Origin of the sequence: Phyllobacterium zundukense, from assembly GCF_002764115.1 — a bacterium.
Classification (GTDB): Bacteria; Pseudomonadota; Alphaproteobacteria; order Rhizobiales; family Rhizobiaceae; genus Phyllobacterium; species Phyllobacterium zundukense.
Genome location: NZ_CP017942.1, coordinates 57672 through 114851, shown reverse-complemented (window position 1 = coordinate 114851; position 57180 = coordinate 57672). Strand labels below are relative to the sequence as shown.

Annotated in this window: 53 protein-coding genes and 1 pseudogene (2 of these 54 running past the window's edge); 44 read left to right on the top strand and 10 right to left on the bottom strand. The window is 58.2% G+C overall.

All coding sequences use genetic code 11. The features are described from left to right. The 19 genes from BLM14_RS23615 to repC form a co-directional block, all read left to right on the top strand. A protein-coding gene (locus BLM14_RS23615) for a 3-carboxy-cis,cis-muconate cycloisomerase (protein WP_100002314.1) crosses the window boundary here: on the top strand, positions 1-33 show its 3' end. 1038 nt of this gene lie to the left of the window's left edge; 33 of the gene's 1071 nt are visible here — the last part of the coding sequence; the start codon falls outside the window, past its left edge; it ends in the stop codon at positions 31-33. A gap of 131 nt (positions 34-164) precedes the next feature. Further along, complete coding sequence (locus BLM14_RS23610; protein ID WP_100002313.1) at positions 165-1337, top strand: ABC transporter substrate-binding protein; 1173 nt, start codon at positions 165-167, stop codon at positions 1335-1337. A gap of 69 nt (positions 1338-1406) precedes the next feature. Further along, on the top strand, positions 1407-2270 hold the full coding sequence (locus BLM14_RS23605) for a branched-chain amino acid ABC transporter permease (protein ID WP_100002312.1): 864 nt from the start codon (positions 1407-1409) through the stop codon (positions 2268-2270). 1 nt (position 2271) lies between these two features. Beyond that, entirely contained in the window at positions 2272-3279 is a 1008-nt protein-coding gene (locus tag BLM14_RS23600) for a branched-chain amino acid ABC transporter permease (RefSeq protein WP_100002311.1), read from the top strand. Next, positions 3276-4040, top strand: coding sequence for an ABC transporter ATP-binding protein (locus BLM14_RS23595; RefSeq protein ID WP_100002310.1), 765 nt, complete (start codon positions 3276-3278; stop codon positions 4038-4040). Before BLM14_RS23600 ends, BLM14_RS23595 begins: the two co-directional genes overlap by 4 nt. Next, a complete protein-coding gene (locus BLM14_RS23590) occupies positions 4021-4740 on the top strand; it encodes an ABC transporter ATP-binding protein (RefSeq protein ID WP_100002309.1) in 720 nt (239 codons plus the stop codon). The genes BLM14_RS23595 and BLM14_RS23590 overlap by 20 nt, the downstream gene beginning before the upstream one ends. Before the next feature lie 282 nt (positions 4741-5022). Then, positions 5023-5865, top strand: coding sequence for an iron uptake transporter permease EfeU (efeU, locus tag BLM14_RS23585; RefSeq protein ID WP_100002308.1), 843 nt, complete (start codon positions 5023-5025; stop codon positions 5863-5865). A 15-nt stretch (positions 5866-5880) separates the two neighbouring features. Then, positions 5881-7071, top strand: coding sequence for an iron uptake system protein EfeO (gene efeO, locus BLM14_RS23580; protein ID WP_100002307.1), 1191 nt, complete (start codon positions 5881-5883; stop codon positions 7069-7071). 6 nt (positions 7072-7077) lie between these two features. Continuing rightward, on the top strand, positions 7078-8385 hold the full coding sequence (efeB, locus tag BLM14_RS23575) for an iron uptake transporter deferrochelatase/peroxidase subunit (protein ID WP_100002306.1): 1308 nt from the start codon (positions 7078-7080) through the stop codon (positions 8383-8385). A 12-nt stretch (positions 8386-8397) separates the two neighbouring features. Further along, the gene (efeO, locus tag BLM14_RS23570) at positions 8398-9225 is read left to right on the top strand and encodes an iron uptake system protein EfeO (protein ID WP_100002305.1); all 828 of its coding nucleotides are present in this window, start codon (positions 8398-8400) and stop codon (positions 9223-9225) included. Between the two features lie 174 nt (positions 9226-9399). Next, positions 9400-9972, top strand: a complete 573-nt coding sequence (locus BLM14_RS23565; protein ID WP_100002304.1) for a GbsR/MarR family transcriptional regulator — start codon at positions 9400-9402, stop codon at positions 9970-9972. A gap of 4 nt (positions 9973-9976) precedes the next feature. After that, the gene (cydD, locus tag BLM14_RS23560) at positions 9977-11767 is read left to right on the top strand and encodes a thiol reductant ABC exporter subunit CydD (protein ID WP_100002303.1); all 1791 of its coding nucleotides are present in this window, start codon (positions 9977-9979) and stop codon (positions 11765-11767) included. Continuing rightward, positions 11767-13455, top strand: a complete 1689-nt coding sequence (locus tag BLM14_RS23555; protein WP_100002302.1) for an amino acid ABC transporter ATP-binding/permease protein — start codon at positions 11767-11769, stop codon at positions 13453-13455. The genes cydD and BLM14_RS23555 overlap by 1 nt, the downstream gene beginning before the upstream one ends. Positions 13456-13530: 75 nt before the next feature. Further along, positions 13531-15108, top strand: a complete 1578-nt coding sequence (locus BLM14_RS23550) for a cytochrome ubiquinol oxidase subunit I (protein ID WP_100002301.1) — start codon at positions 13531-13533, stop codon at positions 15106-15108. Positions 15109-15114: 6 nt separating this feature from the next. Continuing rightward, the gene (gene cydB, locus BLM14_RS23545) at positions 15115-16269 is read left to right on the top strand and encodes a cytochrome d ubiquinol oxidase subunit II (protein WP_100002300.1); all 1155 of its coding nucleotides are present in this window, start codon (positions 15115-15117) and stop codon (positions 16267-16269) included. Positions 16270-16284: 15 nt separating this feature from the next. Beyond that, complete coding sequence (cydX, locus tag BLM14_RS23540) at positions 16285-16404, top strand: cytochrome bd-I oxidase subunit CydX (RefSeq protein ID WP_100002299.1); 120 nt, start codon at positions 16285-16287, stop codon at positions 16402-16404. A gap of 286 nt (positions 16405-16690) precedes the next feature. After that, on the top strand, positions 16691-17890 hold the full coding sequence (repA, locus tag BLM14_RS23535; protein WP_100002298.1) for a plasmid partitioning protein RepA: 1200 nt from the start codon (positions 16691-16693) through the stop codon (positions 17888-17890). Between the two features lie 82 nt (positions 17891-17972). Then, positions 17973-18938 (top strand): plasmid partitioning protein RepB, encoded by a 966-nt coding sequence (gene repB, locus BLM14_RS23530; RefSeq protein ID WP_100002297.1) that lies wholly within the window; start codon positions 17973-17975, stop codon positions 18936-18938. Between the two features lie 160 nt (positions 18939-19098). Beyond that, complete coding sequence (gene repC, locus BLM14_RS23525) at positions 19099-20394, top strand: plasmid replication protein RepC (protein WP_100002296.1); 1296 nt, start codon at positions 19099-19101, stop codon at positions 20392-20394. 819 nt (positions 20395-21213) lie between these two features. Here the strand turns inward: repC and BLM14_RS31290 are convergent. Then, on the bottom strand, positions 21214-21390 hold the full coding sequence (locus BLM14_RS31290; RefSeq protein ID WP_157929592.1) for a hypothetical protein: 177 nt from the start codon (positions 21388-21390) through the stop codon (positions 21214-21216). Positions 21391-21668: 278 nt separating this feature from the next. Between BLM14_RS31290 and BLM14_RS23520 the strand changes: the two genes are divergently transcribed. From BLM14_RS23520 to BLM14_RS23505, 4 genes are all read left to right on the top strand, one after another. Then, entirely contained in the window at positions 21669-23147 is a 1479-nt protein-coding gene (locus BLM14_RS23520) for an FAD-binding oxidoreductase (protein ID WP_100002295.1), read from the top strand. A gap of 1 nt (position 23148) precedes the next feature. Continuing rightward, entirely contained in the window at positions 23149-26481 is a 3333-nt protein-coding gene (locus tag BLM14_RS23515) for an AAA family ATPase (RefSeq protein ID WP_100002294.1), read from the top strand. Positions 26482-26785: 304 nt separating this feature from the next. Further along, on the top strand, positions 26786-28447 hold the full coding sequence (locus BLM14_RS23510; RefSeq protein ID WP_100002893.1) for an ABC transporter substrate-binding protein: 1662 nt from the start codon (positions 26786-26788) through the stop codon (positions 28445-28447). A 306-nt stretch (positions 28448-28753) separates the two neighbouring features. Continuing rightward, positions 28754-30472 (top strand): adenylate/guanylate cyclase domain-containing protein, encoded by a 1719-nt coding sequence (locus BLM14_RS23505; RefSeq protein WP_100002293.1) that lies wholly within the window; start codon positions 28754-28756, stop codon positions 30470-30472. Between the two features lie 116 nt (positions 30473-30588). On the opposite strand, the gene BLM14_RS23500 is transcribed toward BLM14_RS23505, so the two are convergent. The 4 genes from BLM14_RS23500 to BLM14_RS23485 all read right to left on the bottom strand — a co-directional run bounded on the left by BLM14_RS23500 (position 30589) and on the right by BLM14_RS23485 (position 33636). After that, the gene (locus BLM14_RS23500) at positions 30589-30825 is read right to left on the bottom strand and encodes an adenylate/guanylate cyclase domain-containing protein (protein WP_100002292.1); all 237 of its coding nucleotides are present in this window, start codon (positions 30823-30825) and stop codon (positions 30589-30591) included. A gap of 412 nt (positions 30826-31237) precedes the next feature. Continuing rightward, a complete protein-coding gene (locus BLM14_RS23495; protein WP_100002291.1) occupies positions 31238-32215 on the bottom strand; it encodes a L,D-transpeptidase family protein in 978 nt (325 codons plus the stop codon). A gap of 601 nt (positions 32216-32816) precedes the next feature. Continuing rightward, positions 32817-33296, bottom strand: a complete 480-nt coding sequence (locus BLM14_RS23490) for an SRPBCC family protein (protein ID WP_100002290.1) — start codon at positions 33294-33296, stop codon at positions 32817-32819. After that, positions 33280-33636 (bottom strand): ArsR/SmtB family transcription factor, encoded by a 357-nt coding sequence (locus BLM14_RS23485; RefSeq protein WP_100002289.1) that lies wholly within the window; start codon positions 33634-33636, stop codon positions 33280-33282. The genes BLM14_RS23490 and BLM14_RS23485 overlap by 17 nt, the downstream gene beginning before the upstream one ends. A 464-nt stretch (positions 33637-34100) precedes the next feature. Here BLM14_RS23485 and BLM14_RS23480 point away from each other — a divergent pair, with 464 nt between their 5' ends. Continuing rightward, positions 34101-36323 carry an adenylate/guanylate cyclase domain-containing protein gene (locus BLM14_RS23480; RefSeq protein WP_100002288.1) on the top strand — a complete coding sequence of 741 codons (2223 nt, stop codon included), beginning with the start codon at positions 34101-34103 and terminating at the stop codon, positions 36321-36323. Positions 36324-36806: 483 nt separating this feature from the next. Further along, positions 36807-36953: pseudogene (locus tag BLM14_RS32070) on the top strand (HpcH/HpaI aldolase family protein); the annotation flags it as partial. A 144-nt stretch (positions 36954-37097) separates the two neighbouring features. Here BLM14_RS32070 and BLM14_RS23470 read toward each other — a convergent pair. From BLM14_RS23470 to BLM14_RS23460, 3 genes are all read right to left on the bottom strand, one after another. Further along, complete coding sequence (locus tag BLM14_RS23470; RefSeq protein ID WP_100002287.1) at positions 37098-38111, bottom strand: LacI family DNA-binding transcriptional regulator; 1014 nt, start codon at positions 38109-38111, stop codon at positions 37098-37100. A 123-nt stretch (positions 38112-38234) separates the two neighbouring features. Then, a complete protein-coding gene (locus BLM14_RS23465; RefSeq protein WP_162293243.1) occupies positions 38235-38720 on the bottom strand; it encodes a gluconokinase in 486 nt (161 codons plus the stop codon). 28 nt (positions 38721-38748) lie between these two features. After that, complete coding sequence (locus BLM14_RS23460; protein ID WP_100002285.1) at positions 38749-39507, bottom strand: SDR family oxidoreductase; 759 nt, start codon at positions 39505-39507, stop codon at positions 38749-38751. A gap of 99 nt (positions 39508-39606) precedes the next feature. On the opposite strand from BLM14_RS23460, the gene BLM14_RS23455 reads away from it, so the two are divergent. After that, on the top strand, positions 39607-40554 hold the full coding sequence (locus BLM14_RS23455; protein ID WP_100002284.1) for a 2-hydroxyacid dehydrogenase: 948 nt from the start codon (positions 39607-39609) through the stop codon (positions 40552-40554). A gap of 11 nt (positions 40555-40565) precedes the next feature. Beyond that, positions 40566-41597, top strand: coding sequence for an L-idonate 5-dehydrogenase (locus BLM14_RS23450; RefSeq protein ID WP_100002283.1), 1032 nt, complete (start codon positions 40566-40568; stop codon positions 41595-41597). A gap of 45 nt (positions 41598-41642) precedes the next feature. On the opposite strand, the gene BLM14_RS23445 is transcribed toward BLM14_RS23450, so the two are convergent. Next, complete coding sequence (locus tag BLM14_RS23445) at positions 41643-42581, bottom strand: LysR family transcriptional regulator (protein WP_100002282.1); 939 nt, start codon at positions 42579-42581, stop codon at positions 41643-41645. Positions 42582-42703: 122 nt separating this feature from the next. Between BLM14_RS23445 and BLM14_RS23440 the strand changes: the two genes are divergently transcribed. The 12 genes from BLM14_RS23440 (at position 42704) to BLM14_RS23385 (ending at position 52967) form a co-directional block, all read left to right on the top strand. Continuing rightward, positions 42704-43543, top strand: a complete 840-nt coding sequence (locus BLM14_RS23440; protein ID WP_100002281.1) for a transporter substrate-binding domain-containing protein — start codon at positions 42704-42706, stop codon at positions 43541-43543. Between the two features lie 30 nt (positions 43544-43573). Further along, on the top strand, positions 43574-44272 hold the full coding sequence (locus tag BLM14_RS23435; RefSeq protein ID WP_100002280.1) for an amino acid ABC transporter permease: 699 nt from the start codon (positions 43574-43576) through the stop codon (positions 44270-44272). After that, complete coding sequence (locus BLM14_RS23430; RefSeq protein WP_100002892.1) at positions 44272-44982, top strand: amino acid ABC transporter permease; 711 nt, start codon at positions 44272-44274, stop codon at positions 44980-44982. The genes BLM14_RS23435 and BLM14_RS23430 overlap by 1 nt, the downstream gene beginning before the upstream one ends. Further along, positions 44979-45710 carry an amino acid ABC transporter ATP-binding protein gene (locus BLM14_RS23425; RefSeq protein ID WP_100002279.1) on the top strand — a complete coding sequence of 244 codons (732 nt, stop codon included), beginning with the start codon at positions 44979-44981 and terminating at the stop codon, positions 45708-45710. Before BLM14_RS23430 ends, BLM14_RS23425 begins: the two co-directional genes overlap by 4 nt. Positions 45711-45736: 26 nt before the next feature. Then, on the top strand, positions 45737-46411 hold the full coding sequence (locus BLM14_RS23420; RefSeq protein WP_100002278.1) for a 4-carboxy-4-hydroxy-2-oxoadipate aldolase/oxaloacetate decarboxylase: 675 nt from the start codon (positions 45737-45739) through the stop codon (positions 46409-46411). Positions 46412-46952: 541 nt separating this feature from the next. Next, positions 46953-47390, top strand: a complete 438-nt coding sequence (locus tag BLM14_RS23415; RefSeq protein ID WP_100002277.1) for an acetyl-CoA carboxylase biotin carboxyl carrier protein — start codon at positions 46953-46955, stop codon at positions 47388-47390. Continuing rightward, positions 47390-48781: an acetyl-CoA carboxylase biotin carboxylase subunit gene (locus tag BLM14_RS23410; RefSeq protein ID WP_100002276.1), complete on the top strand. Its 1392-nt coding sequence runs from the start codon at positions 47390-47392 to the stop codon at positions 48779-48781. Before BLM14_RS23415 ends, BLM14_RS23410 begins: the two co-directional genes overlap by 1 nt. Next, positions 48778-49206: a biotin/lipoyl attachment domain-containing protein gene (locus BLM14_RS23405; protein ID WP_100002275.1), complete on the top strand. Its 429-nt coding sequence runs from the start codon at positions 48778-48780 to the stop codon at positions 49204-49206. Before BLM14_RS23410 ends, BLM14_RS23405 begins: the two co-directional genes overlap by 4 nt. A 59-nt stretch (positions 49207-49265) precedes the next feature. Further along, complete coding sequence (gene pxpB, locus BLM14_RS23400; protein ID WP_165788416.1) at positions 49266-49928, top strand: 5-oxoprolinase subunit PxpB; 663 nt, start codon at positions 49266-49268, stop codon at positions 49926-49928. Continuing rightward, positions 49925-50950: a 5-oxoprolinase subunit C family protein gene (locus tag BLM14_RS23395; protein ID WP_100002273.1), complete on the top strand. Its 1026-nt coding sequence runs from the start codon at positions 49925-49927 to the stop codon at positions 50948-50950. Before pxpB ends, BLM14_RS23395 begins: the two co-directional genes overlap by 4 nt. Beyond that, the gene (locus BLM14_RS23390) at positions 50947-51714 is read left to right on the top strand and encodes a 5-oxoprolinase subunit PxpA (protein WP_100002272.1); all 768 of its coding nucleotides are present in this window, start codon (positions 50947-50949) and stop codon (positions 51712-51714) included. Before BLM14_RS23395 ends, BLM14_RS23390 begins: the two co-directional genes overlap by 4 nt. A gap of 50 nt (positions 51715-51764) precedes the next feature. After that, positions 51765-52967, top strand: coding sequence for a pyridoxal phosphate-dependent aminotransferase (locus tag BLM14_RS23385; RefSeq protein WP_100002271.1), 1203 nt, complete (start codon positions 51765-51767; stop codon positions 52965-52967). A 10-nt stretch (positions 52968-52977) separates the two neighbouring features. Here BLM14_RS23385 and nac read toward each other — a convergent pair whose 3' ends face one another. Beyond that, entirely contained in the window at positions 52978-53892 is a 915-nt protein-coding gene (gene nac, locus BLM14_RS23380; RefSeq protein ID WP_100002891.1) for a nitrogen assimilation transcriptional regulator NAC, read from the bottom strand. Between the two features lie 257 nt (positions 53893-54149). Here nac and BLM14_RS23375 point away from each other — a divergent pair, with 257 nt between their 5' ends. The 5 genes in view from BLM14_RS23375 to BLM14_RS23355 are tightly spaced (at most 30 nt apart) and all read left to right on the top strand, a layout consistent with a single transcriptional unit that may run on beyond the window. After that, positions 54150-54929 (top strand): SDR family oxidoreductase, encoded by a 780-nt coding sequence (locus tag BLM14_RS23375; protein WP_100002270.1) that lies wholly within the window; start codon positions 54150-54152, stop codon positions 54927-54929. Beyond that, positions 54926-55633: an amino acid ABC transporter permease gene (locus BLM14_RS23370; protein ID WP_100002269.1), complete on the top strand. Its 708-nt coding sequence runs from the start codon at positions 54926-54928 to the stop codon at positions 55631-55633. Before BLM14_RS23375 ends, BLM14_RS23370 begins: the two co-directional genes overlap by 4 nt. Beyond that, positions 55630-56388, top strand: coding sequence for an amino acid ABC transporter permease (locus tag BLM14_RS23365; protein ID WP_100002268.1), 759 nt, complete (start codon positions 55630-55632; stop codon positions 56386-56388). The genes BLM14_RS23370 and BLM14_RS23365 overlap by 4 nt, the downstream gene beginning before the upstream one ends. Next, positions 56385-57149 carry an amino acid ABC transporter ATP-binding protein gene (locus BLM14_RS23360; protein ID WP_100002267.1) on the top strand — a complete coding sequence of 255 codons (765 nt, stop codon included), beginning with the start codon at positions 56385-56387 and terminating at the stop codon, positions 57147-57149. The genes BLM14_RS23365 and BLM14_RS23360 overlap by 4 nt, the downstream gene beginning before the upstream one ends. A gap of 30 nt (positions 57150-57179) precedes the next feature. After that, a protein-coding gene (locus BLM14_RS23355; protein ID WP_100002266.1) for an ABC transporter substrate-binding protein crosses the window boundary here: on the top strand, position 57180 shows a 1-nt sliver of it. The gene runs 836 nt beyond the window's last position; just 1 of its 837 coding nucleotides falls inside the window; the start codon is cut by the window's right edge — 1 of its three bases falls inside, at position 57180; its stop codon lies off the right edge, out of view.

Sequence of the window (57180 nt, the reverse complement as noted above, 5' to 3'; positions counted from 1 at the left end):
GAATTTGGTCTTGGTGTCACGACGAAAACATAACTTGTGGATTATGCAATGACGCATGATTTTCATTTTACATTACCAACCGGTATGAGAAACTAAGCATAATACCCATTCTGGTCCGATGAGGAGACGATCTGGCCAAGCCTGAAGGGATCAAGGGAGGAACGATGAAAAAGCTTATTCTGGCTGCAGCCGCAGCCGTTCTGATGAGCGGTGCCGCTTATGCGGAAGTGATCAAGATTGGTGTGGTAGGTCCCTTTTCTGGCCCGTTTGCGATTCAAGGCAAGAACTTCAAAGCTGGGATTGACGCCTATATTGCCACCCATGGAGACAAGATCGGCGAAGACACGATCGAAATACTCTACCGTGACGTACCACAGGCGGATCCGGCCCAGTCAAAAGCGTTGGCGCAGGAGTTGGTGGTCAAGGAAGGCGTGCAATATCTGGCAGGCTTCTATTTCACGCCCGATGCCATGGCAGTCACACCATTGCTGCAGCAGGCCAATGTGCCGCTGGTCGTGATGAATGCCGCAACCTCGGCGATCGTCACCAAGAGCCCTTACGTCGCGCGCACGTCCTTCACCACCTGGCAGACTTCGGCGCCCATGGCGAAAATCGCCCGTGAACGCGGTGTCGAGAAGGCGATTACCGTTGTCAGCGACTATGGTCCGGGCGTCGATGCGGAAAACGCTTTCAAATCCACTTTCGAGAAAGAGGGCGGTGCGGTCGTCGAATCCATCCGCATGCCACTTTCAACCAATGATTTCAGCCCGGTCATGCAGCGCGTGCGCAACTCTGGCGCGCAGGCGGTGTTTGCCTTCCTGCCATCGGGTCCGACGACCCTGGGATTCGTCAAGGCCTACAACGAGAATGGCCTGAAGGATGCGGGGATACAGTTTCTGGCACCCGGCGATCTGACGCAGGAATCCGACCTGCCGGCGATAGGCGATTCGGCGATCGGAATTCTGACCACGTTCCATTATTCCATCGCGCACGACTCGCCCGAGAACAAAGCCTTCGTCGCTGCCGCCGAAAAGGCAATAGGTAACCCTGCCGAACTCTCCTTTCCGTCGGTTGGCGCCTATGATGGCATGCATGTCATCTACAAGATGATTGAGGCGACTGGCGGTAAACAAGACGCGCAGAAGGCCGTCGACGCCGTGAAGGGGCTTTCCTGGGAAAGCCCGCGCGGCCCCGTGTCGATCGACCCTGAAACACGCCATATCACGCAGAATATCTATCTGCGCGAGGTCGCCAAGCGTGACGACGGCACTTACTACAACAAGGAAATCAAGACCTTCGAAAAGCAGCCGGATCCGGGTCTGGCCGCGGCGAAATAAGCCAAGGTCTGCTGCGAAAAGTTGCTCTGGAGCGCATTGTCGTTCCGGAGCACCAACCGGGATGATTTGATGCAGGTTTTCTTCAGCATAGCGGTCGACGCGCTCGCCTATGGGATGGTCTTGTTTGTTATTTCCATTGGCCTTTCCGTCACCATGGGCCTGATGCGGGTCGTCAATCTTGCCCACGGCGCCTTTGCCATGATCGGTGGTTATATAGCCTCTTACGCAGCGCGCGATCTCGGTCTTGCCTATGGTTTCGCGGTGATCCTCGCCATCGTCGGAACGATTATCATCGCCATTCCGCTGGAACGGTTTCTCTACCGGCGCATTTATGGCGCACCCGAACTCACACAAGTGCTCATGACGATCGGCATCACCTTCTGTGTCATCGGAATTGCCAATTATGTCTTTGGGCCGACTCTCAAGACGATCCCCCTCCCCGCTGAACTGCAAGGTCCCGTCAATCTCGGGTTCCGGTCCATCGCCGCGCACAAGATCTTTGCCGTCGGTTGCGGTATCGCCGTGGCACTTGGTCTCTGGTACTTGATCGAGCGCACCTCCTTCGGCGTCAAACTGCGTGCTTCCGTTGATAATACCGCCATGGCGGCGGCGCTGGGTGTGAGAACCAAGATCGTATATGCCGCAAGCTTCGCGCTGGCTGTTGGCCTTGCGGCTTTTGGCGGGGTGATCGGTGCTGAGCTGCTACCAGTCGAGCCTTACTATGCCCTTCGCTATATGGTGACGTTTCTGGTCGTTGTTTCCGTTGGTGGTGCTGGCTCCATTCCCGGTGCCCTGATTGCCTGTCTGCTGCTGGGTGCAATCGACACGACTGGCCGCTATCTCGTGCCTGAGTACGGTGAGTTCTTTTTCTATCTTGCGGTAATTGCCATTGTCTGGGTCTTCCCGCGCGGACTGCTCGGAAGGGCGAAATGATATGAGCGCCACCGAAGTCTCACCTCGCATCGCAAAAACATCGCCGGTTCGCCCGCTATGGCAACGCGATTTGATAGGAGTTGCGATTATCATCGCCGCTGCCATTTTGGGATATCTTCTTTTTCCCAACAATCTGGCGCTGTTGACGCGGATCATCGCGATCCTGTTTCTCGTTTTGTCGCTTGATCTGGTTACAGGCTATTGCGGGGTCGCGACGCTCGGTCATGCCGCCCTCTTCGGTACGGGCGCTTACGCTGCCGGGATTGCCGCAGTGACCTTCGGTATCACCGAACCGCTCACTATGGTTGCCATTGGCGCGTTCGCCGGAGCCACCGCCGGTCTTGTCTCGGGCGTCGTCATCCTGCGTGGCCATGGCCTTGCCCAACTCGTGCTGTCGATCGCGGTCATCCATCTTTTCCATGAAGCCGCCAACAAGGCCTCAGCTTATACGGGGGGCAGCGATGGCCTTTCCGGCATTGCTCCAGACCCGATCCTCGGGCTCTTTGCCTTCGATCTCTGGGGGCGAACGGCTTATGTATTTGGCATCCTCCTGCTGGTGATCATCTTTATTTTGTTGCGTATCCTTGTACGCTCGCCCTTTGGCATGCTCTGTCGGGGCATACGGCAAGACCCTATCCGTGTCAGCGCCATGGGTGCATCCGTCAAGGCGAGCCTGATCAAGATGTATGTGATTTCCGGTGTTGTGGCCGGAGTCGGCGGAGCATTCAATGCTGTCTCGACGCAGGTCGTCGGTCTCGACAGTTTGAGCTTCACCAATTCTGCCGAAGCGCTGGTCATGCTGGTGCTTGGCGGCACGGGTTCGCTTTATGGAGCATTTGTGGGCACGATCGTTTTCGTGTGGTTCGAAGATGTTGTGTCTGCTGCAAATCCCTTCCACTGGCTGACTATTGTCGGCTCATTGCTGATTGCTGTGGTGCTGTTTGCCCCTAAAGGTCTCTACGGCACCGCCGTTACACTCGTTGAACGCTATGGGAGGAGCAGCAAATGAGCGCGATCTTCCAAGTCGAGCGGCTGAAGAAGTCCTTCGGCGGGCTCGACGTCACACGCGATGTATCGCTCTCTATGGCGAAGGGCGACCGGATTGCGCTGATCGGTCCAAATGGCGCTGGCAAGACAACGTTCGTCAATCTGGTGACCGGGCATCTGCACCCGAATTCTGGCCGGGTACTGATGGGGGACGAGGACATTTCCAAATTCAATCCGATGAAACGAGTGCGGGCCGGGCTTGTGCGCTCGTTCCAGGTGACGCGTCTCTTTGCGGAGATGACTCCGGAGGAACATGTGGCTCTCGCCATTCTGCAACGCGACGGAAAATCCGGCAGGATGGTTGGCTCCTATCGAACCATGCCGGAGGTAATGCGCGAGACACAGGCGATCCTTGAGACGCTCAATCTTAGCGCCTTGGCAAGAATGCCAGTCAGTGAGATTGCCTATGGCCAGCAGCGGCTGCTTGAAATCGCCCTGGCCATGGCCCTGCGACCCAAGGTGCTTCTCCTTGATGAGCCGGCTGCCGGCGTGCCGCACAGCGACACCTTCCTTATTGAGAACGCCCTGGCGCAGCTGCCTGATGATCTGGCCGTTTTGATGATCGAGCACGACATGGATCTTGTCTTCCGCTTTGCCAAGCGGGTGATTGTGCTGGCTGCGGGGGAGATCATATTTGACGGGTTGCCCCGCGACGTGACGGAAGATGCGCGCGTGCGCGAAGCCTATCTAGGGAGCTATGCACATGCCAGCAGCGCGGCTTGAGATCAAAGGCTTGAGCGCTGGTTACGGACCGACGCGCGTTCTCGAAAATGTCTCCTTTACCGCTGAGGCAGGTTCGCGCATTGCCGTTCTTGGCCGCAATGGCGTCGGCAAGACAACGCTTTTTGCAACCCTCGCAGGTCAGACGCGGCGCTATGAAGGCACGATCAGGCTCGATGATGCTGATTTGACCGGCATGGAGAGTGCCCAACGCGCGTGGAATGGCCTTGGCTTCGTGCCGCAATCCCGCAGCATCTTCCCTTCGCTCACCGTTGAGGAAAATCTTTTCGTCGGGCTCAAGGGTAGGCCGCACAGCGCGCTCGCGGAAGCCTATGAGATGTTCCCTCGACTTTATGAGCGACGAGCGAATTCCGGAGCCAAACTCTCGGGCGGCGAGCAGCAGATGCTGTCCACGGCCCGCACCATTCTTGGCAAGCCAAGGGTGTTATTATTGGACGAACCGCTGGAGGGGCTGGCGCCGGTTATTTGCGAGGAACTGATGGCGGCGTTCACCCGCCTTGCATCCAGCGGCGAGATGACCATCCTTCTCGTTGAGCAGCGCATCCAGAGCGCACTCGACTTTGCTGAACGGGTGATCATTCTTGAACGGGGGCGTGTCGTGTGGGACGGCTCATCGGAGCAATTGGCGGCGGACCGGGATACGGTTGATCAGCTCCTTGGCGTTTCCAGCCTGGCGCACTAGGAACACTGTTCTTCGGGCATTCTTGTGGAGCGAGTCAACTATTCTTTGCGAAGGGCTAGTCGAAATAAGGCTACAATGTGGCGAAATGCATCGTCGCGCTCGTGTGGATTAGTGGATGAAAACACTCAACATCTGGAAATAATTGACTAATTTTCTCCTCTTATATCTTAGAATTCTTCTAATATATTGTTATTGCTTCGTTTTTCGCGACGGTTTATGAGTCGCGCGGCGTTGTACACCGTCCCATCGGAGTGGCAGCAACCGCGTTGGGGAATTGATTAGATGCTGGTTCCATTCCTGATAATGCTGCGAGAGGGCATCGAGGCGGCTCTGATCGTTGGCATTATCGCGAGTTATCTCAAGCAAACCGGAAGGGATGCATGGATGCCGGCGGTCTGGGTCGGAATCCTACTGGCTGTTGCGCTCTCGCTTTTCGTAGGAGCCGCTCTGCAACTGGCCAGTGCACAATTCCCGCAAAAGGCACAGGAGTTTTTCGAAGCGATTGTCGGCTTGATCGCAGTTGTTGTGCTGTCCTCCATGGTGTTCTGGATGCGCAAAGCCGCACGGTCAATCAAATCCGAACTGCATACGTCGATTGACTCGGCTCTTGCGCATTCGACCGGCCAAGCCCCGGCCCTGATTGGCATGGTGTTCTTTGCCGTTGCTCGCGAAGGTCTGGAATCAGTGTTCTTTCTTCTGGCGATTTTTCAGCAGAGTACCAACAGCGACGCTCCGATCGGCGCGGTGCTCGGAATTCTGGTTTCGATCGTGCTTGGCTACGGCATATATGCCGGCGGCGTGCGCATGAACCTTCGCCGGTTCTTTTTCTGGACGGGCCTTTTCATTCTGGTCGTCGCGGCGGGCATATTGGCGAGCACGCTGCGTCATTTCCATGAGGCGGGTGTCTGGAACAGCCTTCAAACCGTTGTGTTCGACCTGAGCAATGTGCTCCCCGTTGGCAGCCCGTTAGGTACACTGTTGTCCGGCATGTTCGGCTATCAGGATATGCCGACGCTTGGCGAAGTGATCGCTTATGTCGCCTTCCTCGCCATCAGCATATTCATGTTCCTGCGCCCGGCTGCCCCGCGGGCGGCTACTGCGCAAGCGCCGCGACCCTCCAATTGATCGGAAAAGACCTTCATGTCGCAATCTGCCGGCTCCACTTCGCCCCGCCCTTCATCGCAAAGACTGATGAAGTTCGCCGTCGTCGGGGCCGCCCTTCTGGTGGTTGCTGGTGGAGCGGCCTTCTACTATGCGTCGAAGGGCATGAAGCAGGGCAGCGCCGGCGGTGCCATCGTCGTTACTATCAAGGATGGCACCTGCGATCCGAACACAATTACCGTTCCCGCTGGGCGCTCGACGTTCACGATCGTCAACAATTCGGACCGGGCGCTTGAATGGGAAATTCTCGACGGTGTCATGGTGCTAGAAGAACGGGAGAACATCATTCCGGGATTCAGCCAGACGCTCCAGGCAAAACTCAAAGCAGGCGATTACGAGATCACGTGTGGTCTTCTGAATAGTCCACGCGGGACATTGCATGTCACTCCATCAGCCGAGTCCGATGCGGAGGCAGCGCGGCCAGCGCTCGTTTCCTACCTCGGTCCCCTGGCTGAGTTTCAGGTGTTTCTGGTGACGCAGACTAACGCGTTGGTGAAGGCCACGCAGGCGCTGGACGATGCCATCAAGGCGGGCGATCTGGAGAAGGCAGGCGAGTCCTACCAGAAGGCGCGCGCTCCCTATAAGCAGATCGAGCCGATGGCCGATCGCTTCGCTGATCTCCACAACGCCATCGATCCCATAGCAGATTATCTTGAGAAACGTGAGGAGGACCCGGGTTTCACAGGCTTCCACCGTATCGAATACGGGCTCTACGCCAAGAAGAGCACGGATGGACTGGCCCCGGTCTCGGCGAAACTGCTTGCAGATGTGACTGCGCTGAAAGACCGGGTTAGAGGCTTGCGCATTTCTCCCGAACAGATCGCAAAGGGTGCGGGGCGGCTTGTGGGGCAGATTGCCGAGACGAAGATTGCGTCGGGGGAAGATCACTACGCACAGACCGATCTTGCAGATTTCGAAGCCAATATCGCCGGCATCTCGCGCATGATGGCGCTGCTGAAGCCGGTCGCCGTGCAAGCCGCTCCAGCGGTCGTTGCCGATATCGACGGCGGGATTGCAGATGCGGATGGCGCATTGAAGGCGCTGCGCGGGCCGGATGGCTATCCACCCTATGACAGGGTGAATGCAGACGACCGCAAGGTTCTTTCGCAGAAAATGCAGGCATTGGCCGAGGCGATATACAAACTCAATGCGGCTGTGGGATTGGAGTAGCAGGCGATGGCAACAAACGACAAGGGATTGATCACAAATCGCCGCAACGTCCTCCTTGGTGTGGGCGCGGCGGGTAGCGCATTCGCTGCAGGACTTGGCACCGCATTGGCAGCGGAGAAGCAGGGCGAGCAAGTAACCGATGCACCTGTGAGCGACAAGACGCAGGAACGCCAGTCATTTTACGGCCCACATCAGGCAGGTATCGTCACACCGCGTCCGGCGGCCGGCATGATCGCTTCGTTTCATGTTCTGGCAAAGTCGCCGGACGAAGTGGAGCGGCTGTTCAGGACATTGTCGGCTCGTATCGCGTTTCTTATGGCAGGTGGAACGCCGCCAGCACTTGATGACAAGCTGCCGCCTTCGGATTCTGGTCTCCTCGGGCCGGTGGTCCCGCCGGACAACCTGACGATGACTGTGTCACTCGGGGCTTCCTTCTTCGACCAGCGCGACTGGCTGCTGCCACATAAGCCGGCAAGGCTTTCGCGCATGAAAGCCTTTCGCAATGACGCGCTTGACGCGGATTTATGCCATGGCGACCTGGCGTTGCAAATCTCTTCAAATACGCCGGACACCAATATACACGCGCTGCGCGATATTCTGAAAAACCTGCCGGATTTGGTGGTTCTGCGCTGGAAGCAGGAAGGATCGGTTCCGGTCCTGCCGCCGAAACCTGACGGCAGTCATGAAAGCGCGCGCAATTTCCTCGGCTTCCGCGATGGTTCGGCAAATCCCGATGCCAACAATATTGCGCTGATGGACAAGATCGTCTGGGTTCGGGAAGGCGGCGACGAGCCGGCCTGGACACATGGAGGAACTTACCAAGCAGTGCGCATCATCCGCAATTTCGTCGAACGCTGGGATCGTACGCCGCTTGGCGAGCAGGAACGCATTATCGGACGGAAAAAGGCGACCGGTGCGCCGTTCGGGGGAAATACTGAACATGATGTGCCGGACTACGCCAAGGATCCCGAAGGCACTATGACCCCGCTCGATGCTCACATCCGTATGGCCAACACGCGTACATCGGTCTCTGACGCCAACCTGATCCTGCGCCGCCCGTTCAACTATTCGAACGGGGTCAGCAAATCGGGCCAGCTTGAACAGGGCCTGCTGTTCATCTGCTATCAAGCTGATCTGGAGAAGGGCTTCATCACGGTCCAGCATCAGCTCGATGGCGAGCCACTCGAGGAGTACATCAAGCCGATTGGCGGCGGCTTTTTCTTCACACCACCCGGCCCATTGGACGAAACTGATTTTGTGGGCCGGACACTCTTGGAAGCAACCGGTCACGTCGTGACCCGCATCAAATCCTGAAGGGGACCAACCATGAAGCTGAAAGTTACACTCTCTGCAAGCCTACTTGCCCTCACTGCAGCGATCATGCCTGGCGCTGCTTCGGCCGAAGTTTCTCCGCTCGATCTCGTCGGTCCGATCGCGGACTACAAGATTTATGTTTCCGAGAATGCCGTGAAGCTTGTCGCGGACACAAAGGCGTTCACGGATGCGGTCAAGGCCGGCGACATTGACAAGGCGAAGGCCCTTTTTGGTTCTACGCGCATGAGTTATGAAGCAATCGAACCGATTGCCGAACTGTTCAGCGACCTGGATGGCTCGATCGACTCCCGCGCCGATGATCATGAACAGGCTGAGAAAGATCCCGAGTTCACCGGGTTCCACCGGATTGAATACGGTCTTTTCGCCGAAAACAGCACCAAGGATCTGGCACCGTTTGCTGACAAGCTGCTGGCCGATGTGACCGAACTCAACAAGCGCATCACCGATCTTACCTTGCCGCCGGAAAAAGTGGTTGGTGGGGCTGCAGTGCTCATGGAAGAGGTTGCCGCAACAAAGATCTCCGGTGAAGAAGATCGCTGCAGCCACACCGACTTGTGGGATTTCAAGGCCAACTTCGATGGTTCGCGCAAGATTTTCGACCTTGTGCGTCCCCTGATCGAAAAGGATGACAGCGCATTCGTAACCAAGGTGGCAGGCAATTTCGACGCGGTCGATGCTACTTTGGGCAAGTACAAGACCGCTGACGGTTACCAGCTTTATGACAAGCTCACCGAAGCTGACCGGGCAGTGCTCGCCGCGGCCGTCAATACGCTTGCCGAGGACCTTTCGACACTGCGTGGAAAGCTCGGCCTAAACTAAGAAATTTCGAAGCGTTCCCATCAACCCGGCCCGGTCGACCATGACCCGGCCGGGTTTTTTTATTGTCCAATCTTGTTTTCTGTGGGCTTCGCGCCTGCCTCTTGCACATTCACGGTTTATTAAGTATCGTAGTTTCAGTAATTACTGAAATTACAGTTGTAACGGAATAAGCTGATGAACCTTCCGCCTCTCGTTCAATCCTTTGTCTTGCACTTCGGTGAAATGGGCAGCCGATGGGGGATCAACCGCACTGTCGGGCAGATCTATGCCTTGCTGTATGTCTCACCTGAACCGCTTAATGCTGATCAAATTGTCGAAGCGTTGGGCATCTCCCGCTCCAATGTTTCGATGAGCTTGCGTGAGCTACAGGCATGGAATCTTGTCCTGCTCAAACACCTCCCTGATGATCGCCGTGATTTTTTCACGACACCGGATGATGTCTGGCAGATATTGCGTACGCTCGCGGAAGAGCGGAAGAAGCGGGAAGTTGATCCGACACTCTCGGTTTTGCGCGAAATTCTGATGCAACAACCGGCCAGTGATGCCGAACGCCATGCACAGGAACGCATGAGCGAGATGCATGGGCTCATTGAGCGCCTTACTATCTGGTATGAAGACGTCAAACAGCTGGAAACCGATCGATTGGCAACGCTGTTGACGCTGGGCGCGAAAGTCACGAAACTGCTTGAGGCGAAGGACAAGATCGTTTCCCTCGGCAGGTCGAAGCGCTCTACCGAAAAGGGTTGATGGCATGGGACCCGCAGCAGACGCAACCTCATTGGCGCTACGCACCGAGGTGGACTTTGTGGGCGAGCAGGGTCCTACACGGGAAAGTGCCTCCAACTCACGGTCGAACAACGCCGCACTCGGCACTGTCGCCAAATCACGAAAACTCGGTACCAACAAAAAAGCGTCCGTCTTTCAACTGCTCGCCGCACTCTTGTGGCTGCCGCAGGCAGGATTGCTCGCTGTGGCCGTCGGAGAGATTGTTGTCGGCAACGGCTTGACGCCCATCCTCTGGATGTCCATTGCTGTGGTCGCAATCGGCATCTTCCGTGCTCTGCTTGATGCGGCTGGCACGCGCAGTGCATTTGTTGCCGCCCGCAATGTGTTGTCGCAGCAGCGGGAAGGCGCGATTGCAGCGCTTGTCCATCGTTCGCCATTGGATATTGGGCGCCCAGCCTCCGGCCTCGCGGCGAGCGTTCTGGGAGAACAGGCGGAAGCGGTATTGCCCTACCTTGCACGCTTCAGGCCAATACAGCTGAAGGCGACGCTTGTGCCGATTGCCATCCTCCTCTGCGTTCTGCCGTTTTCCTGGGTCGCTGCATTTGTCCTTTTCATTTCTGCTCCACTCATTCCGATTTTCATGGCGCTCATTGGCTGGCGCGCCAAGGCGGCGAGCGAAAGCCAGTTGGTCGAGATGGGCAGCATGAACGCATTTCTTCTCGATCGTCTGCGCGGGCTTGCCACCATTCGTTCCTTCGAAGCTGTTGAGACAACGGCGCGGCGGCTGAGGTCTAATGCCGAATTATTGCGGCTTCGTACGATGGCTGTACTTCGTATCGCATTTCTCTCGTCCGCGGTTCTGGAACTCTTCGCTGCCCTCGGTGTGGCCATGGTTGCCGTCTATGTTGGCTTTCATCTCCTTGGCCAGCTCAATTTTGGAGCCTGGGGCGAGCGGCTGAGCCTGAGTGAAGGCCTGTTCATTCTCTTGCTCGCTCCGGCTTTCTTTGAACCGCTGCGTGAGCTCTCCGCTGTTTGGCACGACCGGGCTGCAGGCGAGGCGGCGTTTGATGCGCTTGATCAGCTGTCAAATAACGGTGTTACCATGCTTGGCGCGAAGAAAGATGAAAGCCGCAATCGTCGTTGCCTAAGAACCGGAATTCCTGAGGTTCGCGTTGAGGCGTTGTCATTTCGCCATGCAGGCAATGCGGCGCAAGTGTTTAACAATATCGACCTCCACATCTTACCCGGCGAGCATGTTGCTTTGCTCGGCCCTAGCGGTTCGGGCAAATCCACCCTTCTCGCTTTGATTGCGGGCCTAGCGCCACATGAGGTTGGGCGAATCGCAATAAGTGGGATGCCGCTTACTGCCGCAACTGCAGGCGAATTGCGCGCGCAGATGGCGTGGATCGGCCAGAAGCCGCACATATTTGCCGGCTCAGTATCTGACAATATAGTTTTAGGGCGGCCGGAGTTCGTCGAGAAGGATATCGACGTTGCACTCCGTGTTGCTGCACTTCAGGACGTTGCGAATGCCCGCGGCAGGTCGCAGCTTGGTGAAGGCGGTACCGGCCTGTCGGGCGGCGAAATATTACGGCTTGCATTGGCTCGTGCTGCAGTCGATCCGGGTAAGGGGCTGATACTTGCCGACGAGCCCACTGCTCACCTCGACACGGTGACGGCTAATGCGATCACGGAAAGTCTTCTTGCTCTGTCCGCCGGGAAGACGTTGATCGTCGCGACACACGACCCTGTGCTCGCGAGCCGTATGAACAGGATAATCATTCTGGCGGCGGAAACGTCACTGGAGGCAGTATAATGGCCCTGTGGCGAGCATTACGCCCCATTGTAGCATTGTTCCTTGCCGAACGTCGCTTCGCGCTTTTAAGCGGCGCCCTGCTGGCTGCAGCAACAGTCCTGGCAAGTATTGCCCTCCTTGGATTGTCTGGCTGGTTTATCACAGCAACTGCTATCGCCGGGCTCTCGTCTGCATTGGCGCTTGCCTTCGATGTCTTCGCGCCGGCTGCGGCCATACGTTTTCTGGCTTTAACCCGCACAGCTGCTCGCTACGGCGAACGATTGACGACCCATGATGCGACCCTGAGCGTGCTCGCGGGTCTGCGCGAACAACTTTTCCGGGGCTGGGCGCGGCCGGAGGCCGCAAGAATCCTTCTGAGGCGACCCGCAAAACTGCTGTTCCGCCTGACAGCCGATATAGATGCCCTCGACTCGCTTTACCTGCGTGTTTTGGTCCCTGCCGCAGTTGCGCTTTGCACGGCGCTGGCCGTTGCTGCTGCGCTTGGGCTGATGCACCCGCTATTGGGGTTTGGCGTGGGGTCCTGGCTTCTGTTGGCGGGATTGGGCATACCGCTTGTTGCGGCTCGCTATGCCAAGGCTCCTTCCCGCCGCCGCTCCCATGCGCTCGAAATGCTCCGTTCACATACGATCGACCTCGTGGCCGGACAGACCGATCTGGCGATGACCGGGCGGCTTGCCGCGCAGCGCAATGTGGTAAAAGCGGCAGATCGCCGACTGGCGCGGGTGGACGACGCACTGAACTGGATTGAAACCGCCGTCAATGCCGGTTTTGGCGCGGCCTCGGCTATCTTGCTCGGGGGCACACTTTATGCTGTTGCCGCCTTGGCTAATGCAGGTGTGATAGGTGGACCTGTTGCTGCTCTGGGGCTCTTCATCGCGTTGGCCGCGTTGGAGCCTTTTGCAGGGCTACGTCGGGGCGCCATGGAGCTTGGGCGCACAATTCTTGCGGCCGGGCGCATTGGACCCAGCCTTACACCTGCCGCGCCTCCAGCAGCAAGAGTCTCGCCGCGGGCTGGGCTGGCGGTCCAACTCATAGACGTGACGATCAGACATGCCGGTGCCCCCCTCCCCTCGCTCGAGAGTCTGTCGTTGTCTCTTGTCCAAGGCGAGCGCCTGGCACTGATTGGCGCCAGCGGTGCCGGCAAATCAACGATTTTGGCACTCATTGCACAAGAAATTGCGGCGGAGGCTGGCCATGCAGCGAGCCTTCCTGTTGCCCTGCTCACTCAGAAAACGGAACTGTTTCAGGACAGCTTGCGCGACAATCTCCGGCTTGCGGATCCAAGTGCAAATGACGCCCGCCTTCTCCATGTGCTGACTGCGGCAGGGCTTGCAGACTTCGTTCGAACGCTACCCACGGGTCTCGACACGATGTTGGGTGAAGGTGGCCTCGGTCTTTCTGGCGGCCAGGCGCGGCGGCTGGCACTGGCGCGGCTTTTGCTGCGCGATACGCCGCTTTGGCTTCTCGATGAACCGACTGAAGGGCTCGATGGAGACACTGCACGCGATGTGTTGCAACGTCTTACTGGGCAGATGCAGGGAAAATCTGTCGTCATCGCCACACATATCAGACGGGAGGCGATGATCGCCGACCGGCTGCTCATCCTGGAACGTGGGCGCATTATCGGCGCACCGCGACGTGGAGAACAGGATTTCGCCGCTGCCCTTGCCGCGCTGCGACCGGACTGAGGACAGGTACTTCATTCGGCATTCACTCGATTTGGATGCCGCTAACAGGGGGCCGGGGCGACCCGGCAAAAAGCAATGGAACTCGATATCGTGGCGCTGTCGCGCCTGCAATTCGCGATCACAGCTCTCTATCATTTTCTCTTCGTGCCATTGACGCTGGGCCTTTCGATTCTCCTTGCGATCATGGAGACGGTCTATGTGATGACCGGGCGGGTGATCTGGCGGCAGATGACCAAATTCTGGGGCACGCTGTTCGGCATAAATTTTGCCCTTGGCGTCGCCACCGGCATTGTCATGGAATTTCAGTTCGGCATGAACTGGAGCTATTACAGCCACTATGTCGGCGATATTTTTGGTGCCCCGCTGGCGATCGAAGGCCTGATGGCTTTCTTCCTTGAAGCGACGTTTGTCGGGCTGTTCTTCTTCGGTTGGGACAAGCTTTCGAAGGTCGGACACTTGGCGGCGACATGGGCGGTGGCGGCGGGATCCAATTTCTCGGCGCTGTGGATCCTTATCGCCAATGGCTGGATGCAAAACCCGGTGGGGTCCGCCTTCAATCCGCAGACGATGCGCATGGAAGTCGTTGATTTCTATGAAGTTTTGTTCAATCCTGTCGCTCAGGCGAAGTTTGTCCATACGGTTTCTGCGGGTTACGTCACGGCATCGATCTTTGTCCTTGGCGTCTCGGCCTGGTACGCCCTCAAAGGCAGGCACATCGAGATCGCCAAGCGCTCGATGACCGTTGCGGCCTCGTTTGGCCTTGCCTCTGCCCTCTCGGTTGTAGTCCTCGGTGATGAGAGCGGCTACCTCTCCGGCGAACACCAGAAGATGAAGCTCGCGGCGATTGAGGCCATGTGGGAAACGGAGCCGGCGCCAGCGGCCTTCACCGTCTTTGGATTTCCCGACACCGCCGCGCGTGAGACCCACTACGCCGTGCGCGTGCCCTGGGTCATGGGTTTGATCGGTACGCGGTCTCTGACCACCGAAATTCCCGGCATCAAAGAATTGGTGGATCGCGCCAAGACGAATATTCGCAGCGGATTGCTTGCCTACGATGCCCTCCAGCGCATCCGCGAAGCAGGCAGCAGCACCGCTGTCGGCCAGGAGGTGCGCGACGCCTTTGAAGCAAATGGTGCCGACCTGGGCTATGCACTGCTGCTGAAGCGTTATGTAGACGACCCGCGCCAGGCAACGGATGAACAGATCGAGAAGGCTGCGTGGGATACTGTGCCAAGCGTGCCAACATTGTTCTGGGCATTCCGCATCATGGTGGGGCTGGGTATTTTCTTCATCCTGTTGACGGCCACGTTCTTCATTCTCTCGGTGCGGCGGAAGATCGACGCCTATCCCTTCCTGCTACGTGTTGCAGTGTTTGCTATCCCTCTCCCGTGGATAGCAGCAGAACTCGGATGGGTCGTCGCCGAAACAGGCCGCCAGCCGTGGACTATCGAAGGCATATTGCCTACGGCGGCGGCGGTTTCCAATCTCGGAGCGGCCTCCCTGCTCATAACCATCGTCGGGTTTGTGGCTATCTACACCACGCTTTTCATCATCGAGATGGATCTGATGTTCAAGGCAATCGCCAAGGGACCGGAAGCCGATATCGAGCCGGAGGCAACTTTGATTTCCCCTCACATCGTTCCAGCGGAGTAAGCAATCATGATCCTGCATCAATTAATCGATTATGAAACCTTGCGTGTGATCTGGTGGCTGCTGATCGGCGTCCTCCTGATTGGTTTTGCCGTTACCGACGGTTTCGATCTGGGGACCGGGACGCTGCTGCCGTTCGTCGCAAAAACCGATATGGAGCGGCGCATCGTTATCAATACGATCGGTCCGATCTGGGAAGGTAATCAAGTCTGGCTCATTGTTGGTGGCGGCGCTATTTTTGCAGCTTGGCCGCCGCTCTACGCGGTGTCGTTCTCCGGGTTTTACCTTGCCATGTTCATCATTCTGGCATCCCTGATCCTTCGCCCTGTCGGTTTCAAATTCCGCTCCAAGCGGGACAGCGATACATGGCGTGCTGCATGGGATCGCGCATTGTTCATTGGCGGCTTTGTGCCGGCGTTGATCTTTGGCGTGGCCATGGGCAATGTTCTTCAGGGCGTTCCATTCCGTTTCAACAGTGACCTCCGCATCTTTTATGAGGGCTCGTTCTTCGGCCTGTTGAACCCGTTCGCGCTTCTGTGTGGTCTTCTCTCTGTGGCGATGCTCGTCATGCACGGAGGTGCATGGCTGGTGCTGAAGACATCGGGACCTGTTGCGGATCGTGCCCGAAAATATGGAAGTCTTGCAGCTCTGATCACCATTGCACTGTTTGCCGTTGCCGGGCTTTGGGTATGGGCTGGGTTCGGCGGCTACCGCATAACCAGCGTTGTCGACCCCATAGGTGCGTCGAACCCGCTCTTGAAAACTGTCGTGGAAGAAAATGACGCGTGGTTTACCAATTATGGCAGCTATCCAGTACTTCTCCTCGCTCCGATCTGCGGCTTCATTGGAGCGGCCGGCGCATTTCTCGGGCTGAGAGCAAGACGGGAGATCGGGACGATCCTTTCAAGCGCGCTGTCAATCTTCGGCATTATCTCGACGGTGGGCGTCTCGATGTTTCCGTTCATCCTCCCCTCCTCGCTCGATCCGCGGTCGAGCCTCACTGTCTGGGACTCATCATCGAGCCATTTGACCCTCTTCATCATGCTGGTGGTCACGGCGATCTTCATCCCGCTGATCGTCATCTACACGAGTTGGGTCTACCGCGTGCTGTGGGGCAAGGTTGATGAAGCTGCGATCAACGACGAGAGCGGTCACGCTTACTAACGAAAGGACAAGAACATGTGGTATTTCGCCTGGCTTCTCGGACTGCCCTTCGCGGCCGCGTTCGCTGTGTTGAACGCGATGTGGTACGAATTGGTCGAAGATGACAAGACACGAAAGGAAACGGGGCAGAAGTAGGAATACCGCGACGCCCCTCCCCCCAACTGCGGCAGACGCTCCCCAGTTTACTGCAGTAAAGTGGGGAGGTTTCATCAATGAAAACAACCCTCTACATTACCCGCCCCAGCTCTGATTAACGGTATTTCGGGTTGGGAGCGCCGATGCCGGGCTGCCTTTCCACAACAGAAAAACCCGTTAACCCTTTGTTAACCTAAAAATTCTTGCTGGACGGAACGAATCGGAGCTTAATAGCGCTTCGTAAGAGATTTGCTTTGAAAAAGCGCTATTAGAGGTTACGGTTCCAATGAACATCGCAATACCTCTGCCCAAATTCGAGTTTGATGACAAGATCCTCGATCAAGGAGCGGAGATTTCACGCCGGCTGGATCAGCTTCGGATGGAAAAATTTCCGCCGAACGCGACGAAGACATTGCGCTCCTTTTCCATGGCGGAAGTGGCTCATTATCTCGGTGTCACCCAAAACAATCTAAAGCGACTGCATCTGGAAGGTAAAGGCCCCGTACCCGCACAGGCTGCGTCTGGCCGCCGTTCCTATACGGCGGAGCAGATGTTGGAACTGCGGCATTATCTTGACCGCAACGGCCGTACAGAGGTGAAGAAGTATGTCCCTCACCGCAAGCCTGGCGACAAGCTGCAGGTTATTGCGGTTGTTAACTTCAAGGGAGGATCAGGCAAGACGACCACTGCTGCCCATCTTTCCCAGTACCTGGCGCTGACTGGGCATCGCGTCCTAGCCATTGACCTTGATCCGCAGGCATCCCTGTCGGCGTTGCATGGTTTCCAGCCGGAACTTGATCGCAATTTGTCGCTTTACGAGTCGATCCGCTATGACGAAGATCGCAAGCCGATAACCGATGTTATTCTTCCGACCAATTTCCCCGGTCTCGATATAATCCCTGCGAACCTCGAGTTGCAGGAGTATGAGTATGATACTCCACTTGCGATGCAAGACCGGGCGTCGCTCGAAGGCAGGCAGTTTTTCACACGTATCGGCAAAGCGCTCGAGGAAGTGGACAGCCGATATGATGTCGTCGTCGTCGATTGCCCGCCACAATTGGGCTACCTGACGCTAACGGCCATGTCGGCTGCGACTTCGGTACTCATCACGGTTCATCCGCAGATGCTTGACCTCATGTCGATGTCACAGTTCCTGCTGATGCTCGGCGGCATTCTCAAGACCGTCAAGCAGGCGGGAGCCAAAGTGCAGCTGGACTGGTTCCGCTATCTGATTACCCGTTACGAGCCGACAGACATTCCCCAGGCACAAATGGTTGGTTTCATGCAATCAATGCTGGCTGAAGAAATTCTTGCCAACCCGATGCTGAAATCAACGGCAGTTTCGGATGCCGGTTTGACGAAGCAAACACTATATGAGGTCGAGAAAAATAGCTTCACACGCACGACCTACGAACGGGCGATTGAATCGCTTGATGCAGTCAATTCCGAGATTGCTGCTCTCGTGCACCGGGCATGGGGTCGCTGACATGGTAAATTGCTTTACTGCAGTAAAAACGACGGTTTTTCATCGTAAGATCAATTGTTTAATGGAAAACGGGAGCAGATAAATGGCCCGTAAGGACATTTTCAGCAGCGTCATGAACCCTGCTCCGCCGAAGACGGAGCGGAACGATGCATTATCTTATGTCGTTAGCGGTGCTTCACGTTCGATCAAGAGCTCCTTCGAGGAACTCGCCAAGGCCAGTGTTGTCGAACTTGATCCGGACGTCGTAGACAGTTCCTTTGTGTCTGATCGGCTTGACCAGGACGACGAGGCCTTTCAGGAACTCCTAGTCGCGATCAGGGAGAGGGGGCAGGATTCTCCCGTTCTGGTGCGGCCTCACCCGACAGCATCGGGTCGCTATCAGATCGTTTTCGGACATCGCCGTGTCAAAGTCGCCAAGCACTTGGGGCGGCAGGTTCGAGCTGTCGTCAAGCCTTTGGCCGACCAGGATCACGTCATTGCGCAGGGTCAGGAAAATGCGGCCCGCTCGAACCTCTCTTTCATCGAACGGACACTGTTTGCCAAACGCTTGGCGGATCTTGGTTATGATCAGACGGTGATCAAATCTGCGCTGACGCTCGACGCGACAACGTTCTCCAAGATGCAGTCTGTGTCCTCGCATGTTTCGGAAGCACTCATCCTCGCTATAGGATCCGCAAAAGCGACTGGGCGCGATCGCTGGTGGCAATTATCAAAACTCATGCAGATTCCAGGCAATAGTCAGAAGGCTGCGGCGTTTGTTGTGTCAAAGGCTTTCGAAGCGGAAGTGGGCGATGGTCGGTTCAATCTGCTTTTCGACTTTTTGAGTAAATCAAGGCGCCAAGTGACCAAGCCCACAGAGGCAACCAAAAAGGCATGGGCGCCCAAGGACAAGTCCGTAAGTGTCGACATCAGGGATACCGGCAAGGCATTCACGCTGGCCTTGAAAGCGAAAAACGCTTCACGTTTCGGTAGCTATATAGCTGACAACCTTGAGGAGCTCTATCGAGCCTTCAAGGAATCGGAAACATCAGGGAAAACAGGAGACTAATCCGCAAAAGAAAAAAGCCCACCTAAACATCGCTGTCTCGGAAGGCTTCTCTCATATCTCTAGCAAGATCGAGAATCGCATTTCCCCGAATCAGTGTCAAGACTTTTTGGCGTCGTTTTTGGCGAGCGGATTTCTTTTGCCTTTAGAAAGGTGAAAGACAATGCAGACGGGGAATACGTTTACGACGCCCTTTGGGCGGCGGTCGCTGTCGCTTGGCATGCTGGCAACGCAGGTGCAGGCGAAAGAGATCGATCCGCAGGCGTCGATCGACAAATGGAAGCTGTTTCGCAGCCTGTGCGAGGCGAGGGCGTTAATTGGCATATCCGACCGGGCGCTGGTGGTGCTCAATGCGCTTTTGACATTCTATCCGCAGACGGAACTCTGCGAGGCGAACGGCCTGGTGGTGTTCCCATCCAATGTGCAGCTCTCGCTTCGTGCCCACGGCATGGCGCCGGCAACGCTACGACGACATTTAAGCGCGCTGGTAGAAACCGGCCTGATCTTCCGCAAGGATAGCCCTAACGGCAAGCGCTATGCGCGCAGGACCAGGGCAGGGGAGGAGGGAGAGGCTTTTGGGTTCTCAATAGCTCCCTTGGTCTCGCGTGCCACTGAATTCGACGCTATGGCCGAACAGGTGCGATCCGAACGGCTACAGTTGAAATTGATGAAGGAACGCGTCACGCTTCTACGCCGTGATATCGTCAAGCTGATCGAGCTTGGGTTTGAAGAACTACCCGAGATAGACTGGAGCGCCCAATACACCCGGTTTAGGGGGGTCATCGACGATGTACCACGCCAGGCAACGGCTGAGGATCTGGAACCGATAGTCGATGGGCTGGAATGTATCCAGTTAGAAGTGTCCAATCTATTGACAGATAGGCTTAATTCTCAAAAAATGAACCCCAAAGAGTCTCATTCTGAGCGCCACAAACAAAATTCAAATACCCAATCCACAACTGATCTTGAACCTGGCTTAAGAAACAGCCAAGGGGCAAAGCTGGGGCAAAAAACAGAAGCAATTGAGCTAGGTGACCCGAAAGACAGGCCAATAACAACGATCCGAACGGGCAGGGGGCCGGAAGAGAAGGCTGAGGATCTGCCAGATGGCAAGCCGGTTCCGCTCGGCCTTGTCCGCCAGGCTTGTCCACAGATTGCTGCCTACACAAAACAAGGCATTGCCAGCTGGTCGGATCTAATGGCGGCGGCTGTTGTTGTCCGCTCGATGCTCGGCGTCAGCCCCTCCGCCTATGAGGAGGCCTGTGATGTTCTCGGGCAGGAAAATGCGGCAATCGCCATGGCCTGCATCCTTGAAAGGGCAGAACAGATCAATTCGGCCGGCGGCTATTTGAGATCGCTAACAGACAAGGCGGCCCAGGGCGAGTTCTCTGTTTGGCCCATGCTCTTGGCACAATTCAGGGCCACGGGTACCCATGTCCAGCTAGTGGCCACGAAATGACCAATCGAAGGATATTTTCAATCCACAAGGCCGAGTTTTCTGTCCTGGGAGAACGGATTTTGACCGAGGATGCCGCCCAGGGCGACGAACCGCGGCGGGGATCATTTCTGTCCGCTTTCATGAAAGGCTGTGCGTTACGACGCCGGACGTTCGACGGATGCGTTGTGCGCCCGGGCAGCCAGTGATGCACGTTATTCGCCTGATCGGCGGTTTTAGACGCAGGTGCAGTCGCGGATGCTAGCAATCCAATTTTCATTTGTACAATATCGGAAGTCATGGATAAACGGTCAGTTGAAAATGCCGATAATAGGAAATCGGGAAGGCAGGGGGCGACGAAAGTCTGGAAATGCAGGGAAATGGGGCCTCCGGGCGGCGGCAGAGATTCACTATGGCATCGATCGCTGTTCAGCCGGGATAAGCTACGGCTGCTTCGCTCAACTTGTGAATTTATAGTCAGACAAGATGAAGCTAACTCGCAGTTAAGTGCTGCGTGGAAAGAAATGTTAACGTAAACAACGTGTTAAAGTATCCAGATTTCGCTCATTGAAATTTCAAGCCGGGGTAAGCGGACCAGGAGCCACATCCGGGAAGGATTCTTTCAGGCCGCGCGGCGACGATCTTGGGCAGGTGCGGGCCTAGCCCTTATTAGGCACGGCAGCCTTTGCCTTCTCGTGCACGGCAACTTGCTTCGCGCGGAACTTCGCGATGCGCTCGATCAATTTTACCGGTATGGGCTGAGAGAGCGGGAAACGGATCGTGCCCTTGTCGTTGAGTTCGTAAGGGGCAAGGGCGTCTTTGAATGCCGCGACAAGCTGCTCGTTAGCGCGGTAGAGCGAAGGAGTGCATCTTCCACCCGGCGAAATAGAGCACGGCGCCGCCACGCAGTTTGTATGCGGGTATCTGGTACGAGATCACTTCTTCGGCGGCGGCCTTGCGGATGGTGCCCCGCACACGCTCGGGCATGCCCTGCGCGGCCACGGGCGCGCGGCGACCCATCACAACCGTCTTCCCGTAAAACATTGTGAAAGTCGCGTTTGGGCACAGCGGGCTTGCGGATTGCGAAGGTGCTTTATTTCATGATTTGTAAGAATCGCCTCAACGCCCTTTCGGTGCTAAAGTAGAGTTCATCAAAACGATCAACGAGATTCCGGGGGCCATCGCAGCAAGGCATCGGAATCGATGGGGGGAAGGACCCAAGTCGCGGGCGGCGGCAATCTCCGATACCGTATCCTTTCCAACCGCCGCACCCATCGGACTATCAGGGAGGCGGTTCCATGACCGAAATTCAGTTCAGCGGGCTCCAGGGCGGAAAGATCGCCCTTTCAAACGACATCCTGACGGCGTTGCAGACACAGCTCCGCGGCAGCTTATGTCTGCCGGACGAAGCCGGTTACGATGAGGCGCGGACAATCTGGAACGCCATGATCGACCGGCGGCCGGCCGCCGTTGTGCGCTGCCGCGGCGCAGGCGACGTGATGCGGGCCGTGCGCCTTGCCCACGACAACGGGCTCCTCCTAGCCGTGCGCGGCGGTGGCCACAACATTTCGGGCAACGCCGTCTGCGAGGGCGGCCTTCTGATCGACCTGTCGCTGATGCGCTCCGTTCACGTCGATCCGAAGGGGCGCACCGCACGGGTGGAGCCCGGCGTGACGCTCGGAGAGTTCGACAAAGAGGCGCAAACGTTCGGTCTTGCCACGCCGCTCGGTATCAACTCGACGACCGGGGTGGCTGGCCTCGCCCTCGGCGGCGGCTTCGGTTGGCTCAGCCGCAAATTCGGATTCACGGTGGACAATCTGATCTCGGCCGACGTGGTAACCGCCGACGGCGCGCTCGTTCAGGCGAGCGCAACGGAGAACCCAGACCTGTTCTGGGCTATCCGCGGTGGTGGCGGCAATTTCGGCGTGGTGACGTCGTTCGAGTTCAAATTGCATCCGGTCGGTCCCGATCTGGTCTCGGGGCTGATAGTCCATCCGTTTGCCCGGGCGCGTGAACTCCTTGCCGGATATCGCGAGGTGGCGGCGGCCGCTCCCGACGATCTTACCATCTGGGTGGTACTGCGTAAGGCACCGCCTTTGCCGTTCCTGCCAGCCGAGGTGCACGGCAAGGACATCCTGGTCTTCGCCGTCTGCTATGCCGGTGAGCCGGGTGAAGCGGATGGCGCGCTTGCGCCGCTACGCGCACTCGGCGAGCCGATCGCCGACGTGATCGGTGTGCAGCCCTACGCGGCCTGGCAGACGGCATTCGATCCGCTGCTCACGCCGGGGGCATTCAACTACTGGAAGTCGCACAATTTCACAGCTCTTAGCGATGGCCTGTTCGACACGCTGATCGATTATGTCGGCACGTTGCCGACCGCGGAATGCGAGATCTTCATCGGCCAGATCGGCGGTGCCAGCAGCCGTGTGGCCGCCGACGCAACCGCCTATCCGCATCGCGAGGCCAAGTTCGTGATGAACGTGCACACAAGGTGGCGCGAGCGCGGTGACGAGCAAGCCTCCATCGATTGGGCGCGAGGGCTGTTTGCGGCGACCGCCCCGCACGCGACGGGGGGTGTCTACGTCAATTTCATGCCGGAGGATGAGACGGACAGGGTGGCGCAGGCCTATGGCAGCAACTATGCGCGGCTGGAGGCGCTCAAGACCAAATACGACCCTGACAACCTGTTCCGTCTGAACCAGAACGTCCAGCCAATAAGCACAGCGGGCCAAGGCAGCGGAAGGCGTTCAAGTATCGAGGAGCCCGTACGGAGGTAACTTGGACATCGGGCTATGGCTGCGCGCGCTTGGCCTGCAATCCTACGAGCAGGCTTTTCGCGACAACGGGGTCGACCTCGACGTCTTACCCCGCTTGACGGCTGCCGACCTGAAGGAGATCGGCGTTTCGGCGGTTGGCCACCGGAGGAAAATTCTTGACGCGGTTGGCGACCTTACGGCGGCGCGGCTGGAGGCCGCAGATCAAAAGCCTCCCGATCGAGCCGAGCGGCGACAGCTCACGGTCATGTTTTGTGATCTCGTCGGTTCGACGGCGCTGTCTGCCAGGCTTGACCCGGAAGATATGCAGGAACTGCTGCAGGTCTACCATGCGCGGGTCGGCGATCTCGTCAGCAAATACGGCGGCTTTGTCGCCAAGTATATGGGCGATGGTGCGCTCATCTACTTCGGGTATCCCCAAGCCCATGAGGACGACGCCGAACGGGCCGTGCACGCGGGGCTCACCCTCGTCGCAGGCATTTCAGAACTGAAGGTCGACGGCGACCGCCTCAATGCACGCGTTGGCATTGCCACTGGCCTTGTCGTTGTGGGCGATCTTCTTGGGGTGGGCGAAGCGCAGGAGCGCGGGATAGCCGGCGAGACGCCCAACCTTGCAGCCCGGCTGCAGGAACTGGCCGAGGCTGGCGCAGTGGTCATCGCCTACAATACGCGACGGCTTGTCGGCGGCCTGTTCGAGCTCGCCCCACTAGCACCGTGCTCACTTAAGGGCTTCGCCGAACCAGTGGGGGCCTGGCGAGTGACCGGCGTGGGAAAGGCCGAGAGCCGATTTGAAGCGCTTCACGGCACACGGGTCACTCCGCTCGTCGGCCGCGATGAGGAACTGGATCTTATATTGTCGCGCTGGCGGCAGATAAAGGAGGGAAGCGGGCACGTCGCCCTCATTTCAGGCGAGCCCGGCATTGGCAAGTCGAGGTTGGTGCTTGCGCTGCGCGAACGTCTCCGGGGAGAGTCCAAGACTTCGCTCCGCTATGCTTGCTCGCCACATCACGTCAACAGCGCGCTCTTCCCCTTCATAACCCAAATCGAGCGGGCGGCAGGGTTCGCGCCGGATGATGCCTGGGAGGCCCGCCTCGATAAACTTGCATCCCTACTGGAGACGACATCGGCCGAGCCCCATGCGGTAGCGCTGTTTGCCGATCTGCTTGGCATCCCGATCAGCTCAGGGGATTCGCTTGCGGCGATGTCATCTCTGCAAAAGAAAGGGCTTCTCTTCCGGGCCTTTCTCGCACAGCTTGAGGGTCTCGCGGTGCGCGGTCCGGTGCTGGTGGTGCTGGAGGACACGCACTGGCTCGATCCGACGTCACGCGAGTTCTTCGACCAGATGGTCGAGCGCCTTCAGCGGCTGCCGGTGCTCCTCATCGCGACGTTCCGGCCGGAGCTGCCGCCGCCCTGGATCGGCTTTCCGCATGTCACGCTAATCACATTGAACCGGCTGGCGGAGGCTCAGGCGCGCTCGCTGGTGGAACGGGTGGCTGGTGGTAAAGCGCTGCCCGCGGAAGTGCTCGATCAAATTCTGGCACGGACGGAGGGCGTACCGCTTTTCACGGAGGAACTGACCAAGGCTGTGCTTGAGTCCGGATTGCTCAAGGACGCAGGCGACCGCTATGTTCTCGATGGGCCACTCCCGCCGCTGGCGATACCCGTGACCCTGCATGACTCGCTGATGGCCCGCCTCGATCGGCTCTCCTCGGTAAAGGAGGTTGCACAGATCGGCGCATGCATTGGCCGCGAGTTCGACCACGAGCTGCTTGCTGCCGTAGTTCCGCTGCCGGACGGCGATCTTGCGGCGGCGCTGGAACGGCTCGTCGCCGCGGAGCTCGTCTTTCGTCGTGGCATTCCGCCGGCGACAACGTACATCTTCAAGCATGCATTGGTGCGTGACGCCGCCTATCAGAGCCTGCTCCGGAAGCGTCGCCAGGAGTTGCATGCGAAGGTCGCCACCGCGATTGAGACAGACTTTCCCCAAACGCTCGAAGCGCGGCCTGAGCTGGTTGCCTTGCATTTCGATGAGGCGGGGCTCTTCGAGAAGGCGGTTGGATACTGGCTGCTGGCCGGCGTGCTAGCGGCCGGCCGCTCGGCTAACGTGGAAGCAATCGCGCATCTGCGATCTGGGCTCGCGAGCCTCGCAGCGCTTCCTCCCGCCGAGCCTCGTTCAAGGTTGGAGTTGTCCCTCCTACTGGCGCTCGGCGGCCCGCTCCTGGCCACGAAGGGGTACGCCGCACGCGAGGCAGAAGCGGTTTATAAACGGGCTCAGGAGTTGAGCCGCGAGCTTAACAACGACGCGGATCTCTTCACCGCGATAAGAGGGCTTGGATACGTCTATCACGTGCGCGCCAATCTCCACGAAGCGACACAACTGGTCGATGAAGCGGTCGACCTGGCGCACCGGACCGACAACCCAGCGTTTCTCGTCGAGGCCTACCATTTCGCCGGGGCACTGACGTTCCATCTCGGCAAGTTCCAGGCCGCCCGCGATTGGCATCAGCAAAGCTTGGAGGCCGGCGCCTGTCACGGCCATTTCCATTCAGAGGTCTACGGCATCAATATCGGCGCCTTCTGCCGCGTCTATACAGCCCACTGCGATTGGCATCTTGGCAATCCCGACTGCGCACTGCAGACCGCCGAGGACGGGCTTGCGCTCGCGCGGGAAGGCGCGCGCCCCTTCAGTATCGCGCTCGCGCTCGCTTACCTTGCGATGCTGCATCAGTTCCGACGTGAGCCGGAGGCGGCACTCACAATCGCCGAGGAAGCCCGCAGCCTCTGCCTGGAATATCGATTCGATTATTACGGGGCGTGGAGCGCGCTTGTGCGGGCCTGGGCTATCACGGCCCAGGGTCCCGTTGAGGAAGGGCTCGCGGCCTATGACGCGGCGCTGAAGGAATTCGCAGAAACCGGCGCCGGGCTGCGGATGCCGCACTACTTGGGCCTGCTTGCCGCCATTCAGCGTAAGGCAGGGCGACGTGCCGCCGGGTTCAAAATCGTAGCCGAAGCGACTCAGATCGCTGAGAGAACTCTGGAGAGCTGGTGCAATGCCGAACTCGAACGCGAGCGCGGCGAACTGCTGCTGCTCGATCCTTCCGACGACGCTCGCGAAGAGGCCGAAGCCGCCTTCAAGCGAGCGATCGACATCGCCGCCAATCAGGGCGCGAAGATGCTTGAACTGCGGGCCAGCGCTGCGCTCGCCCGGCTTTGGGCCGAGCATAACCGACGCAAGGAGGCTTTTGATGTTCTCGCGCCGATCTATGAATGGTTTACGCAGGGCTTTGACACGCCCGACCTTTTGCGGGCTCGTAGGCTGCTTGCCAACCTGCGATAGTCGGAGGATCGCGTTAGGAGGGGTAATGCGCGAGCGATGAGCAAAGACGAGGATCATAGCGCTGGAAGGGGGTAACCCCCTCTATTTTGGTTGGCTCTGTGCAATCCGCGCTCGCCTCGCCACCAATCCATATTAGACCAGCGGCCGAAAGCCGCTTGGGGAGATTGGACCACCGATCAGATGCCGTCAAAGACAAGTGGAGGAAACGGCTCGTGTCGGTTACGAGCGGACAGACAGCACGGCGACCAAGGCGCTGGTGAAATATTTCGTCCGGCAAAAACCACAACACAAGGGAGCTGAAGCCATGAAGCACCACAAGATTCTCGACATTCTTCGGTGTGGCAGAACTGATCTCGAAATCCATCTGATCGACGGTCTCGTGGACGGCAGGGTAAGCCGCCGCGAATTTATTCGTCACGGCAGCCTGCTTGGCTTGTCGCTGCCCTTCCTCGGAAGCGTTGGCTTTGCGGCCGGGGTTGGCGGCATGCCCAGCCTGGCCCGCGCGCAGGGCGCTCCGGGCGCAACCATCCGCGTGGCAAACAGCGTGCCCGCCGCGGCGATAGATCCAGTCAGCGTTGCCGATTCCGGCGGTCTTTTGATGTTGCAACAGGTCGGTGAATTTCTTTGCCTTGATGGTCCTGATCTTGTTTTGAAGCCGATGCTCGCCCAGAGTTGGAAACCGAACGACAAGGGTGATGTCTGGACCTTCACCTTGCGCAAAGGGGTTAAGTTCCATAGTGGCGCCGAGATGAAGGCCGACGATGTGGTGGCCAGCATTGACCGGCTGGCGGACCCAGCCAATTCGTCCAACGCATTGTCCGTTTTCACCGGTTATCTGCAGAAGGGTGCAACGCGGAAGATTGACGACTATACAGTCGAATTCCATCTCGATGCGCCCAACGGCAACTTCCCGTACATGCTATCGTCCGACAATTACAATGCGATTATCATTCCCGCTGACTACAAGGGCGATTTTGAAAAGAACTTCAATGCGACCGGACCATTCAAGCTTGAGAAGTATACGCCGAAAGTAGGAGCTTCATTCGTCAGGAACGATGACTACTGGGGCGATAAGGCTCTGCCGGATCGGACGGAGTTCACCTTCTTCGGTGATATCCAGCCGATGATCCTGGCGCTTCAGGGCAGGCAGGTGGATGTCATCACCCAGCTACCGGCTTCGGCAGGTGTGGGCCTGCTCAACGATCCCAATGTCGAAATTATCAGCCTCAAATCGGTGGCGCACCAGCAGGTGCACATGCGTACCGATACGGATTCCTTCAAGGATCCGCGCGTGCGCCGCGCTATTGCGCTCAGCATCGACCGGAACAAACTGCAGAAGGGATTGATGCGCGGGCACGCGTCGCTTGGCAATGACAGCCCCTTTGCTCCAGTCTACCCGTCTACGGATGCGAGCGTTGCGCAGCGGCAGCAGGACTTGACACAGGCCAACCAGTTGATGGAGGCTGCAGGCGTCGTAAAAGGCTTCAAGGTTACGCTGACAACGGAACGCTTTCTGGAAATTCCGGAATATGCGGTCCTTATCCAGAACGCGGTCAAGGAAATCGGGATCGATCTCGAGCTAAGCATTCTTGATCAGGGCGCCTATTACGGCGATGCCGTCTTCGGCAAATCGAACTGGCTCGACTCCGTGATGGGCATCACTGCCTATGGTCATCGGGGGGTTCCCAATGTCCTTCTATCGGCGCCGCTGAAGAGTGATGGGACCTGGAATTCGGCACGATTCAAAAATTCGGAATATGACCAATTGGTCTCAAGCTACATCGCTGCGCTCGACCTCGAAAGTCAAAAACAGACTGCGGGCAAGATCCAGCGCCTGCTTCTGGAAGAAACGCCGGTCATCTTCGGGTATTTCTACGATTATTTGTCGGCAACTGCGAAGGGGGTTACCGGCGTGCATCCAACGGCCATATCGCAGAATTATCTCGACCGTGCGTCGAAAGCTTAAATAATACGGCATCCCGCGACATCCAGCTTCTTTTATCGAAGCTGATCGCTAGATTGTCGGTCGCCAAGTCCCGCTGTCGGCTGCGAATGCCTCGCGCCAGTAGCGCTGCCCTCCGTCATGACCGTAGCGACGGCATCGGGTTCGTCGTACGGGATGTGGAGGCTCAAGGCGGATGTTCGCACCGCGCGGATCTCTATGCAGCAGACTCGCAATGAGCTACACTGCTGCACTGCCTGAGACAACGGGCTTGCCTACGGGCAAGATGATCTAATCGGAAGATTGATCTCGCCGTTAAGGAGTTTCGCCATGCAGCGCAGAATGGCTGCCCTGATGGTCGGCGACATCGTCGGCTACTCGGGAATGATGGAGCGAGCCGAGGAGCAAACAGCGGAACGCTTGGCAAGCTGTCAGGCCCTCATTTCGGAAAAAGTCGGTTTGCTCGACGGCCGCGTTTTCAAGACAGTCGGCGATGGAGCACTTGCCGAGTTCCCAAGCGCCGTGAACGCAGTGCGCAGCGCGTTCGAGATCCGGAGTGCGCTTGCCGGTGTGCAGGAACCTGCGAGTGAGCCGCTGAGGATGCGGTTTGGTCTCCATATTGCGGATGTCGTGGTGCAGGGAGATGATCTGGTCGGAGACGGCGTCAACCTCGCATCGCGTATTCAGGCAGCAGCCGAACCAGACTCGATCTATGTGAGTGGTGCGCTCTTCGATCATGTCCGCCGTAATTCTGCATTCATATTCGACGATATTGGTGAGCGAACATTCAAGAACATTTCAGAGTCGGTGCACCTCTATCGGGTCCGCGGAGAGATCGGAGCGCATCGGCTGCAATCGGCGCCGACGCAACTGCTCATCACGAAGGAACGGCGGCCGTCATCTGTTGCGGTGCTCCCGTTCCGAGTTTCAGGGTCCGATGAGAACCAACGCTACCTCGCCGAGGGCCTCACCGAGGAGCTGATTGTCGAACTGGGGCGGTTTCACCGTCTTTCGGTCAGTTCGCGGAGTGCGAGTTTCGCGGTTGCGGACTCCCACCCGGATCCGGTGAGAGTCGGCGAGGTGCTTGGCGTTCGATATGTGCTTGAGGGACAGGTGCGCAAGATCGGAGAGCGGGTCTCGATCAGCTTCATGCTCTCGGAAACCGACCAAGGAGCGGTGATTTGGAGCGACAAGATCCAGCGATCGTTCGAGGAAATCTTCGCCCTGGTTGACGAGACCGCTGCGAAGATCGCCGCAACCGTGTCAGGACGGATGGAGAACGCGGCCATGATTGCGGCGCGGCGAAAGCCGCCAGAAAACATGACCGCCTTCGACTACCTGCTGCGCGGGCTCGACCATCACCGCCTCGGCGGCGTCACCGACGAGAATGCACGCCAGGCCGTCGGCTGGCTTACAAAGGCGATCGAGGCCGATCCGAACTACGCGGCCGCCTATGCGTGGAGAATCTGCGCAGCGTCATGGTTGTCGGATTTCGACTACGAGCAAGGTCGACGGGACATTCGTCGCGCGCTCGAGCTTGATCCCTGCGATGCTGAGGCAAACAGGATTATGGGCGTACTCGAACTCATGGTCGGCAACTTTGACGAAGCCCTGGCACACCACGTCAAGGCAATGGCCTTAAATCCGACGGATGCTTACATCAAGGCAAGATGCGCGGCGACGTATAATTTCGTCGGCGAAGCCGAGCGTTCGTTGTCCTTGCTCGACGAAGCCGAAATGCTAGACCCATTCCTTCCTGTGTGGTGCGTCGAGGAACGGGGCGTGGCCCTCTATGCGCTGGGCCGCTACGCCGAATCCGTCGAATCTCTCGGTAAACTCACGTTTCAGACCATTCGATCGCGCCTCTATCGGGCAGCTGCGCTTGGGGCACTTAATCGAGCCGACGAAGCCAGTCGAATGGTCCGAGAAGCTGTCGGCGGCAAGCCAGATCTCACCGCCTCGGACTTCATTAGTCGTGAGTATTATCGCGATCGGGAGAAGGCCCAGGGGCTAGGCCGTGCGTTAATAATAGCAGGTTTGCCGCCATAAGATCACTGAGCGGCCAATGACAATTCGCTGACCGAATCATTCGGTTGTTGCGTTGTACTCAAACCTAAGACTGCGCCTGTTCGTGTGGACCGCTGCACACGCGAATTCCAATTGACCTATAAGGAGCGCCAAGGCGCGTCTACAGCGGAATTGAACACCACGAGTGCACCGTCGCCCATCAATTTTAAGAGACGACCGCCATGGGAGGAAATTGTCGGGTTGAATATGGCGGATTGAAGCCGTTTGATAGAACCGAGCGTATCCGTTTCGTCTATCTCAATCAGACGAGAGTATCCGACGATATCTGTGGCCATAATCGCGGCAAGCCGCCGTTCGATGCGATCTTTCGCCATCCCTTCTCCCCAATTTCGAGAGACTTTAGATTAGGCACTATTAATGTATGGAGCGCTGGAACCCGATGCCAACCAGCTTCCGCTCAATCTCGACTAGGGTCAACCGGAATGGCTTTGACCCAAAATTCGGATACTCCATGACTGACGCTAGCGGTTTGAAATCAATCTAAATCGGAACACTGCATGAAAGCTACAGCGAATACCCTTGACGAATTTGAGGGCGATCTCTCCATGGAAATCATCACGCCACCGCTTTAGAATCGCAGAAAAAGAACGGTGGCGAGAGATCAATCCCGGGCTCTGGGATATCGGCGCTGAGCTTGCCCGCTATGCCGATGTTCTGAGTATATGTACTATGAAAATCGCATAATGGCTTGTGTGGAACTCGATCGGAACACGGCGGCCGATACCTTTAGTTGATGAACCGGACAACGACGCCCGGCTTCACCATTCCAGCTAGCTCCTCGGCGTCCCAGTTCGTCAGGCGAACGCAGCCATGCGACCCGACTTTGTTGATAAGCTCGGGATCAGGCGTTCCATGAATGCCGTAGGTTGGCTCGGTTAGATCGATCCAGACACTTCCGACCGGCCCATTGGGGCCCTTGGGGATGGTGAGGACCTTGTCGTTCTTCCCTTGCTTAAAGTTGACCTTTGGGTTGTACCTAAAGACGGGCATCCGCGCGACGCCCTTCACCTTGTGCGTACCCCCTGGAGAAGGATTGTCCTCGCTGCCAACCGTCGCGGGATACGCCGCTAGAATGACATCACGATTATCGTAAGCCGTGACTAGCCCAGCCGTCTTGTCGGCTTCGATGCGGGCCACCTTTCCTTGGCGCGGGGGACCCGGCATCGCTACCTGGACTGTCTCCCCAGGGACGAAATCCGAACTTGGATTAAGTGCAGTCAGCAGGTCGATATGCATGTGGAAACGCTCTGAAAGCTTTTCGGCGAGGCTGGTGTAACCCAAGCTGGGCATCTTCGCCTTTGCGCCGTAGTCTGCGGGAATATGGTCCACCAGGCCTTTCGCGTCGTCGGCCGTGACCGTGTAGGTGCCGATAATCGGGCCACCCGTCTCCAGCCTGCTGATTACTTCGGGGTCGATTGTGCCGTCCGGGGGCATCCCCGTCATCTTTTCGAAACTGGCCACCGCCTTGGTAACGTTCGTTCCATCAATGCCGTCGATTACGCCCGGCGATGTACCCGCGCGGTCGAGGAGAACCTGGAGGCGGACGATCGCAGGATCGGGATCCGCTGATGGTTTGGAAGCGCGCTCCGCCGGGATGGTGGACAGGGATGCAGAATTGATCGCGTCCGGTTTGACCTCTGCGGCTTCAGCGACGATGACGGAAACGATCAGAAAGAACGTGGGCATTCCAACAAATGTTTTCATGTTCGCTCAAATGGAGTTGCGATGAAGATGTTCCGAAAATAATTGTTCTTCTGTGGTTGCCGCCCGTTGTAAGAAGTCTTTTGCGTGAACGTGTGATCAAGTACGCTCTTGTGTGAGGGCTTTGATTGCGGCATTTCGAGAGACCGCTAGTGGTGGGGTGATCCGCGGATTGGATCCAGATCTTGTTCGCGAGCTCTGAGCTCCAAGATCTGTTCTGGTTTTCACTGTCCGGATCGGTTCGATCCCGTGCCCGTTCAGGTCATCGACTTCTCGCATCTCTCACGGGCGAAAATCATTAATATGAATCTCTATCGTCAGGTCCGTGCTTCGAAAATCGCATAATGTCTCGACTGGAACTGCACACTCGAAACCCTTCAACGTGGTTCGTTATGACAGCTTTTGGCCCTAAGCGGACTCTTGTTCGGTGCTGCCGGCAACATTGCGCCCATACTGGCGTGCAGATCACGATAGCGGCGGCCCGAAAGACATCGTGCGTGGCCATCCTGTTCCCCAAGGTGTGACTTGACGATCCAGCACATCTCGATCTGCAGGCCGCCTCGGCCATCGCAACGGGCGCGAGTGGCACCGAGGGGCCAAGGACTCAGCCGTCCAGCCAGGCGGCGAGGCCGTCAAGCGTCTGTAGCCCGTATTCCACCGCGCCGAAGCCGATGACCACCCGCCGCCGCTCGCGGCTAGGATGGAGTTGGCGCATGGTCAGCACCGTCTTGCCGTCGGACTGCTCATCGAAGGTCACTGTGGTGCGGAAACGGTCGGGGTCGTTGGGCTCGGGCGTGCCGTAGTCGATCACGATCCGCTCGTTCGGCACGATCTCCAAAAAGCGCATGAGATTGGGGAAGCGCTGCTCCCGACCCTCGAACAGGCCCACCATGTCGAACCGCCAGACCCCGCCCTCGCGGATATCGGCTTCGTGGGTCTCGATGCTGAGGCCGGTCGGACCGTACCATTCGGCAAGCGCCTTTGGGTCCATCCAGGCCGCGAAGACCTTGTCGCGTGGGTGCTTGAGCAGCTTCACCAGCACGATTTCGCGGTCGAGCGCCCATGTCTCAAACAGGTTTGCCATTTCCTTCACCATCCTCTTTCGTTTTGTCCAAGTAGACTTCCAACTGATCCAACCGCTCGGCCCAGCGCCGACGCTCCGCTTCCATCCAGTCCGCCGCCTCGTCGAATCGCGCCTGCACCAGCTTGCACCAGCGGCTGCGCCCGCGTTTCTCGCTGACGATCAGCCCGCAATCCTCCAGCACCTTGAGATGCTGGGCGAAGGAGGGCAGCGCCATGTCGAAAGGCTCGGCGAGGGCGCTGACCGGCACCTCGCCCTCGGCCAGCCGCGACAACACCGCGCGGCGGGTCGGGTCGCTGAGGGCGTGAAAGGCAAGGTCGAGGGGGGTCGAATGGTAAGGCATGTGCCTTAGTAAAGTAATCAAGCAAGACTGTCAAGATAAGAAGGTACTTGCCTTAGTATCCAGTCCACTACGGGCGGTTGTCTAATCCTCTCAAGGAGGACCCCAGTGCCGGTCAGCGCTGCGTGCTGTGCTGTTGACCGCTACTGGCGCAAAGCGGACAGGTCGACATAACGCGTTGCTGTTCTGCTACATTATGAAGGTTGCAATCACGGGGCGGCAATTGGACCAAAGCGGGCATTATACAACGGACGACATCATTTCGAAGAGTGAATCTGGGACCCACACGACCTGGACTCAACTCCAACCTCATCCAAGGGGGGTTGCCGGAAAAATACAGCGCATGACTTCGCGCGGGATCGAGCTTCCGCGATGTCGAGGTGGCATGCATCCCACCTGAAGACGGCAGTAATGGCTTCAACTTACAACCTGCTGTAGACTGCATAATAATCCGCGAAAGACTGGACATGGAGCGTCACCTCGCAGCCGTCATGATCGCCGATGTCGTCGGTTACGGCCGTTTGAGCCAGATCGACGAGGAGGGTACGCGCGCGCGTTTCCAGACGGATCTTAAGGACGTGTTCGAGCCAAGGATCGCGGCGCACCATGGCCGACTGGTCAAAACCATGGGTGACGGCATATTGATGGAGTTTTACAGCGTGGTTGACGCCTTGCGCTGTGCCGTGGAAATCCAGCATCAGAAGGCGGAGCGGAATGCCCTTGCGCCGCTAGAACGGCGAGTTGACTTCCGCATCGGTATCAATCTCGGCGACGTCATTATCGAGGAGGACGACATCCACGGCGATGGGGTGAACATTGCCGATCGGCTGCAGGCGCTGGCCGAACCGGGAGGAATCGCGATTTCCGGCACCGCCTACGACCACGTTAAGGGAAAGCTTCCCATCGGCTTTACCTCGCTCGGCGAGCAAATGGTCAAGAGCATCGCCGAACCAATTCGGGTCTATCGTGTCGTGCTCGACCCGGCCGTCGCAGGCAAGACCGTCGGTCCCAAACCACGTCGGTCCTCATGGCAAATTGCCGCCGCAGTTGCGGGCGTCGTCATCATCGTCCTCGGAATCGCGGCGGCATGGCGGCCGTGGGAGCCGAGCCCAACAGCGCCGGCGCATGCGGTGGCCGACGCCCGGCCCTCGTTGGTCGTGCTGCCATTCGACAATCTAAGCGACGACAAGGAGCAGGAGTATCTCGCAAACGGGTTCACCGAGGACCTCACTACTGAGTTGGCGCGCGTACCCGGCTTGTTCGTCGTCTCCCGCAACGCGGCCTTCGCCTACAAGGACAAGGAGACAAAACCCACCGAGATCGCGGCGGCACTTGGTGTCCGATTTTTGCTGGAAGGTTCGATCCGCCGAGTTGGTGACGAGATGCGCATCAACGCGCAGTTGATCGATGCAGCGACTGCCGGGCACCTCTGGGCAGAGCGTTTCGACGGGCAGTGGGCAGACGTTTTCGAACTGCAGGACAAGGTTGCAACGAGTATCGCAGGCGCACTCAAGCTCCGCCTGATAAGTGGCCAGGGCAAGTCCAACTTCGCTGGGGGTACAAGCAATCCGGCTGCTTATGATGCCTACCTCCGGGGCATGGACCTTTATAACCGCAAGAACACGCCCGAGGAATTTGCCCAGGCGGTGAAGTATTTCCAACAGGCGTTGCAACTCGATCCGGATTTCGGCGCGGCAGTCGCCAGTCTTGCCTGGGCATATTGGGATGCGAACGACCAACGCGCCGCGGCCATGGGGATTTCGGCCTACGATGCTTACGACAAAGTATTTGAATTCTTGGAGGTAGCTGCCAAGCATCCTTCGCCTGCCTACTATCAGCTCGTCGCCGGTCTGCTGGTGCGGGAGCATAGGTCCGACGAGGCGGTGGCCGTCTTGCTCAAGTCGGTGGCGTTCGATCCGAGTGATCCCTGGAATTACTCGGAACTGAGCAATGCCTTGAACTTCAACGGCAAGCCGAAGGAGGCGCGTGACTATCTCGATGCCGCCATGCGTGTAGACCCGGGCTGGACGGACTGGCGGCTTTACCAAGCCGGGTTGGCCGACTTCGGCCAGGACAGGTTCGAGGAAGCTATCGGTTCTCTTGAGAAAATCGACTTTCAATCGCCCGATCCATGGCCGAAGTTTTTTGGTTTGCAGATCCTTCTTTCAGCTTACGGTCATCTCGGGCGTGGCGAGCAAGTGGCGGCCTATAAGGAGAAAGTGATGAAGGTTATTGCGGACGCAAACGACGGCGAGCCTAGCCAGCTTGTCACACAAAAGTATTTGGTCTTCAAGAACGAGGCAGATATCGAGCGTCTGCTCGGCGGCCTAAGTAAGGCTGGCTTTCCGGAACTGCCCGCTGACGTCGACCTCGATCCGAAGGACCGGCTGACCGGAACGGAAATCAAGTCGCTCGCGTTCGGCCACGAACTGCGCGGCCGCAACACTGTGCCTGACATCGAACCATATAGACGCATAGCCTCTGCGGACGGTTCCATTACCATGACCGTCGGCTCACGTACGACAACTGGCAGGACCTGGGTGCAAGGGAACTTCCTGTGCAATGCCTATCCGAAGAACCTGACGACCTGCGGCGCGGTTTTCCGCAATCCTTCAGGGACGCGTGAGCAAGAGAACGAATACCTATCGATTTACCGTATAAGCCGCAATGAGTTTTCGGTTGTGAAGTGAGCTTGCCAAAAATGCTACAGTAACACACGGATGGTTACGGGTGCGCGTTGCCCTATGGCGCAGAACGGCGTGCGAACGACGGCTTGGCGAAGGCGACATAGGAGGGAGAAGCGGGTTGGCCTATTAGATTGACGTTGTGATACATTAATTAGGCGCTTAAGTCCGGTTTTGGCGCAAAGCTGACTTTCAAATACGACAAGCCAGATGTTCTTGCTACTGATCAGCGATTGTAGAATTTTTGGCACCAATCGGATTCAACAAAAAGCAGCTATTATCGGCATTTTCAAGGTTCTGTCGCAAAAATTTTTGATAGTGCGAAAATGTAGAAAAATTTTCTCCATTATGGATTTACAAATCGCATGACGGCCGAAATCTCAATCATTTCTCTTAAACTACGCACCCCAAACTGATGCTTTCCACCTCATTCTGGCTGCAGGCGCGAAATCATTTTCTACGCCAAAAAAATTTGCGACAGAACCCCGGAAGGTGGCCGGGACGCTCGCGACTGCCGAGGAGTTGCCGCACTGGTTAGAGAAGGGCGTTCAATTCTTCTACATTCACTCGGATCCGTTCCTTCGTCGCGGCGTCGCCGGCATCACGGCGACGCTCGGGAGAAGGAAGACGTTTTGACGATCGAGATCGATCAACCGTTTGAGGGTAATCGTCGGTTGGGGGATGACAAGTCTCGCTGCCCGAGGAGGTCGGAGAAAGAAAATGTTTCACAATTAAGGGAGGAAACAGTGGGTAAGTCAGAAATCCTGCTGATGGGGCCATTTAGCGGCTGCTTTCTCGTACAAGAAGCGTCGGTTCAATCGCCCTTTGAGCGACGTCCTCCTTGCCGTCAAGAAGATCGAGGATCAAAGCAGCTGCGATCTCGCCGATCTCGCGGGCACGAACATCGATAGTTGTCAGTGTCGGCACGGCAATGTTGCCGATTTCATAATTACCAAAGCCGCCGATTGCTATCTGTTGCGGCACAGCGATGTTTCGCCGCTGACATTCCGTTAGCGCGCCAAATGCCGAAAGGTCCGAGACGCAGATGACCGCATCGGTGTCCGGGTGTTCCTCCAGCAGGGATGCCATGGCGACTGCACCCTCGCGCATCGAGATCGGCGGCGCGCCTGCAGCGACAAGGCGGGAGGAGTCCAGGCCGTGCGCGGTCATGGCCTGTACGAACCCACAACGACGATCACTTCCTCGGATGTCACCGCCTGCATCGCCGCCGATAAAGGCAATGCGCTCGTAGCCGACGGCCACAAAGTGATCGACCATGCTCCGAACTGCTCCGGCGTTCGAAAAACCCACATAGTGGCCGATTGGCTTGGCCGGCACGTCCCATGTCTCAATGACAGGGATATGGGCGTTCTCCAGCAGCTTTCGTGCCCGTGGTGTATGCCGACCGCCGGTCACGACGATCGCCTGTGGCTTGCGGCGAAGAAGTTGCTCGATCAGTCGCTCCTCGTTCTCCATGTCATAGTTGGTATAACCAAGGAGGGTCTGCATATCACGAGCCGCAAGCGCGCCCGATAGCCCTGCAATCGTATCGGCGAAGTTTGCGTTGTTGATCGAGGGAATAGTAACGGCGACGAAGCCCGTCTTTTGCGAGCGCAGGTTCGACGCGGTGGAATCGAAGACGTAACCGAGTTCTTCGGCAGCCACGAGAATAGCCGTTCGTGTATCGAGGCTAATCAGGCTGTCGGCTTTGAATGCTCGCGAGACCGTCATTGAGGACACGCCCGCGACGCGGGCAATATCGGCCATGGTGGGTAGCTTTCGAACTAGGCTCATGATGCGTTATGTTGGCTTCAGTTCAAGGTTGCAGGGCACTACATCTGCTTTGCCCGAGCAAAGCAAGGCTCGTCCAGCCCCATTGCTGGCGTTTCAAGCTTGATGGACTGACCCTGACCATTTCTATTTTGGTCCCAGCTTTTCGATAATCCCTGTCAGTTCTTGAAGAATTTCTGTGAGAGGCTGGTTGATCGCGATCGTGACGGCATATTCGTCTGGTCGTGGCTCTTCCAATGCGGCGAACTGGCTGTCGAGCAGCGAAGCCGGCATGAAATGGCCCGCTCTGTTCCTCATCCGCCTAGCGATCTCTTCTCTCGTCCCCGATAAATGGACGAACAGAACCGGCTCTCCAACTTTCGCCCGGATCCGGTCGCGATAAGCCCGCTTAAGTGCAGAGCAGCCAATGATTGTCGTTTCCTGGCGAGACGCGAGAGCGTCGCCTACACGGTCAAGCCAGGGCCAGCGATCGGTGTCGTGGAGCGGCGTTCCGGTGCTCATCTTGGCGATGTTCTCTGCCGGATGCAGGTTGTCGCCATCGACATAGGTTCCGCCGAGCGCCTCGGCGAGCGCGGCGCCTACCGTGGATTTGCCGCAGCCGGAAACGCCCATGATCACGAGTTTGGTCGGGCGAGCCACCTTAGAGCGACGCCGTGATGCCGCCATCGACGTACAAAATATGGCCGTTGACGAAGGAAGAGGCATCAGAGGCGAGGAAGATGCACGCCCCGACCAGTTCCTCGACCTTGCCCCAGCGACCGGCAGGTGTGCGCTTTTCGAGCCAGGCCGAGAAGGTTTCGTCGCTGACCAGCGCAGCGTTGAGTGGCGTGTCGAAGTAACCGGGCGCTATCGCGTTGCACTGCAGCCCGTACCGCGCCCAATCCGTCGCCATGCCCTTGGTGAGATTGCCGACCGCGCCCTTGGTTGCCGTATAGGGTGCGATTGAGGGCCGGGCAAGTGCGGTCTGGACGCTCGCGATGTTAATGATCTTTCCCTGGCCGCGTCCAATCATATGGCGCGCGACGGCCTGGCCGACGTTGAAGACGCTTGAAATATTGGTGCGCAGCATCCGCTCGAAGGCATCGGCGGGGTAGTCTTCTAGCGGAGCACGAAATTGCATGCCCGCATTGTTGACGAGGATGTCGATCGGTCCGGTGTCGGTCTCGAACCGATCAATGGCTTCGCGCGCCGTCTGGTGGTCGGTTACGTCGAAGGCAATCACACCGACCGGCGCTGCGAAGCTCGCCACCGCCGCTGCGAGTTTCTTATCGTCGCGACCGTTCAACACCACCGCGGCGCCCGCAGCCTGAAGCCCGGCGGCTAGCGCAAGCCCAATCCCTTGCGACGAGCCGGTGACAAGCGCGCGTCGTCCCTTAAGCTCGAAAAGTTGCAGCGACATATTTTTCCTCCGATTTTTGGCCTCGACAAATGTCTCCAACCACGGTTATGTTATCGATAACATTTTCTGTCAAGCCAGTTCCTTTGGAGGAAAAGCAAAATGTCGAACCCGGAAATCCTGCAGGTCGGGCCTTATCCCCAATGGGACGAGGAGCCGCTGAACGCCGCCTTCGCGGTGCACCGCTACTTCGATATGGCCGATAAGCCAGCGTTTCTTGCAAAGATCGGCCCAAGCATCCGCGGCATCGCAACGCGCGGCGAGCTGGGCGCCAACCGGGCAATGATCGAGGCTTGCCCCCATCTGGAAATCATCTCTGTTTACGGTGTCGGCTACGACGCCGTCGATCTCGTGGCCTGCCAGGAGAAGGGCATCCGCGTCACCAACACGCCGGATGTGTTGACCAACGATGTTGCCGATCTTGGCGTCGCGATGATGCTTTGCCAATCGCGCGGCATGATCGGTGCCGAAGGCTGGGTGAAGGATGGCAGCTGGAGCGCGAAGGGTCTGTATCCGCTGAAACGCCGTGTCTGGGGACGGCGCGCTGGCATCCTTGGTCTTGGCCGTATCGGTTTCGAGGTTGCCAAGCGGCTCAAGGGGTTTGACATGGAGATTTCCTACAGCGACGTCGGAGTGAAGTCCTATGCCGAGGGCATGAGCTTCGTCTCCGATCCGGTCGAACTTGCGCGGGATGTAGACTTTCTGTTTGTGACGCTTGCAGCTTCCGCTGAGACGCGCCACATCGTCGGTCGGGACGTAATAGCCGCGCTCGGACCCGAGGGCATGCTGATCAACATCTCGCGGGCCTCCAACATCGATGAGGAGGCTTTGCTCGATGCGCTCGAAAGCGGTGCGCTTGGCTCTGCTGCACTTGACGTCTTTGAGGGCGAGCCAAAGCTCAACTCGCGTTTCCTTGCGCTCGACAACGTCCTGCTCCAGCCGCACCACGCCTCGGGAACGATCGAGACCCGCAAGGCTATGGGCAAGCTGGTGCGCGACAATCTCGAAGCGCATTTCTCCGGAGCTCCGCTCCTGACGCCGGTTCTTTGAAGGAAGAAGTCATGAAAGCCATCGTCGCACACGCGGCCAAGGATGTCCGCATCGAAGACGTTCGGGAAGAGCAGCCCGGCCCAGGTGAGGTGAAGCTCCGGCTCGCCACTGGCGGGATCTGCGGCAGCGATCTGCATTACTACAATCATGGCGGCTTTGGCACCGTCCGCCTGAAGCAGCCGATGATCCTCGGCCACGAGGTTTCCGCCATCGTCGAAACGCTTGGGGAAGGTGTCGACGGATTCTCGGTGGGCGATCTCGTTGCCGTCTCACCCTCGCGTCCCTGCCGAACCTGCAAATACTGTCAGCAGGGCCTCCACAACCAATGCCTCCACATGCGCTTTTATGGCAGCGCAATGCCTTTTCCGCATATCCAGGGCGCTTTCCGTCAGAGCCTCGTTGCCGACGCCATTCAATGTGTGCCGGCCGGAGACTTAACGCCCGGCGAAGCGGCCATGGCCGAACCTCTGGCCGTGACGCTGCATGCGACGCGGCGTGCGGGCGAAATGCTGGGCAAACGGGTGCTCGTCACGGGCTGCGGTCCGATCGGCGTGCTGTCGATCCTTGCCGCCCGCCGCGCCGGCGCCGCCGAGATCGTTGCGACCGATCTTTCCGACTTCACGCTCGCCATGGCGAAGACCTTGGGGGCCGACCGCACGATCAATACGCAGCATGAGCCCGAGGCGCTAGCGGCCTATTCGGCCGACAAGGGAACCTTCGACGTGCTCTACGAATGCTCTGGCGCAGCCGCGGCGCTTTCCGGTGGCATCGCAGCACTCAGACCTCGTGGTGTAATCGTTCAGCTCGGGCTCGGCGGTGATATGAGCCTGCCGATGATGGCAATCACCGCCAAGGAACTGGACTTGCGCGGCTCGTTCCGCTTCCATGAGGAGTTTGCGACCGGTGTCTCTCTGATGCGCAACGGGCTGATCGACGTCAAGCCGCTGATCACTCACACCGTGCGGCTCGAAGATGCGCTCTCGGCCTTTGAGATCGCCTCGGACCGCAGCCGGGCGATGAAGGCCCAAATCGCATTCTCTTGACGCCCACGTTTGCAGGGCGGTCCGACAAGGCCGCTTCTGCTGCCTCTATAGGGTTCCGGACAGCTTCGGCGAGAGGCAAGTCCAGTGACCCTCGGCACCGAGCTTTCTGACGACGGCGAGTAAAATTTTCCGCACCTCGATCACTGCCCGCGAGGGCGGATGGTTGACGGGCATATCAAGAACGAGGCGCCGGGTAAGGCCGGGGTGCGTCAGGGCGATGGCGGAGAGGCTTCTGTTCTCACGGTCGGCATGGATCGCGCCGCGCCCGAGGATCGTCAACCCGAGACCGGCGCGGATTGCAGCCTTCGTGGTCGCCACACCTTCGATTTCGCGCACAATATTGAGTTCCCGACCAAACATCAGGGCCTGCCGCTCAAGCAGAATACGGATTCCGTGGCGTCGTGTGGGCAGGATCAGCGGCAGGTCGAGCGCCTCTTCCACCGTCAACGTGGCGTCGGAGGCGAATGCTCCTGAAGGGCCGATGACGTAGAGCATTTCTTCGAAGAGCGGCGCGGATGTCGATTTGGCCACACTGTCCAGGGTGACAGCAAGATCGTGGACACGTGTATCCACCGCTACCCGAAGCGCCTGGCTGTCACCCTCGCTGATCGTCAGGCGGACCTTCGGAAAACACTCAGAGCATTCCTTTATCACGGGAATTGAGAGCGTCGGGCAAATTGAACTCAGAATACCCAGAGAGACGTCACCCGTTGGATATTTCGCCTGTTCCTTCGTCGCTGCTTCCGCCTGGTCGAGCGCCCGGAGGATAGCTTGGGCATGGGACAGCAGCGTCTGCCCTGCCTCAGTGGCAACGACGCCACGCGGTGTCCGGTTCAACAGCTGGACACCTAGCTGTTCTTCTAGTCCGCGCATGTGAAGGCTGAGCGCCGGCTGGGCGACGCCGAGGTCGCTGGAGGCGCGTGTAAAAGACCCCAGTTCGGCAATCTTGGCGAAGTAGCGCATCTTCAACAGGTCGAGGGTCATGTCATGTTCCGGAGTCATACTCAATCGATATATCAACTATGCCCAATATATATTTGTTTGAATAGCGCCCTGTACCTAAAACATCCTGACAGCGTGAGGTTCGCTGTGGAGGAGGAACAAAAATGAAACTGAAGCTATTTCTGGCCGCCGCAGTCTTTGCCGGTGCGGCCTGCCTTTCGACAATGGTCTCTGCCGATCAACTCGACGACATCAAGGCCGCCGGAACCTTGAACTGTGGTGTGCTGACCAACTCGCCGCCGCTCGGATTCCAGGATCCCAAAACGCGTGAGCCTGCTGGCTACGAGATCGAGCTTTGCGGCATGTTTGCCAAATACCTAGGCGTCAAGCCCCAGCTCACTCCGGTCTCGCCGCAGACCCGAATGGCGGAGTTGACACAAAGTCGCGTCGACATTCTTTCGTCGCTTCTCAGCTACAGCAAGGAGCGCGCGGAACAGGTCGATTTCAGCGGTGCCTACATCGCCGAAGATTTTAACTTTGTTGTTCTAGATGGTTCAAATATCAAGACAGTCGATGATTTGTCGGGGCAGCGTATAGGTCTCGTCAAGGGATCCGTTCTCATTCCCTTGACTGAAAAGCGGATCCCCGACGCACGCATTTTGTCGTTCGAGACGAGCGCAGCATCGTTCCTCGCACTCCAGCAGGGCAAGGTCAAAGCGACCGTCTATCGCTATTCCGAGGGCAAGGCCGTTCATCGCAACGCCGGTGACGATATCAAGGCGCTGCGCTTCCTCGACGAACCTCTGCTGTCGATGCCGTCCGGCTTCGCCTTCCGCAAGGGCTCTCCAGAGCTCGTAAAGACGGCCGACGAATTCCTGGCAAGTATCGAGAAAAGCGGCGAGGGACAGAAGCTTTACGACAAGTGGCTCGGCAAGGACTCCGATCTGAAGGCAACGCGGAAGTTCGAATTCGGCAAGCCGCAGTCGACCTGGTTCACAAACTGATCCTGACGAACACAGCAGGTTTGCAGTATCATGGGTTACCAGCTTGATTTTGGTAAAATCCTGCAGGGTGAGTATCTGGAACTCATCCTTCAGGGCCTTCAGACAACAATGGTCTTGTTCGTCCTGTCGTGGATATTCGGGCTGGTGCTAGCGATTTTCCTCACCGTCGTTCGGGCGATTGAGTTCCGGCCGACGCAATTGCTCGTCGCCGCTTTCGTTGAATATCACCGGAATGTGCCGGTGCTGATCCAGCTGTTCGTCTGGTATTTCGGGTTTGCCGTCGTCCTGCCCGATGCCGTCAACGACTATCTCAACGACATCGGGGCGGAGATCGGTTATGCGATCGTGGCGCTGGCGCTCAACAAGGCTGCCTATATGTCGGAAGATTTCCGCAGTGGCATGCGCTCGATCCATCCCGCGCAGATGGAGGCTGCCCGTTCGAGCGGTCTGACCTATCTCGGCGCGATGCGCTGGGTCATCCTGCCCCAAGCCTGGCGGCTGGCGCTTCCAGCTCTTCTCGGCCAGACGTTGATCCTCTTTAAGGGCACCAGTCTTGCGGCGGGCATCGGCGTTGCCGAGTTGAGCTACCAGGCGCGCTATATCGAAGAGCAATCCTTCCGGATTTTCGAGGCTTACGGGATAGCGACGGCGATCTACATGCTGATCTCCTTTGCAATTATGTGGGGATCCTCCTTTCTGTCTGATCGTTTCCGGTTGAGGGTGAAATGATGCTCGAGATCATTCGCGAATACGGTCTTATGCTACTGGTCGGCGAATATCCCCATGGAAAGCTGGGCGGTCTTGCCCTAACGCTGATCATCTCAATCGCGAGCCTTGCCGTCACCTTTCCTTGCGCCGTTCTGATCGCGCTGGCGAGAACCGGTCGGTCACGTCCGTTTAAGGCAGTCGCCAGCGGCTTCGTCCATTGCGTGCGCGCTATCCCGCTGCTGATGCTGATCTTCTGGGCCTATTTCGCGCTGCCGATGGTTATCGGCTTTCCGATCGACGCGACCTATACGCTGATCATCGCGATCGTGATCTATCAAGCCGCCTATCTCGGCGAGATCATCGCCGCCGGAATTGAGGGTCTGCCGAAAGGGCAGATGGAGGCCGCCAAGGCGCTAGGGCTCGGCTATATTCCGACCACCTTCCGCGTGATCCTGCCGCAAGCACTGTTCAATGTCATTCCCGGCATCGTCAACCAGCTCACAACCATCATCAAGGAATCGTCACTGGGGTCGATCATCGCCGTCTCGGAGCTTTCCTACGTGATGCTGCAGGTCAATTCGAATGAGGTGACCAAACCGTTGCAGATCTTCGGGATTCTAGCTGCCACGTATTTCATTCTCTGCTTCGCGCTGAGCCAGGCAACGAACTGGCTGGAACGGGGTATTGGCAACCGGCGGACGGGGCGCGTGGTCGTGGAGGCGGTGGCATGATCGAGTTTCAAGGCGTTTCCAAATGGTTCGGGGCAAACAAGGTCATCAAGGACATTTCCGCGACAGTCGACAAAGGGACAACCATCGTGCTGTGCGGGCCTTCGGGGTCGGGAAAATCGACGCTGGTGCGGACGGTGAACCGGCTCGAGCCGATCCAGGAGGGCACGATCACGGTAGGCGGCACGGACATCTACGCCAGGTCGGTCAACGTGAATACGCTACGAATCGGCATCGGCTTCGTCTTCCAGCAATTCAATCTGTTTCCTCATCTGACCGTAGTCGAGAATGTCATGCTGCCTTTGCGCCGGCTCCATCATCAATCGCGCAAGGAGGCGCTACCAATCGCGCTCCTGATGCTGGAGCGGGTTGGACTTGCGGACAAGGCGAATACGCTTCCTGCCGATATTTCCGGCGGCCAGTCCCAGCGCGTCGCGATTGCCCGGTCCCTGATCCTGAAGCCCGAGGTGCTCATCCTCGACGAGCCGACCAGCGCGCTCGATCCTGAAATGGTCAGCGAAGTGCTAAAGCTGCTTCGCCAGCTTTCCGGGGAAGGCATCACCATGATGTGCGTGACCCACGAAATGGGCTTTGCCCGCGAGGTGGCCGACCGCATCTGGTTCCTGAAAAACGGAGAGCTGACGTTCGACGCCAAGCCGGAGCTATTCTTCTCTCCCGAGACCCACCCGGACGTGCTGGGGTTCCTCTCCGCCATACAGAAAAACCACTAGAGTCAACAAGCCATACAGAGGTTATCATGAGCCATATCAAGCAAATTCCTGAACGCCCGAGCCGGGAGGCGGTCGAGGCGATCGCTAAGTTCTCTCCTGCGACACTGCATGAGGCGCAGGGGCGCCGGGGCGCGCTCTCCTCGCGCCTGAAGCCGGTCGATTACCGTATGAAGCTGTGCGGCCCGGCCTTTACTGTGAAGTGCGCGCCCCGCGACAACATCATGCTGCAACTCGCGATCAACTACGCTCAGCCTGGCGACATCATCGTCGTATCTGCAGGGGAATACGAGGAAGCGGGATCATTTGGCGACGTACTAGCCAATGCCTGCCTCGCCAAGGGCATAGGCGGTCTAGTGACTGACACGGGCGTACGCGATACCCTGCAGCTTCGCGATCTCGGCTTTCCGGTCTTTTCTCTGAGCGTCTGCATCAAGGGGACGGTCAAAGAAACGCTTGGGGCAGTGAACGATCCGATCACCATCGGCGACGAACTGGTCTATCCGGGCGACATCATTGCCGGCGACGCCGACGGGCTGGTCGTCATTCGAAGGGATGAAGCTCTCGCGGTGGCCGAACTCGCCCAGGCACGCGAGGATGCCGAAGCCGGCTATATTGCCGCCTACAAGGCTGGCAAGTCGGTAATCGAAGTCAGCAACCTTGAGCCGGTTCTCAGGGCCAAAGGCCTTGTGGTCGATCTCTAAAACCGTCGCTATATTGGAGCGCCATCTGAGGGAGCTGTGCGAAAAGTTTTGCAATTGCGATCGGCAACGCATCACGCTTCAGATGGCGCCGGTCTCGGCAAGTTGCAAGCAACGCTGTAGCCAGCCGCCGTTACCGAGGCGTTCGCAGTGGTCATCGGCGAGAAAACGATCGCGCCTTGCTCTGTCCGGGCAAGGTGACGGATTTGGGTTGAGGGCCGGCCGAAAAGAGCGCTGCAATCTTAGTCGCACAGCGCCACCACCACTTTCAGAAGAATTCCACGTGAGGGGTTCATTATTGTCCATCGCTTCTTGAGCCCCTCACGGTATTCAGCGCGGGTAACGGCCCCGAGAATGGCGATATGGCAAAATTGCCTGACACTATCCCGATGACAAGCCCCTGATTTGAATGGCCAACCAGCTTGCAAAACCAAGCTCCATCAAAACTTCGTCTGACCCCATCGCTTCTGGACTGATGTAGTCAGTTTGAAAGCTGGCGCTGCTCCTATCAGCGGAACGACGGTGCGCCGAGCACGGGTGACGTATGGATCTTTCAAAAATAAAGACGCTGATCGACTTCGTCGGCCACTCGAACATCACCGAGCTTACCGTTACGGAAAAAGACACGACGGTCCGGATTTTCCGAATGCGCGGCTCAAGTCACGGCGCATCTTCATCGCATGCACCGGCAAACGATGCACCGCCGACAACTTCGACATCGACCGAAATCTTCCCGCCGGATACGGTGTCCATTCCAGTCCATGCGCCAATCTTTGGAGTGCTACACGCCGCCCCGGCTCCCGGTGAAAACGCATTCATCAAGCTCGGCGACGCGGTCGAGGCGGGACAGACCCTCTTCATCATCGAGGCCATGAAGGTATTCAACACGATTGTCGCCCCCCGGGCGGGCCGCATACTCCATATCACCGCTATCGACGGCAGCGAGGTTGAGACGGGCGACATGCTGGCGGAGATTGTCTGATGCCGAACGGTCAAAACAACATTGTCGAACGGGAGCGAGGCTTCGACACGGTGTTAATCGCCAATCGTGGAGAGATTGCGCTGAGAATTCTCAAGGCATGTAAAGATCTCGGCCTGAAGACGGTCATGGTCTGCTCTCAAGCCGATAGGCAGGCAAGCTATGGCGCTCTCGCGGACACCTTCCTTTGCATCGGTCCGGCGAGCTCCGGCAAGAGTTATCTTAACAAGGATGCGATCCTTCTCGCCGCGCGCCTCACGGGCGCCGGTGCGGTTCATCCCGGATACGGTTTCCTGTCCGAGAACGCAGCCTTCTCTAAGGCGGTGGAGGAAGCGGGGATGGTATTCATCGGGCCGACGGCCCAGTCGATTGCAACCATGGGCGACAAGATTGCAGCCAAGAGCGCGATGATCGCCGCGGGCGTTCCATGCGTTCCGGGGCCGGATTCCGAGCTGCCCGACGACCACGCTGCCGTCGAGGCAATTGCCTCGCAGATTGGCTATCCGGTCATCGTCAAGGCAGCGGGCGGTGGAGGGGGACGCGGCATGCGCGTGGTTCCTGATGCCGGGGTGCTGCACGAATCCGTCGCGGTTACTCGCGAGGAGGCCCGCCAGGCCTTCGGATCCCCAGCGCTGTACATGGAGAAGTTCCTCCAGCACCCGCGCCACATCGAAATCCAGGTGCTGTGCGACGTGCACGGCAACGCGGTCTGGCTCGGCCATCGCGATTGCTCAATGCAGCGCCGTCACCAGAAGGTCATTGAGGAAGCGCCAGCGCCCGGCATCGCGCCTGATGTCATCGGGCCGGTCGCGCAAGCGTGTGTCAAAGCTTGCCTGCAAATCGGCTATCGCGGTATCGGCACTTTCGAGTTTCTCTATGAGGATGGTGGTTTCTATTTCATCGAGATGAACACACGGCTGCAGGTGGAACACCCGGTGACGGAAATGACCAGCGGCATCGACATCGTTCAGGCACAGATCAAAGCGGCGCAGGGTATCCCGCTGGGCATGATCCAGAACGACGTCATGACGGAGGGCCATGCTTTGGAATGCCGGATAAATGCTGAAGATCCCATCACTTTCCTCGCTTCAGCCGGCATGATTACGGACTTGGCGCTGCCGTCTGGGCCCGGCATCCGCGTCGACACCCATGTGCACGCGGGCTACAAGGTTTCGCCTTACTACGATTCCCTGATCGGCAAGGTGATTGCGCATGCACCATCGCGCGCCGAGGCGATCGTCATGATGCGCGCTGCACTCGCCGAAACGAAGATCGAAGGCATTTCTACCAATCTCCCCTTGCTGCGGATGCTGTTCGACGACGAAGGCTTTGCAACCGGCGGTACAGATATTCATTATCTCGAAAAATGGCTGAAACGACGGAGCGCATCATGAGCGTGGTGGATTTCAGCGATCCCGAGACGATTGCCTTTCTCGCCGCTGCACTCCAGGCGGCCGGTGTCGACGGGATCGAAATAAATCAACCCGAGTGCACGCTGCGCATTGTCGCCAGGCGAGATGCTCCCAGTGTGGATCCACTGGTTCAGATCCTGCAAACAACGTCGCGCGCGACGCAGTCAGAGAAGGTGACTGCTCCCATGGCAGGAGTGTTCAGCAGCCTTCATCCCGCCTCGTCTGCGCCGCCATTGGAGCCTCCGCCAGAGGTCGCGGCAGGCGAGACTCTGGGTTTCATCTGGATCGGTCCCATCCTCCTGCCGGTCAAAGCTGCAAAAACGGGGGTGCTGACACGGCGGGTTGCCGCGGATGGCTCCGTCGTTGGCTATGGCGACCCTCTCTTTGAATTCGAGCTCCACCCATGACTTCCCCCATACCTCAACCGATAAACCGCTCCTCTAACGTCCTTGGGAAACCGCCGCGGATGGCTCAGCGGCGCCAGGCCCAAATCTCCACGATCGGTGCTCGGGCTTTTTTGCTCCAGGCGCCCGGCGACTTCGATCTTCCCGCCCAAAGACGGATCTGGGCGCTTGCGCACGCGCTCCGGCAATGGGACGACCTCGGCGAGGTCGTGCCGGGGATGACCAATCTTCTGGCAATCTTCAAGACGACGCCCGAGGACCCGGATGTTGTCACCACGCGACTTCGCGACGCGTGGGAGCGGGCCGAAAGCATCGACATCAAGGGCAAGACCATCGAGATAAGCGTCCATTACGGCGGAGAGCATGCCATCGACCTGGCCGCGCTCTGCGATCGTTCGGGATTGACCGACCGCGAGGCTGTCCGCCTCCATCACGAGGGCACCTATACGGTCTTTGCGCTGGGAAGCGCGCCGGGTTTTGGCTATCTCCACGGACTGGACCCTCGCATCCATATGCCGCGTAAGACAGTACCCTCCCTGAAGATGGTCAAGGGCTGTGTCACCATCGGTGGCATGCAGACAGGCGTCGCGGTGCTGACCGGACCAAACGGCTGGAATTCAATCGGCTTTGCCGATCTCCAGATGTTCGATCCCACCGCGGCCGTGCCCGCGATCATGGCGCCGGGTGACACCGTACGCTTCCTGCCGGAAAGGATTGAGCTGTGATCGAGATCGTCGACGCCGGGCCCTTGAACACGATCCAGGATCTCGGTCGACCGGGCTATCGCGATATCGGTGTTACGGCGAGCGGTGCCATGGACCCCCTGGCGTTGAAGATCGCCAATCTGCTGGTTGGGAATGATCAAGGTGCTGCGGGGATCGAGGTGCAAACCTTCCCGTTTCGCCTCCGTTTCCGTGAAACGACGGTTTTCGCCGTGACCGGCGGCGCCAACGCGAAAATTGAAGGCGTCGTTCTGCCGCCCTGGTGGATGCAGACGGGCGACGCCGGACAAGTTCTTGAGCTCTTACCGTCTCCTGTAGCGGCCCGTGCCTACATCGCCTTCGCGGGAGGTGTGGACGTTCCAATCGTCATGGGCTCGCGCAGCACCTCGCTGCGGGGCGCCTTTGGCGGCATTGACGGCCGGTTCCTGCAGAAAGGAGATTCGCTGCTTCTCGGCGAGTCCTTGGCTACGGCCTTGCCGGCCGACGGGCTGGGCGTCGTGCCCCCGGCAATAGCACTGGCGGAATTCTTTCCCGTCGCACCCGATAGCACTCTGCTCATCCGGGCATTGCCGGCGGGCGAATACGACCTTTTCGGTGCCGATGGCGAACGCTTCTGGAGCCAGAGCTGGAAAATCTCCTCGCAGAGCGATCGGACAGGCTACCGGCTTTCCGGCGAGCCGGTGCGGCCAACGGAGTCGGTGGAAATGCGCTCGTACGGGATCGTTCCGGGCGTGGTCCAGGTGCCCCCCGGAGGCGAGCCCATCGTGCAGATGAGCGACGCTAACACCGCTGGCGGATATCCGAAGATCGCCGGTGTCCTCGACGCCGATCTCTGGCGGCTTGGGCAGGCGCGGATCGGGAGTCGTCTACGCTTCGTCCGCTCCTCGCATGCCGAAGCGCGGACACTCGACAAGGCCGTCGCCGCTTATGTGGACGATGTCCGCAACACCTCGCAGATGGTCGGGCGCGCCTTGAAAACTATGGCGGGGCCACAGCGGGTCGTCCGGGAAGGGAAACATCAATGAAGATCGACATAAATTCGGACATGGGCGAGGGTTTTGGCCCCTATCGGCTCTGTGATGACGAGGCGCTGATGAAGGTCGTATCTTCGGCCAACATCGCCTGTGGCTTCCATGCCGGTGACCCTGACACGATGGCGCGTATGGTTCGCCTCGCCAAAGCGAATGGCGTCGGTATCGGCGCCCATCCGGGACTGCCGGACAGGCTGGGCTTCGGCCGCCGCGACTTACCTTTCGCTACCGACGAGCTCCGCCAGCAGATGCTCTACCAGCTGGGGGCGCTGACGGCGATCGCGAAGGCAGAGCGCGTTTCCGTCGCTCACATCAGCTTCCACGCCGCTATGGGCAACATGGTGAACCGGGATCCGGTACTGGCTGATGTGATGATGGATGCGATCCGTGCGGTCGATTCGAACCTTATTGTCTTTGCGATGCCCGATAGCACGATCGCGCAAGCCGCGGGCCGTGCGGGCCTGAAGACACTCCTGCTGTTCCTCGCCGACCGCGCCTATGATGCTCAAGGCAAGCTTGTCGCCCGCGGCTTGTCTGGAGCCGTTATCAAGGAAGAGGAGACTCTTCGGGCGCGCGTCAGGCAGTTCCTCAAGACGGGCACCGTCACGAGCATCGAGGGCGAGACCCTTGTTGTGCCGGCCCGCTCCATCCTCGTTCACAGCGATACTCCAGGATCGCTAGAGCTCGCGCGGATCGTGCGCCGCGAGATCGAGTCCGCGGGGGCAACGATCGCTCCGGCTGCCGAAATCGTCGAATGATCACCAACCCTTCATCGTTTTAGATTCACCATCACCGAAAGCCATGCCCGATGCCAGCAATCGCCGATCGCCTCAATAACGTTTCCATTTCTGCTTCCGCCGCCATGACGCAGCGCGCCAGAGACCTCGCCGCCCAGGGCATTAAAGTCATCAGCCTTTCCGCCGGAGAGCCCGATTTTGCCACGCCGTCGCATGGGGTTGAGGCAGCGCATGAAGCAGCGCTGGCGGGTGACACCAAATACCCGTCGATGGACGGCACACCAGCCCTGAAGGCGGCGATTGCGCGTAAATTCAAGCGCGAGAACAATCTTGACTACGATGCAAGCCAGATCGTCGTCTGCGGTGGCGGCAAGCAGGTCATCTTCAACGCGATGCTCGCCACCTGCAATCCGGGTGATGAGGTGGTGATCCCAGCGCCGTCCTGGATCAGCTATGCGGATATCGTCAAGTTCGCGGGCGCCGTACCTGTGCCGGTCGCTTGCCCGCAGGAGGCCGGCTTCAAGCTGCGTGCCGAGGATCTGGAGGCGGCGATCACGTCGCGAACAAAATGGCTGTTCCTCAACTTCCCGAACAATCCCACAGGCGCGGCCTGCTCGCGCGCCGATATGAAGGCGATTGCCGACGTCATGCTGCGCCATCCGCATGTTTGGATCATGACCGACGACATTTACGAGCACCTGATCTATGACGACTTCAAATTCTGCACGATCGCTGAGGTGGAGCCGAAGCTTTACGATCGTGTGCTGACCGTCAATGGCGCGTCCAAGGCCTATGCGATGACGGGTTGGCGCCTCGGCTTTTGCGGCGGACCTAAGGATCTGATCTCCGCCATCAGTAACGTTAACGGCCAAAACGGCGGCGGCACGGCGACCATTGTTCAGGCGGCAGCCGCAGCTGTACTGGATGGGCCGCAGGACCTGCTTAGGGAGCGGGCGGTTATCTATAAGCAGCGCCGCGACTTCGTCCTGACCGAGTTGGCCAAAATCGATGGCCTGAAATGCCACAAGCCAGAGGGTGCCTTCTACATCTTCCCGAGTATATCCGGCCTGATCGGTAGGACGAGCAGGGGCGGGCGGAGGATCGAGAGCGACACCGATTTCGTCATGGCGCTCGTCAATGAGCATCACGTGGCCACGGTGCAGGGCGCCGCCTACGGCATGAGTCCATTCTTCCGCATCTCCTATGCCACCAGCATGGAGAAACTAACGGAAGCCTGTGCCCGGATTTCTCTGTTTTGCTCGGAGATGCGTTGAGCCTCTGCCATCAACCGCGCGGCGGCTTCAGCCGCGCGGTCAACTCGATCAGTATGTCCCTTACTGCGATAGCGGGTTCCGAGAGCGGTGTGTGATCGGAAACGCAAAGCGAAAGCGTTTCTTCGATCCGCGGCGAGACCATTCGGCAGACCAGCGGCTCGCTCGATTCCGCAATGATCCGGTCGGCGATGGCCTTGGGCATGATTGTTGCCCCAAGACCGATGCTGACGGCCCGTGTCAGTGTCCTGACGATTTCCACTTCGCCGACGACTTTCAAGTTGGTTCGGGTTCGCGTGAAAGCAGTGTCGACGGCGCGCCGGACGAAATTGTAGGCTGGTGGCAGCAGCAGCGGAAGGCTGTCCAGCGCGGTGATGGAGACGGGCTTGTCATCGGCCTCGATCGCGAAATCCGGGTGTGCCACCAGAAAGAATTCCTCGCTGAGCAAAGGCTCGAAACGAACGCCCTTGATCGGTCCGGAACCATGGATCAACGCCATCTCCAGACGGCCATTCATGATCATCTGGCTGTAAGTCTGGCCGACACTTTCGGTAAGATGGAGAAGGATACCGGGGTGACGCTTGCGCGTTTCCGCCAGCAGATCAATGGAGAGCGTGGCAGCGCTGCTGAAGGGCACGAGCCCGACCGAGACGCGGCCGGCGAGCGAGTTTCCGGCCGCTGATGCATCAGCCTGGGCCTGATCCATCTGGCGCAGGATGATCTGGGCATGACGATAAACAGCATGTCCAGCATCGGTCATGCTGACGCCCTGCTGGCTCCGGTTCAAAAGCTTCTGGCCGAAATGCTCCTCCAGGGACGCGAGTTGCTGGCTCAAAGCGGGTTGAGCCACATGCAATATATCGGCGGCTCGCGTTATGCTGCCGGAATCGACGATGACGATAAAGGATTTGAGCCGTCTGGTGTCCATTTTGACGCAATCGATCCGATCATGTTTTTGGCTATCGTACATGCCTTGGGCGATTTTGCAAATCGGAAAATACAATAAGAATCATACGCTTACAGAAACGCGTGCCGATCGCCTTACCAAATTATAGGACCTTTAACAGCCAGCAATTGCACAATCCTTAGACGTCATAAGGCCTGCTTATTGCTCCACAAATAATCGGTCTTAGGCAGAGCCTTGAAGTTCCACTAATGTTTAATAAAACAACTGGGGAATAAGAAATGTCATTTTCCGATTACAGGACAGCGCTGGTTACTGGCGCCTCTTCCGGTATTGGTGCGGCTATCGTGGAGCGGCTGCGTCGGGAAAATATCGAGGTTCACGCCTTGGCCCGCAGCGCCGAACCACTGCAGAAACTTGCAGAAAAGACCGGCTGCATCCCTCATGTGATTGACGTGACAAATCGGGCTGCGCTTGCCGAACTAACGGCCCGGATTGAGTTCGATATCCTGGTCAATAATGCCGGCGTCGATCGTCCCAAGAAATTCCTGGAAGCCGACGAAGGCGATATCGATCTTCTGGTTGACGTTAATCTCCGTGCTGTCCTGCATCTCTGCCGCATGGTCGTACCGGGCATGGTCGCGCGCGACAATGGCCATGTGATCAACATCTCCTCGATTGCGGGCGCTTATAATTTTGGCGGTAACTCCTCCTATCATGCGACGAAGGCGGCCGTGAGCATGCTGTCCAACCAGCTGCGTCTCGATGCCTTCGGCAAAAGGGTGCGTGTCACAGAAATATGCCCGGGCCGGGTTGCGACCAACATTTTCGCGCATGTCCACGGCGACGACCCATCGATCCGCGAACGCTTCATCGACGGCTTCGAACTGCCGCAAGCCGCTGACATCGCAGAGGCCATCGCTTTCGCCATCGCCGCGCCCATTGCCGTCAATATCGGCCACATGGAGATCACGCCGACCCTCCAAGTGATGGGGGGCCTTCAGACCGCCAAACCGGCAACGCCGCTTGCCGCGCCTTCCCCCAAAGGATTGAAGCCGTGAAAGGTTTTGATCTCTCAGCCATCCTGACCAACCCGGAATTCATCGCGATGCTCCTGCACGGTATCGAGATGACTTTCGTCATCGCGATCGGCTCCTGGCTCCTGGCGATGACCCTGGCCATCCTGCTGCTTGCGCTTCGCTTCTCGCCCGGCCGCTTCGGCAATGCCTTTGTCGCCGGCTATGTCTCCTATCATCGCAACGTTCCGACGCTCGTTCAGCTGATGCTGTGGTACTTTGGCATCTTCACGCTGTTGCCGGACTGGCTAACCTTTTGGCTCGCAAGCCACAATGCCGAAGCGATTTTTGCGATCATCGGGCTCGGCCTTTGCCAGGCCGCCTACTTCAGCGAGGACTTGCGATCCGGGCTTCGCTCGGTCAGCCCGGGACAAATGGAAGCTGCGCGGGCGCTCGGTCATGGTTATTTATCGGCGATGCGCTTCGTCCTGATGCCGCAAGGGGTGCGCAACGCATTGCCGCCGCTGATCAACCACAGCGTTTCACTCTTTAAGAATAGCAGTCTGGGCGTCGTCATTGGCGCTTCCGAGCTGACGCATGCGGTCAAGGAGATTGAGAACCTCAGTTTCCGTACCTTCGAGATCTACCTGATTGGAACTGTGCTCTATCTGTTCTTTTCGCTCCTCATCATGGCCGGAGGTGCCTATCTGACCATGCGCGCCGATCTAGCCACGAGGGGACGCGCATGATCAACGATATCATCGCCATTATCCGAGATTATTGGCTTCTGCTTTTGATCGGGCAATATCCGAACGGTCCGTTGGGCGGGCTTGCCAACACGCTGATCCTGTCGGCGTTGAGCATTGCTCTTGCGTTTCCTCTCAGCATCTTGCTGGCGCTGGCGCGCCTGTCCAAATGGCCGTTCCTGCGCTGGCCGATTACGGTGCTCGTCTATGTGACGCGTGGCGTGCCGCTGCTGATGCTCATCCTCTGGAGCTATTTCCTGGTTCCGCTGCTTACGGGCGCTGATGTTCCGAGCTTTGTGACGATGCTGACGACGCTCGTCATCTATCAGGCCGCTTTTCTCAGCGAGGTCGTGCGGGCAGGGATCGTTGCACTCGGGCAGGGGCAGATGGAAGCCGCCAAGGCTCTGGGACATGGCTATTTTGGTGCGATGCGCTTCGTGATATTGCCTCAGGCGCTCTACAACATGATCCCAAGCATTCTGTCCACCTTCGTTTCGACGATCAAGGATACGACACTCGGGTATGTCATCAACGTGCCGGACCTCACCTTCGCCGCAAGCCAGGTCAACAACCAGCTCCTCACGCAGCCCTTCCAGGTTTTTCTCATTCTTGCGCTCATCTATTATGCGATCTGCTGGTCGTTGACCCATGTCGCCTATCGTCTCGAGCGAAGGATCACCCGCAGGCGTGCTGGCCTCACAGGCGTCCGCCCAGCCGCCGTGATCGCACCGGCCAAAATCATATCGGAGCAGCTATGACCGCGTCAGAATCGCCTCAGGATACGCATGCGATCCGCATTTCGAATGTCTCCAAACGATATGGCGACTATCAGGTCCTAAAAGACATCGACGCCCAAGTCGCCCGAGGCGAGGTGGTGGTCATCTGTGGACCGTCCGGCTCAGGGAAATCTACGTTGATCCGCACGATCAATCGTCTCGAGGAGATCAATAGCGGTTCGATTTCCTTCAACGGTCAAAACATTCACGCACCCATGAAGACGCGCGAGCTCAACCAGCTCCGCAGCCGGATCGGCTTTGTCTTTCAGAGTTTCAACCTGTTCCCGCATCTGTCCGTGGTCGACAACGTCTCGATGTCGCCAATCCGGGTAAAGGGGGTGGCTCGCGATGTCGCTCATGACCAGGCTCTGCGCCTTCTCGACCGCGTCGGGCTCGCTGACAAGGCCAACGCTTATCCGAGCCAGTTGTCTGGCGGCCAACAGCAGCGTGTAGCGATTGCCCGTGCGCTTGCCATGGAGCCTCCTGTCATGCTGTTCGACGAGCCGACGAGCGCACTCGATCCAGAGATGGTCGGAGAAGTTTTGGCCGTCATGAAGAGCCTGGCTGCCGACGGCATGACCATGCTGTGTGTTACCCATGAAATGGGCTTCGCCCGCGATGTTGCCGACCGGATCTGGTTCATCGACGCCGGCCAGATCATCGAAATGGCGACGCCGGAAGAATTTTTCACAAATCCGCGCCATCCCCGCGCTCAACGATTTCTCGCCGATCTGCGGCACTGACGCCTAAACAACAACCAAAGGAGAACAGCTA

What these genes read in the sequence shown, in the direction of transcription:
- repB (WP_100002297.1), top strand. Translation starts at nt 17,973, where the DNA reads ATGGCCCGTAAGGACATTTTCAGCAGCGTCATGAACCCTGCTCCGCCG.
- BLM14_RS23385 (WP_100002271.1), top strand. Translation starts at nt 51,765, where the DNA reads ATGCCAGCAATCGCCGATCGCCTCAATAACGTTTCCATTTCTGCTTCC.
- BLM14_RS23480 (WP_100002288.1), top strand. Translation starts at nt 34,101, where the DNA reads ATGGAGCGTCACCTCGCAGCCGTCATGATCGCCGATGTCGTCGGTTAC.
- BLM14_RS31290 (WP_157929592.1), bottom strand. Translation starts at nt 21,390, where the DNA reads ATGGGTCGCCGCGCGCCCGTGGCCGCGCAGGGCATGCCCGAGCGTGTG.
- BLM14_RS23600 (WP_100002311.1), top strand. Translation starts at nt 2,272, where the DNA reads ATGAGCGCCACCGAAGTCTCACCTCGCATCGCAAAAACATCGCCGGTT.
- BLM14_RS23500 (WP_100002292.1), bottom strand. Translation starts at nt 30,825, where the DNA reads ATGGCGAAAGATCGCATCGAACGGCGGCTTGCCGCGATTATGGCCACA.
- BLM14_RS23595 (WP_100002310.1), top strand. Translation starts at nt 3,276, where the DNA reads ATGAGCGCGATCTTCCAAGTCGAGCGGCTGAAGAAGTCCTTCGGCGGG.
- BLM14_RS23405 (WP_100002275.1), top strand. Translation starts at nt 48,778, where the DNA reads ATGAGCGTGGTGGATTTCAGCGATCCCGAGACGATTGCCTTTCTCGCC.
- BLM14_RS23550 (WP_100002301.1), top strand. Translation starts at nt 13,531, where the DNA reads ATGGAACTCGATATCGTGGCGCTGTCGCGCCTGCAATTCGCGATCACA.
- BLM14_RS23590 (WP_100002309.1), top strand. Translation starts at nt 4,021, where the DNA reads ATGCCAGCAGCGCGGCTTGAGATCAAAGGCTTGAGCGCTGGTTACGGA.
- repA (WP_100002298.1), top strand. Translation starts at nt 16,691, where the DNA reads ATGAACATCGCAATACCTCTGCCCAAATTCGAGTTTGATGACAAGATC.
- cydX (WP_100002299.1), top strand. Translation starts at nt 16,285, where the DNA reads ATGTGGTATTTCGCCTGGCTTCTCGGACTGCCCTTCGCGGCCGCGTTC.
- BLM14_RS23555 (WP_100002302.1), top strand. Translation starts at nt 11,767, where the DNA reads ATGGCCCTGTGGCGAGCATTACGCCCCATTGTAGCATTGTTCCTTGCC.
- cydB (WP_100002300.1), top strand. Translation starts at nt 15,115, where the DNA reads ATGATCCTGCATCAATTAATCGATTATGAAACCTTGCGTGTGATCTGG.
- BLM14_RS23435 (WP_100002280.1), top strand. Translation starts at nt 43,574, where the DNA reads ATGGGTTACCAGCTTGATTTTGGTAAAATCCTGCAGGGTGAGTATCTG.
- cydD (WP_100002303.1), top strand. Translation starts at nt 9,977, where the DNA reads ATGGGACCCGCAGCAGACGCAACCTCATTGGCGCTACGCACCGAGGTG.
- BLM14_RS23445 (WP_100002282.1), bottom strand. Translation starts at nt 42,581, where the DNA reads ATGACCCTCGACCTGTTGAAGATGCGCTACTTCGCCAAGATTGCCGAA.
- BLM14_RS23510 (WP_100002893.1), top strand. Translation starts at nt 26,786, where the DNA reads ATGAAGCACCACAAGATTCTCGACATTCTTCGGTGTGGCAGAACTGAT.
- efeU (WP_100002308.1), top strand. Translation starts at nt 5,023, where the DNA reads ATGCTGGTTCCATTCCTGATAATGCTGCGAGAGGGCATCGAGGCGGCT.
- BLM14_RS23565 (WP_100002304.1), top strand. Translation starts at nt 9,400, where the DNA reads ATGAACCTTCCGCCTCTCGTTCAATCCTTTGTCTTGCACTTCGGTGAA.
- BLM14_RS23520 (WP_100002295.1), top strand. Translation starts at nt 21,669, where the DNA reads ATGACCGAAATTCAGTTCAGCGGGCTCCAGGGCGGAAAGATCGCCCTT.
- BLM14_RS23455 (WP_100002284.1), top strand. Translation starts at nt 39,607, where the DNA reads ATGTCGAACCCGGAAATCCTGCAGGTCGGGCCTTATCCCCAATGGGAC.
- BLM14_RS23465 (WP_162293243.1), bottom strand. Translation starts at nt 38,720, where the DNA reads ATGGGCGTTTCCGGCTGCGGCAAATCCACGGTAGGCGCCGCGCTCGCC.
- BLM14_RS23485 (WP_100002289.1), bottom strand. Translation starts at nt 33,636, where the DNA reads ATGCCTTACCATTCGACCCCCCTCGACCTTGCCTTTCACGCCCTCAGC.
- BLM14_RS23490 (WP_100002290.1), bottom strand. Translation starts at nt 33,296, where the DNA reads ATGGCAAACCTGTTTGAGACATGGGCGCTCGACCGCGAAATCGTGCTG.
- BLM14_RS23610 (WP_100002313.1), top strand. Translation starts at nt 165, where the DNA reads ATGAAAAAGCTTATTCTGGCTGCAGCCGCAGCCGTTCTGATGAGCGGT.
- nac (WP_100002891.1), bottom strand. Translation starts at nt 53,892, where the DNA reads ATGGACACCAGACGGCTCAAATCCTTTATCGTCATCGTCGATTCCGGC.
- BLM14_RS23410 (WP_100002276.1), top strand. Translation starts at nt 47,390, where the DNA reads ATGCCGAACGGTCAAAACAACATTGTCGAACGGGAGCGAGGCTTCGAC.
- pxpB (WP_165788416.1), top strand. Translation starts at nt 49,266, where the DNA reads ATGGCTCAGCGGCGCCAGGCCCAAATCTCCACGATCGGTGCTCGGGCT.
- efeO (WP_100002307.1), top strand. Translation starts at nt 5,881, where the DNA reads ATGTCGCAATCTGCCGGCTCCACTTCGCCCCGCCCTTCATCGCAAAGA.
- BLM14_RS23420 (WP_100002278.1), top strand. Translation starts at nt 45,737, where the DNA reads ATGAGCCATATCAAGCAAATTCCTGAACGCCCGAGCCGGGAGGCGGTC.
- BLM14_RS23440 (WP_100002281.1), top strand. Translation starts at nt 42,704, where the DNA reads ATGAAACTGAAGCTATTTCTGGCCGCCGCAGTCTTTGCCGGTGCGGCC.
- BLM14_RS23605 (WP_100002312.1), top strand. Translation starts at nt 1,407, where the DNA reads ATGCAGGTTTTCTTCAGCATAGCGGTCGACGCGCTCGCCTATGGGATG.
- BLM14_RS23505 (WP_100002293.1), top strand. Translation starts at nt 28,754, where the DNA reads ATGCAGCGCAGAATGGCTGCCCTGATGGTCGGCGACATCGTCGGCTAC.
- BLM14_RS23470 (WP_100002287.1), bottom strand. Translation starts at nt 38,111, where the DNA reads ATGAGCCTAGTTCGAAAGCTACCCACCATGGCCGATATTGCCCGCGTC.
- BLM14_RS23375 (WP_100002270.1), top strand. Translation starts at nt 54,150, where the DNA reads ATGTCATTTTCCGATTACAGGACAGCGCTGGTTACTGGCGCCTCTTCC.
- BLM14_RS23365 (WP_100002268.1), top strand. Translation starts at nt 55,630, where the DNA reads ATGATCAACGATATCATCGCCATTATCCGAGATTATTGGCTTCTGCTT.
- efeB (WP_100002306.1), top strand. Translation starts at nt 7,078, where the DNA reads ATGGCAACAAACGACAAGGGATTGATCACAAATCGCCGCAACGTCCTC.
- BLM14_RS23390 (WP_100002272.1), top strand. Translation starts at nt 50,947, where the DNA reads ATGAAGATCGACATAAATTCGGACATGGGCGAGGGTTTTGGCCCCTAT.
- BLM14_RS23425 (WP_100002279.1), top strand. Translation starts at nt 44,979, where the DNA reads ATGATCGAGTTTCAAGGCGTTTCCAAATGGTTCGGGGCAAACAAGGTC.
- BLM14_RS23360 (WP_100002267.1), top strand. Translation starts at nt 56,385, where the DNA reads ATGACCGCGTCAGAATCGCCTCAGGATACGCATGCGATCCGCATTTCG.
- BLM14_RS23495 (WP_100002291.1), bottom strand. Translation starts at nt 32,215, where the DNA reads ATGAAAACATTTGTTGGAATGCCCACGTTCTTTCTGATCGTTTCCGTC.
- efeO (WP_100002305.1), top strand. Translation starts at nt 8,398, where the DNA reads ATGAAGCTGAAAGTTACACTCTCTGCAAGCCTACTTGCCCTCACTGCA.
- BLM14_RS23450 (WP_100002283.1), top strand. Translation starts at nt 40,566, where the DNA reads ATGAAAGCCATCGTCGCACACGCGGCCAAGGATGTCCGCATCGAAGAC.
- BLM14_RS23430 (WP_100002892.1), top strand. Translation starts at nt 44,272, where the DNA reads ATGCTCGAGATCATTCGCGAATACGGTCTTATGCTACTGGTCGGCGAA.
- BLM14_RS23460 (WP_100002285.1), bottom strand. Translation starts at nt 39,507, where the DNA reads ATGTCGCTGCAACTTTTCGAGCTTAAGGGACGACGCGCGCTTGTCACC.
- repC (WP_100002296.1), top strand. Translation starts at nt 19,099, where the DNA reads ATGCAGACGGGGAATACGTTTACGACGCCCTTTGGGCGGCGGTCGCTG.
- BLM14_RS23415 (WP_100002277.1), top strand. Translation starts at nt 46,953, where the DNA reads ATGGATCTTTCAAAAATAAAGACGCTGATCGACTTCGTCGGCCACTCG.